Origin of the sequence: Brevibacterium sp. ACRRH (genome assembly GCF_022346365.1) — a bacterium.
GTDB classification, from domain to species: domain Bacteria; phylum Actinomycetota; class Actinomycetes; order Actinomycetales; family Brevibacteriaceae; genus Brevibacterium; species Brevibacterium paucivorans.
On record NZ_JAKRMN010000013.1, the window covers coordinates 1 to 44,402 of the forward strand.

General features: G+C 60.0%; 36 protein-coding genes and 2 pseudogenes. 20 read left to right on the forward strand and 18 right to left on the reverse strand.

Annotation, left to right across the window (positions count from 1 at the left end; all coding sequences use genetic code 11):
- The 4 genes and pseudogenes from MHX53_RS10900 to MHX53_RS10915 all read left to right on the forward strand — a co-directional run.
- Positions 1-583: pseudogene (locus MHX53_RS10900) on the forward strand (glyceraldehyde-3-phosphate dehydrogenase); the annotation flags it as partial.
- 2 nt (positions 584-585) lie between these two features.
- Positions 586-2,061, forward strand: a complete 1,476-nt coding sequence (glpK, locus tag MHX53_RS10905) for a glycerol kinase GlpK (protein WP_102238175.1) — start codon at positions 586-588, stop codon at positions 2,059-2,061.
- Position 2,062: 1 nt separating this feature from the next.
- The gene (locus MHX53_RS10910; protein WP_239272720.1) at positions 2,063-3,247 is read left to right on the forward strand and encodes a histidine kinase; all 1,185 of its coding nucleotides are present in this window, start codon (positions 2,063-2,065) and stop codon (positions 3,245-3,247) included.
- A complete protein-coding gene (locus tag MHX53_RS10915) occupies positions 3,244-3,858 on the forward strand; it encodes a response regulator transcription factor (RefSeq protein WP_239272721.1) in 615 nt (204 codons plus the stop codon). Before MHX53_RS10910 ends, MHX53_RS10915 begins: the two co-directional genes overlap by 4 nt.
- A 1-nt stretch (position 3,859) precedes the next feature.
- Here the strand turns inward: MHX53_RS10915 and dnaG are convergent, their stop codons facing one another.
- From dnaG to MHX53_RS10950, 7 genes are read right to left on the reverse strand one after another with little or no spacing between them, the layout of a single operon-like run.
- Positions 3,860-5,737 (reverse strand): DNA primase, encoded by a 1,878-nt coding sequence (dnaG, locus tag MHX53_RS10920; protein WP_239272722.1) that lies wholly within the window; start codon positions 5,735-5,737, stop codon positions 3,860-3,862.
- Positions 5,738-5,751: 14 nt separating this feature from the next.
- A complete protein-coding gene (locus MHX53_RS10925) occupies positions 5,752-7,032 on the reverse strand; it encodes a deoxyguanosinetriphosphate triphosphohydrolase (protein ID WP_239272723.1) in 1,281 nt (426 codons plus the stop codon).
- The gene (dusB, locus tag MHX53_RS10930) at positions 7,033-8,208 is read right to left on the reverse strand and encodes a tRNA dihydrouridine synthase DusB (protein WP_239272724.1); all 1,176 of its coding nucleotides are present in this window, start codon (positions 8,206-8,208) and stop codon (positions 7,033-7,035) included.
- 42 nt (positions 8,209-8,250) lie between these two features.
- The gene (locus MHX53_RS10935) at positions 8,251-8,859 is read right to left on the reverse strand and encodes a response regulator transcription factor (RefSeq protein WP_239272725.1); all 609 of its coding nucleotides are present in this window, start codon (positions 8,857-8,859) and stop codon (positions 8,251-8,253) included.
- Positions 8,856-9,914 (reverse strand): histidine kinase, encoded by a 1,059-nt coding sequence (locus tag MHX53_RS10940; protein WP_204515864.1) that lies wholly within the window; start codon positions 9,912-9,914, stop codon positions 8,856-8,858. The genes MHX53_RS10935 and MHX53_RS10940 overlap by 4 nt, the downstream gene beginning before the upstream one ends.
- Positions 9,915-9,924: 10 nt before the next feature.
- Complete coding sequence (locus MHX53_RS10945) at positions 9,925-10,701, reverse strand: ABC transporter permease (RefSeq protein ID WP_204515863.1); 777 nt, start codon at positions 10,699-10,701, stop codon at positions 9,925-9,927.
- A complete protein-coding gene (locus MHX53_RS10950) occupies positions 10,698-11,630 on the reverse strand; it encodes an ABC transporter ATP-binding protein (protein WP_239272726.1) in 933 nt (310 codons plus the stop codon). Before MHX53_RS10950 ends, MHX53_RS10945 begins: the two co-directional genes overlap by 4 nt.
- A gap of 89 nt (positions 11,631-11,719) precedes the next feature.
- Here MHX53_RS10950 and MHX53_RS11855 point away from each other — a divergent pair, with 89 nt between their 5' ends.
- Entirely contained in the window at positions 11,720-13,069 is a 1,350-nt protein-coding gene (locus tag MHX53_RS11855) for an L-lactate permease (RefSeq protein WP_239272727.1), read from the forward strand.
- A 3-nt stretch (positions 13,070-13,072) separates the two neighbouring features.
- On the opposite strand, the gene MHX53_RS10960 is transcribed toward MHX53_RS11855, so the two are convergent.
- From MHX53_RS10960 to MHX53_RS10985, 6 genes are all read right to left on the reverse strand, one after another.
- A complete protein-coding gene (locus tag MHX53_RS10960; RefSeq protein WP_239272728.1) occupies positions 13,073-13,903 on the reverse strand; it encodes an amino acid ABC transporter permease in 831 nt (276 codons plus the stop codon).
- Positions 13,900-14,562, reverse strand: a complete 663-nt coding sequence (locus MHX53_RS10965) for an amino acid ABC transporter permease (protein WP_239272729.1) — start codon at positions 14,560-14,562, stop codon at positions 13,900-13,902. The genes MHX53_RS10960 and MHX53_RS10965 overlap by 4 nt, the downstream gene beginning before the upstream one ends.
- A gap of 54 nt (positions 14,563-14,616) precedes the next feature.
- Positions 14,617-15,504, reverse strand: a complete 888-nt coding sequence (locus MHX53_RS10970; protein WP_239272730.1) for a glutamate ABC transporter substrate-binding protein — start codon at positions 15,502-15,504, stop codon at positions 14,617-14,619.
- Between the two features lie 10 nt (positions 15,505-15,514).
- A complete protein-coding gene (locus MHX53_RS10975; protein WP_239272739.1) occupies positions 15,515-16,243 on the reverse strand; it encodes an amino acid ABC transporter ATP-binding protein in 729 nt (242 codons plus the stop codon).
- Between the two features lie 113 nt (positions 16,244-16,356).
- Positions 16,357-17,469 carry a YibE/F family protein gene (locus MHX53_RS10980; RefSeq protein ID WP_239272731.1) on the reverse strand — a complete coding sequence of 371 codons (1,113 nt, stop codon included), beginning with the start codon at positions 17,467-17,469 and terminating at the stop codon, positions 16,357-16,359.
- 14 nt (positions 17,470-17,483) lie between these two features.
- Entirely contained in the window at positions 17,484-18,860 is a 1,377-nt protein-coding gene (locus tag MHX53_RS10985; protein WP_204515856.1) for a glycine--tRNA ligase, read from the reverse strand.
- Between the two features lie 244 nt (positions 18,861-19,104).
- Between MHX53_RS10985 and MHX53_RS10990 the strand changes: the two genes are divergently transcribed.
- Entirely contained in the window at positions 19,105-20,871 is a 1,767-nt protein-coding gene (locus MHX53_RS10990) for a DEAD/DEAH box helicase (RefSeq protein WP_239272732.1), read from the forward strand.
- A 12-nt stretch (positions 20,872-20,883) separates the two neighbouring features.
- The gene (locus MHX53_RS10995; protein WP_239272733.1) at positions 20,884-22,065 is read left to right on the forward strand and encodes an ABC transporter ATP-binding protein; all 1,182 of its coding nucleotides are present in this window, start codon (positions 20,884-20,886) and stop codon (positions 22,063-22,065) included.
- Here MHX53_RS10995 and MHX53_RS11000 read toward each other — a convergent pair.
- Positions 22,046-23,254: a site-specific DNA-methyltransferase gene (locus MHX53_RS11000; protein ID WP_239272734.1), complete on the reverse strand. Its 1,209-nt coding sequence runs from the start codon at positions 23,252-23,254 to the stop codon at positions 22,046-22,048. The two genes, MHX53_RS10995 and MHX53_RS11000, sit on opposite strands and share 20 nt — an antisense overlap.
- 1 nt (position 23,255) lies before the next feature.
- Positions 23,256-23,513 carry a helix-turn-helix domain-containing protein gene (locus tag MHX53_RS11005; protein WP_041630930.1) on the reverse strand — a complete coding sequence of 86 codons (258 nt, stop codon included), beginning with the start codon at positions 23,511-23,513 and terminating at the stop codon, positions 23,256-23,258.
- A gap of 293 nt (positions 23,514-23,806) precedes the next feature.
- Between MHX53_RS11005 and MHX53_RS11010 the strand changes: the two genes are divergently transcribed.
- The 6 genes from MHX53_RS11010 (at position 23,807) to MHX53_RS11035 (ending at position 32,382) form a co-directional block, all read left to right on the forward strand.
- On the forward strand, positions 23,807-24,400 hold the full coding sequence (locus MHX53_RS11010; RefSeq protein ID WP_204515854.1) for an ECF transporter S component: 594 nt from the start codon (positions 23,807-23,809) through the stop codon (positions 24,398-24,400).
- Complete coding sequence (locus MHX53_RS11015; protein WP_239272735.1) at positions 24,393-26,720, forward strand: ATP-binding cassette domain-containing protein; 2,328 nt, start codon at positions 24,393-24,395, stop codon at positions 26,718-26,720. Before MHX53_RS11010 ends, MHX53_RS11015 begins: the two co-directional genes overlap by 8 nt.
- A gap of 35 nt (positions 26,721-26,755) precedes the next feature.
- Positions 26,756-28,498, forward strand: a complete 1,743-nt coding sequence (locus tag MHX53_RS11020) for an ABC transporter ATP-binding protein (RefSeq protein WP_201612957.1) — start codon at positions 26,756-26,758, stop codon at positions 28,496-28,498.
- 26 nt (positions 28,499-28,524) lie between these two features.
- Positions 28,525-30,255, forward strand: a complete 1,731-nt coding sequence (locus MHX53_RS11025; RefSeq protein ID WP_239445885.1) for an ABC transporter ATP-binding protein — start codon at positions 28,525-28,527, stop codon at positions 30,253-30,255.
- Positions 30,256-30,528: 273 nt separating this feature from the next.
- The gene (locus MHX53_RS11030; protein ID WP_204516130.1) at positions 30,529-31,755 is read left to right on the forward strand and encodes an IS256 family transposase; all 1,227 of its coding nucleotides are present in this window, start codon (positions 30,529-30,531) and stop codon (positions 31,753-31,755) included.
- Positions 31,756-32,133: 378 nt separating this feature from the next.
- Positions 32,134-32,382, forward strand: coding sequence for a thiamine pyrophosphate-dependent enzyme (locus MHX53_RS11035; protein ID WP_204515852.1), 249 nt, complete (start codon positions 32,134-32,136; stop codon positions 32,380-32,382).
- An 8-nt stretch (positions 32,383-32,390) separates the two neighbouring features.
- Here the strand turns inward: MHX53_RS11035 and MHX53_RS11040 are convergent, their stop codons facing one another.
- Positions 32,391-32,615: a hypothetical protein gene (locus tag MHX53_RS11040; protein ID WP_230975980.1), complete on the reverse strand. Its 225-nt coding sequence runs from the start codon at positions 32,613-32,615 to the stop codon at positions 32,391-32,393.
- An 18-nt stretch (positions 32,616-32,633) separates the two neighbouring features.
- Between MHX53_RS11040 and MHX53_RS11045 the strand changes: the two genes are divergently transcribed.
- The 5 genes and pseudogenes from MHX53_RS11045 (at position 32,634) to MHX53_RS11065 (ending at position 38,190) form a co-directional block, all read left to right on the forward strand.
- Complete coding sequence (locus MHX53_RS11045; protein ID WP_272942665.1) at positions 32,634-33,197, forward strand: M20/M25/M40 family metallo-hydrolase; 564 nt, start codon at positions 32,634-32,636, stop codon at positions 33,195-33,197.
- A gap of 203 nt (positions 33,198-33,400) precedes the next feature.
- Positions 33,401-34,255 (forward strand): siderophore-interacting protein, encoded by an 855-nt coding sequence (locus MHX53_RS11050; protein ID WP_102238193.1) that lies wholly within the window; start codon positions 33,401-33,403, stop codon positions 34,253-34,255.
- Complete coding sequence (locus tag MHX53_RS11055; RefSeq protein ID WP_102238194.1) at positions 34,242-35,612, forward strand: MFS transporter; 1,371 nt, start codon at positions 34,242-34,244, stop codon at positions 35,610-35,612. Before MHX53_RS11050 ends, MHX53_RS11055 begins: the two co-directional genes overlap by 14 nt.
- 383 nt (positions 35,613-35,995) lie before the next feature.
- Positions 35,996-36,349, forward strand: a pseudogene (locus MHX53_RS11060) (type I restriction endonuclease subunit R); the annotation flags it as partial.
- Positions 36,350-36,588: 239 nt separating this feature from the next.
- On the forward strand, positions 36,589-38,190 hold the full coding sequence (locus tag MHX53_RS11065) for a hypothetical protein (RefSeq protein ID WP_239272737.1): 1,602 nt from the start codon (positions 36,589-36,591) through the stop codon (positions 38,188-38,190).
- A 245-nt stretch (positions 38,191-38,435) separates the two neighbouring features.
- On the opposite strand, the gene MHX53_RS11070 is transcribed toward MHX53_RS11065, so the two are convergent.
- Entirely contained in the window at positions 38,436-42,104 is a 3,669-nt protein-coding gene (locus tag MHX53_RS11070) for an ABC transporter ATP-binding protein (protein ID WP_102238195.1), read from the reverse strand.
- 125 nt (positions 42,105-42,229) lie between these two features.
- Here MHX53_RS11070 and MHX53_RS11075 point away from each other — a divergent pair, with 125 nt between their 5' ends.
- Together MHX53_RS11075 and MHX53_RS11080 are read left to right on the forward strand one after the other, a co-directional pair.
- Positions 42,230-43,543, forward strand: a complete 1,314-nt coding sequence (locus tag MHX53_RS11075; protein WP_102238196.1) for an MFS transporter — start codon at positions 42,230-42,232, stop codon at positions 43,541-43,543.
- Positions 43,536-43,781, forward strand: a complete 246-nt coding sequence (locus MHX53_RS11080) for a phosphopantetheine-binding protein (RefSeq protein WP_035007435.1) — start codon at positions 43,536-43,538, stop codon at positions 43,779-43,781. Before MHX53_RS11075 ends, MHX53_RS11080 begins: the two co-directional genes overlap by 8 nt.
- 176 nt (positions 43,782-43,957) lie before the next feature.
- Here the strand turns inward: MHX53_RS11080 and MHX53_RS11085 are convergent, their stop codons facing one another.
- The gene (locus MHX53_RS11085) at positions 43,958-44,260 is read right to left on the reverse strand and encodes a hypothetical protein (RefSeq protein WP_239272738.1); all 303 of its coding nucleotides are present in this window, start codon (positions 44,258-44,260) and stop codon (positions 43,958-43,960) included.
- Positions 44,261-44,402: the final 142 nt, after the last annotated feature.

Sequence of the window (44,402 nt, forward strand, 5' to 3'; positions counted from 1 at the left end):
GTCGTGTACCACCAACGCGATCACCCCAGTTCTCAAGGTGATCAACGACGAATTCGGTGTTAAGAACGGTCACGTGGAAACGGTTCACTCGTTCACCAACGACCAGAACCTCATCGACAACTTCCACAAGGGCGCCCGCCGTGGACGTGCAGCCGGCCTCAACATGGTGCTCACCGAGACCGGTGCCGCTAAGGCCGTTGCCAAGGCACTCCCTGAACTCAAGGGCAAGCTTTCGGGTAACGCGATTCGCGTCCCCACGCCTAACGTGTCCATGGCGATTCTGAACCTCAACCTGGAACGCGAAACCACGGTTGACGAACTCAACACGTTCCTGCGTAACACCTCGTTGCACTCGAACCTGCGCAACCAGATCGACTACATCCACTCCCCCGAGGTCGTTTCCACCGACTTTGTGGGCTCGAAGCGTGCCGGTGTTGTCGACGGTCTGGCAACCATCGTCGACGGCGACCGCGTAGTTGTGTACGTGTGGTACGACAACGAGTACGGCTACTCGTGCCAGGTGGTACGTTGCTTGGCCGACATGGCTGGAGTCGACTTCCCAGCTCTGCCTAAGCGCGCCTAAAGATGGGTTACGTTCTTTCACTCGACGAAGGAACGACGTCAACACGTGCGGTCATCTTCACTGAAGATGGCCGCACTGTTGCTCAGTCCTCACAAGAGTTCACACAGCGCTTTCCGCGTGGCGGTTGGGTCGAACACGACCCTCTGGAAATTTGGCGCACTAGCCGTCAAGTCATTGGTTCGGCTTTGGGTAAGGCCCAGCTCACGGGAGCCGATATCGCATGTGTGGGAGTGACAAATCAGCGCGAAACCACGGTGGTGTGGGAAGCGTCTACTGGCCGGCCCATCTACCCTGCGATCGTGTGGCAAGACACGCGTGGAACTGAGTATGTGGAGCGGTTGAGCGAGGACGCCCACGACATCGCCACCATCACGGGCCTACCCGTCAACACGTACTTTTCGGCGATTAAACTCATGTGGATTCTGGACCACGTGGAGGGCGCCCGCGCACGCGCCGAAAAAGGCGAGCTACGGTTCGGCACGATCGACGCGTGGCTCTTGTTTAACCTCACGGGTGAGCACGTCACCGATGTCACGAACGCCTCTCGTACCATGCTCATGGACATTCGGACCGGCCAGTGGTCGCAGCGCATGTTGGAGCTCACGGGGATCCCCGAGCAGCTTCTCCCCCGCATCTGCCCGTCGGTCGGTGAGTTGGGTACCGTGCGTTCCAACCAGCTTTTGAGCGGCACCGCAGTAACAGGGGTTCTGGGTGATCAACAGTCGGCGGCGTTTGGCCAGGTGTGTTTCGGCCACGGCGATACCAAGGTCACGTTTGGTACTGGGTGCTTCTTGCTGACCAACACGGGTACCCAGATTGTTCGGTCGGATCACGGTCTGGTGTCCACTGTGGCGTATCAGATCGCGGATGAACCCCTCCAGTATGCGCTGGAAGGCTCGATTGCGGTTGCCGGTTCTCTGGTTCAGTGGTTGCGTGACAACCTGGGCATTATTTCGTCGTCGAACGAGGTCGAAAAGCTGGCCGCTTCCGTGGAAGATTCCGGTGGCGTGTTCTTTGTGCCCGCTTTCGCTGGGCTGTTTGCACCGCGGTGGCGCCCGGATGCGCGTGGCACCATTGTTGGCATGACGGGCTTTACCACGGCCGCGCACATTGCCCGCGCGGCTTTGGATTCTACGGCTTTTCAGGCCGCCGAGGTCGTTGATGCGTTGGTCTCGGATGTGGGCACGGATATGGGGACGATCCGAGTTGACGGCGGGATGAGTGTCAACGATGCGTTCTTGCAGTTCCAGTCCGATATCCTCGACACTCCTCTTGTGCGTCCAACAGAAACCGAGTCCACGGCGGTGGGCGCGTGCTTTGCCGCCGGAGTGGGTGCTGGTTTGTATGCGCATGACGACGTCGCGTCGTTGTGGAGAAAGGACCGGGATTTCAACCCGCAGATGGATGCGCGCACACGTGAGAACTTGCGTGCGCGGTGGAACGAGGCGGTAGAACGTAGCCTCAACTGGGAAAAGTAGTATGTCGCACAGTCAGTTACCTCAGATTTTGCGTGCCATGCGGGTGACTTTGCATGTCGCGTTTGCCGTCATGCTGGGTGTGGGAATCGTGCGCTTTATCGTCACGTTTGATCAGCACCCGGCCGTGCTCATGATGATCCTGATCTTAGCCTTCATGCTGGCGGGGCTGTACCTGGTGGGTACGGTCGCCGAGATGCAGTACTCCAAACACCCCGAGCGCTTCAACCCGGCGCCCCTGAAGTCGTGGTGGCTAGCTGCGATTTTGATTCTGTGGGCTGGCCTCATGCTGTCGTCCATGAGTTTTGCGTGGGTGAGCTTCCCGCTGTTCTTCATTGTTCTCCACGCGTACCGCCCGTATATTGCCGGGCCGGTCATCCTAGTCATGGTGTTCACGATTCTTGCCAGTTCGTATCGCCACGGAGAGTTCAACGCGGGATTCCTGCTGGGCCCCACGATCGGGGCGTGCGTCGCAACCGTTGTGAGTGTTCTGTACCAAGAGTTGCGCAAGGAAGCCGAATCCATGGGTAACGCGTACGAGGAACTGCAACGCGCTCAGACGCAGATTTCCCTGAGCCAACACCGGGCCGGTCGTCTCGCTGAACGTGAAAAACTCGCAGCAGACGTACACGACACTCTGTCGCAAGGCTTCACATCGATTCTCTTGTTGAGCCGTTCCCTTGAACAGCACGTGGACCCAGCTGGCCGTGAAACGCTCAATCTGGTTGAAGATACCGCCCAGAGCAACCTGCAACGGGCCCGCGAATTCTTACACGGGTCCCCTCTTGGCACCTCGGACTTACATCCCACCCTGAGCGCCGAATGCCGAGCGGTTGAGCGGGCCAGCGCCGCGGTGGGTGCCACGATCCAGTGCGAATTCGAAGTCACCGGGAACGCGTACCCACTGTCACCAGAGGTTGAGCAGACCTTGGTCCGGGCCACGCAAAGCCTGCTGTCCAATGTGACATTCCATTCACGGTGTACACGTGCAAAAGTGACGTTGGCGTATTGGGATACGCACGTGGGCCTGGACGTCGTCGATAATGGAATTGGTTTTGCCGGAGCCTACGGTTACGGCTTGCGCGCCCTGAACGAACGCGTGGCTAGCGTACGTGGACAGCTCAGTGTCGAAACCGCCGTGGGCGAAGGCTGTTCGGTTCACATTGTGATTCCCGTGGAGAAAACATGATCCGAGTTCTCTTAGTCGATGACCACCCGGTTGTGCGCGCGGGCTTGAGCGCGGTTCTCAACACAGGCGACGACATTGACGTGGTGGCACAGGCAGGAACGGGACGCGAAGCGCTCGAGGTTCTGGCGTCCACTCAGGTCGATGTCGTGGTGAGCGATATTCAAATGCCCCAGATGGACGGGGTGGAGCTCACTGCTGAGTTAGGAAAGATCGGTGGCCCTCCGGTGCTGATTCTCACCACGTTCGACACGGAGAACCTCATTGTGGCCGCCATGAACGCCGGCGCGCAGGGGTACCTGTTGAAAGATGCTCCTCCCGAGGAACTCGCGCGTGCTGTTCGCGCTGTCAACGAGGGCAGGCCCGTCATGTCGGATCAGGTGACGGTGGCGTTGACGCGCAGGCTCACACAGCCGCGCACGTCCTTATCTGCCCGTGAGCTCGAAATTCTCGAGGCCGTTGCCACCGGGCACACGAACAAGGAAATTGCCCAAGAGCTGTTCATCTCCCAGGCCACGGTGAAGACACACTTGGTGCATATTTTCGACAAACTAGGCGTCGATAACCGCACCAGCGCCGTTGCGAAAGCACGCGCACAGCAACTGATCGACTGACCTACATGAACTGCCGTAAGTGAACGCGTTGCTGTTCCAGCAGTGTGAGTTGTTGTAAGAGTTCCGAGGTCGTTGCGGTGTCACTGGGGTCCGTGCGTCGCAGGCGGGCGTGGAGGAGCCCGCTGATCCGCACCATGTCTTTGTCGAACAGGCGGGCGACGATTCCTCGGCTATAGCGCTCAATACCCTGGGCGTTGCTTGCGGGAAGCGAGGACATGGTCAGTTCGCTCACCAAAGGAACGAGTTCGTCCGGGGTAGCTTCGCGGACAGCGTCGGCCCACCCTGCGGTATCTTCAGCACCGCGGCGCACTCCCCCAGCGCGTTTCATCGCTTCGTGAATCGCGCGGTGGCGAGGGTCATCGAACACCTTTCCGTTGAGTGCGTCAAAAAGTTTCGCGTTGACGTACTGCGGATATTGCAGCGCCACCATGAGTGCTCCGCGTTCCACCCGGTACCCGGCCGACTGGCTGGGGTCTGGCCCACTTGGCTGAGCCGGCCGTGCCTGTTGGAACTGTGGTTGAGGTTGGTTGGGCTGAGGCTGGTTTGGTTGGTTGCGTTGGCTCTGGTGGCGTTGGTACCCCCTGACCGCGCGCACCACTTGGTCGGTGTCGACTCCTACGAGGCCGGCCACGTAGCGTTCGTATCCGGGACGCAGCGCCACGTCTTTGATTCCTGCGATCACCGGTGCGGCCGCTCTGATCGCTGCCACTTGGCCTTCGACTGTTGAGGCGTCGAACTGTGCGACCGTCGTGTCGATGACGAATTCGAAAAGCGGCCGCCTGGATTCGATGAGGTCACGCACAGCGCCCTCGCCTTTTGCCCGCCACAGGTCGGCGGGGTCCAATCCTCCCGGTTCGACCACGACCGAGGTCTGTGCCAAGAACCGCTGATCGTCACCGAACGCTTTCAAGGCGGCTTTCTGTCCGGCTTCGTCACCGTCGAAAGTGAAGATCACTTCCGCCGTAGCGTCGTCGTTCATCATGCGCCGAAGAATGCTCACGTGTTCGGCCCCAAAAGCCGTTCCACACGTGGCTACGGCTTGGGTGACACCGCTGATGTGGGCGGCCATGACGTCGGTGTAACCTTCGACAACAACCGCGCGCTTGGTCTTAGCGATAGGACGCTTCGCAAGGTCGAGCCCGTAGAGCACTTTGTTCTTGTGATACACGGGAGTTTCTGGCGTGTTGAGGTATTTGGGGCCTTGGTCGTCGTCAAACAATTTGCGAGCCCCGAACCCAATCACACGTCCGGTGACGTCCCTGATAGGCCACATGAGACGACCTCGGAAACGGTCATAGTGACCGCGCCTTCCCGCAATGGCAAGGCCACCTTTTTCGATGTCCTCAACTCGGAAACCGCGCCCGCGTAAGTGCGACAGCAAACCATCCCAGCCCTGTGGGGAGAAACCCACGCCAAAGGTGTCCAGCGTCTGCTGTTCGAAACCTCGGCCCGCCATATATTCCCGCGCAACGGACGCGGCAGGTGACGCGAACTGTTCACGGTAGAAATCCGCTGCGACCTGGTGCATTTCCAAAATGTTTTGACGCACGGAGCCCGAGTCGCCGCTGGGTGCGCCGGTATAGGACAGTTGGACGCCGGCGCGTTCGGCCAGGCGTTGAACGGCTTCGACGAAGGTCACGCCGTCCATCTTCATGAGGAACTCAAAAACGTCGCCGGATTCCCCGCACCCAAAACAGTGATAGCGCCCCATGGACGGCCGGACGTGGAAACTGGGGGTGCGTTCGTCGTGGAAGGGGCACAGGCCCTTCATCGAGTCGACTCCCGCACTCTTGAGCGACACGTATTCACCTACGATTTCGTCGATCCGCGAGCGCGACCGAACCTCGTCGATGTCCTCCCTGCCGATAAGTCCCGCCATGGTGCCTACTCTGCCTACAACAGGGTCGCGGTGTTCGCTTGCATCTTGTGGTATTCCGCCCATGCTGAGTGGTCGGTGAGTGAAGCCACCTGGTCGACGACGATGCGCACTTTTGCACTGTCGTCTTCGGCGTCTCGGTAGTCGCACCAGAACATGGTGTCCATGGATTCTGGATGGGTCATGTAGTAGTCGCACAGATCGCGCAAAACCCCGGCTTGGATGCGTTGGAGGCGCACGCGGTCTTCGGCCACCATGACCGTAACCGTGGCGAGTCCCTTGAGAACCGCGATTTCGTGGCGCGTGGTCGCCGGTACAACCACGTTGCCCGCGTACCGGGTGAGGGGTTCCCACCCGTATTCTTCGCGCGTTGCAGCTTCGGTCGCCGAGGTGAACCGTCCGATGAGTTGGCTCGTCATGTGTTTGAGTGCGGCCTGTGCCCGACGGGACCCGTCATAGGGTTCCTTGGGCCAGTATTTGGCGGCTTGCAGACGGTCGAACGCCGCCACGATGTCGTCATCGCGTGCCCCTGGCATGTACCACGACCGGGTCACGTCGATCAGACCCGCGAGCGCCTCGTCATGCGTATACGCGAAGAGGTTGAGGTGGCCGGAGTTCACTGCGTCTTCGACGTCGTGAACGCAGTATGAGATGTCGTCGGACACGTCCATGATCTGGGCTTCGATACACCTGGTTCCGCTGTCACGGCCGTCGCGCACGAAGTCGTAGACGTCGCGGTCGTCGTCATATACGCCGAACTTCCGGATCGACCCAGACGCGTTTTTGGGCGCGGGGGCTTCGGCCCGGCTCCACGGGTATTTGATGCAGGCGTCCAAGGTTGCGCGCGTGAGGTTGAGGCCGGCAGACCGGCCGTCTTCCAACAGGACTTTGGGTTCCAAACGGCTTAAGACTCTCAGTGTTTGCGCGTTCCCTTCGAACCCGCCAATGTCTTTGGTCACCTCGTCGAGGACGGTTTCGCCGTTGTGTCCAAAGGGAGGGTGCCCCAGGTCGTGGCTCAGGCACGCTGTTTCTACAATGTCGGGGTCCGCGCCAAGGTAGCGACCGAGTTCGCGTCCTACTTGGGCCACTTCGAGTGAGTGGGTGAGGCGGTTGCGAACGAAGTCGTCCGTTCCGGGTGAGACGACCTGAGTTTTTGCCGCGAGGCGGCGCAGTCCCGAGGAGTGCAGGACACGACCTCGGTCGCGTTGGAAAGCTGAACGGCGCGGGTTCTTCGCGGCTTCTTCGACCCACCGTTCCCGGTCGGTGTCGCTGTATTCGCCTGTCTGACTTACCAACACTTATCCGCCTGACACGTCGAGTTCAGCAAGGGACAGTTCTTCGCGCAGATCCTCGCTAAAGGTGCGCGATGACAGCCACCCGTCGGGAAGGTGCGGACGCTTCGCCCGGGTGGTGCGACCTCGGGACCCTTCTGCCGCCTCCCCGGGGTACGGTGCGGTGTGGTCGAGTTCGTCCAGCAGCGCGCGAAGTTCTTCCAGCGACGACACGTGTGCCAGGCGCTTGCGGAGGTCTCCGCCCACAGGGTAGCCCTTGAAGTACCATGCGATGTGTTTACGCAGGTCACGCACGCCATAGAACTCGTCGTCATAATATTCGGCCAGGTACACGCCGTGGGTGTACACAGTCTGGGCGACGTCGCCTAGGTTGGGGCGAATGCGTTCATCGGATCCGTTCAAAGCCGCCTGCAGATCACCGAACAACCACGGACGGCCCTGACAACCTCGGCCAATCACGACTCCGTCGCAACCGGTTTTCGCCATCATGGCTTGAGCGTCCTCGGCGCTGAAAATATCGCCATTGCCCAGCACCGGTACGGCGTCGCCGATCGTGTCTTTGAGGCGGGCGATCGCGTCCCAGTCGGCGGTTCCGGAATAGAGGTCGGCGGTCGTGCGACCGTGCAGGGTCATGGCAGCGACTCCTGCGCGGGCTGCGATCTGACCGGCGTCAAGGTACGTCAAGTGGTCCGCGTCGATGCCTTTGCGCATTTTTACGGTCACGGGAATGTCGCCGGCTTCGCGGACTGCGGTGGTGACGATTGCCGTGAAAAGGTCGATTTTCCATGGAAGTGCCGATCCCCCGCCTTTGCGGGTCACTTTGGGCACTGGGCAACCGAAGTTGAGGTCAATGTGGTCGGCCCGGTCTTCTTCAACCAGCATCCGTACCGCCTGACCTACGGTTACCGGGTCGACTCCGTAGAGTTGAACCGACCGAGGTGTTTCATAGGGTTCGTGGTGGATGATCCGCATGCTTTTGGGGCTGCGTTCGACCAGTGCGCGGGTGGTCACCATTTCGGTGACGTAGAGGCCAGCGCCGTATTCGCGGCACAGACGGCGGAAGGCCGTGTTGGTGATCCCAGCCATGGGTGCCAACACAACCGGGGAGTCCAATTCAATGGGACCGATTGAGAGCGCCGGCGGAGTGGCAGGCACATTGGGTCGTTCGATTACAACAGTCACCCTTCTATTGTCTCGTGGTAGTCAAATTGGGTGAAGCTAGAGTTACAACCACCCGCGTTTGGCAGCTTCGATTGCTGCCGTTGCGCGGTTGTCGACCCCGAGCTTGCTGATGGCTGATGACAAGTGATTGCGGACTGTGCCCTCGGATAGGAACAGTGAGTCTGCGATTGCACGGACGCTGGCCCCGGTGTGGGCAACTGCGAGGACTTCGCGTTCGCGTTCTGTCAGCGGTGACGGGCCCAAGGAAATCGACTCTATAGCTAACGACGGGTCGACTGCCTGTTCGCCGCGGTGGATCTTCCGGACGGCCTCAGCAAGCTCTTCCGCAGGTGCGTCTTTCACGACAAAGCCTTTCGCACCAGCGGCAAGTGCCCGTTGCAGATATCCCGGGCGACCGAATGTGGTGACAATGAGAACCTTGGTATCGCACCCCTTGTCGTGTAGTTCGCGTGTCGCCTCGATACCGTTGAGTCCCGGCATTTCGATGTCGAAAAGTGCGACGTCGACATTGTTGTTGAGGCACATGTCGACAGCGTCGGTTCCCGATGCAGCTTCGCCCACAACAGTAATATCGGGTTCCAGTCCGAGGAGTGCTGAGAGGGCACCCCGGACAAGTGCCTGATCGTCTGCGATAGCAATGTTGATGGTCATGCAAACTCCACACGTAGCTCGGTTCCGTCTCCCGTGTCGCTCAACGTCACGGTGCCGCCTGCTTCTTCTACTCGGCGACGTAGCCCGGTAAGGCCGTGGCCTTCACGGCTTCCTTCTAGGCCGTTTCCGTTGTCCGTCACGGTGACCCCGTTGTCATCAAATGCGAGTGTGCATGATGTCGCGCCGGCGTGACGGATGACGTTGGTACTGGCTTCGCGTACGGCCCATGCCACGACCGCTCGGCGTTCCGGAGCCCACGCCGCCCAGTCTCCGTGGCGAGTAACGTGAATACCGGCGGCACGCATGGCGTTTTCTGCTTCATCCACTTGGGTTGCAAGATCCGGTGTCCGGAGGCGTCCTACGGTTGTTCGCACATCCTCAAGCGCTCGCTTGTTCAGAGTCATGAGTTCAGTCAGTTCAGATTCGCACCGTTCTGGGTCGGTGTGCACAGTTGTGAGCGCAAGTTGAGTTTTCAGGGACACGACTGTGAGCGTGTGCCCCAGCATGTCGTGGACGTCGCGTGAAATAGCTTCACGCTCCTTAACAAGGTCGAGCTCGTTTTTCATCCTGTGCTCAGCATCTTCGCGAGCTTCGACAAACCTCACCAACGTCAAACACAAAGTTCCGAGAAATGGCGCTGTTACGGACACGAAAAAACTGTGCGGGCTGAAAATCAGCGGTACCAAAACCGTAAGCAGGAGGACGAATCCTGACCAGTACAGATCCGCTACCGCTGGCAGTCCAAAGACACCCAGAGACGCAAAATACGGAGCAAAGGACGTCACCGCCACACCCAAGGAGGGAATCGTCAAACACACCGGAATGAGCAGAAGACCCGCCGCGGCAACCACGTGTCTTACCTGCAGCGGTTCGTCCCTGTTAAATGGCTTCTGCCCACTCACCGCAATCCAGCAGTAGACCACACCGAAGAGAACCGTTCCGCAGCTCCCCAGGATCTTCCACCCGAGTGCTACCGGGTGCAGCGTCCACACGAGCACCAACGGGATGACCAGAAAAACGAGCCATATCAACCCGTACATACTCCGCGCGTTCATGCCCTACTTCCTATTTGCGCCCCGTTCCGCGACGAGCGCCTAAGACACAAAGTACCGCGAAAACAATCGACCACGCCACCACATTGAGAAGGATCTGCCACAGTTCGTACTGAACCACACCTGTTTCTCCGTCGAAGCCTTCTCCTTGAGCAAGTGGGTACGCCGCCAACCGTGTGATGCCCCACACAGGGACAAACACCGACAGTTTGAGCAAGATTCCTGACAAAGGCATAAACCCGTTACCCAAAAACATCATGACAACAACGAGCCCGCTGGCAGCGCTCACTGCTGCTTCACTGCGGAACAGCAGTCCGAATGCTAGGCCATAGAGAGCAAACGTCACTGCGCCTACAATCAGCAAACCGAACGTCGCAAGCCACACCCACGCGTCCATACGCGTACCAACAAACAGCCCTGCAACATACACCGCTCCCACCGCGAGGACCGAATATGCGAGTGCAACGACAACTTTGCTTGCAATGAACCCAGCCGAGGGAAATGGAGTAATACCTATTTGCCGGCCCCAGCCCTGTTGAAGTTCGACCGCCGCGGCCCCGGCGAGTCCTGTCGTTGCCGTAATCGCGGCGTAGGCGCCCATATTCACCATAATGCTCGCAGTGACATTCCCCCGACCGCTACCAAGTTCATTGTTCGAGACGTCAGCCATAGTTCCGAAAATGACAAACATAAAAACCGGCAAGAAGACTGCGAAGAAAAGCCCCACGTACTGTCGTAGATTGCGCTTGAGGTCAATCCACATGTATCCCGTGTTCAGAATCGTGCTCATGAGTTCTCCTTGGTTGTGAGGTGAGCGAAAACGCTGTCAAGGCTGGCAGTGTGGATCTCTAGATCACGCGCTGTGGTTTCGGTGAGCAGATAGCGTGCAACGGAGTCCGCATCGTCACACGTGAGCTCAACGCGGTCTCCGGACCGCTGCACGTCCGTCACCCCCGGTAGCTTGCTGATATCAACATCAGCATCCAGATGCGCGGTGATTGTTTTGCCTCCTAGACGAGCGCGCACCTTACTCGTCGAGCCGTCGGCAATAATCTGCCCGTGTGCCATGAGCACCGTCCGCTGTGCGAAGTCCTCGACTTCCTTCAGGTAGTGCGACGCGAAGATGACGGTGCGTCCTTCGGTAGCTTCTGCGCGCATCGTTTCCCAGAACGCGGTACGAGCGTTGACATCCATCCCCGTGGTGGGTTCGTCAAGAATCAGCAAACGGGGGTCCGGAAGCAACGCCAAAGCAAAGCGGAGCCTCTGCTGCTCACCGCCAGAACACTTGGACACCCTGCGGTGTACAAGCGATTCAATGCCGGCCCGACTAATAGCTTCATCGACACCAATGTGATTGGTATGCGTGGAAGCGATCATCTGTACGGTCTCCTTGACCGTGAGGTCTCCTAACAGGGCACCCGTTTGAAGGATTGCCGACACGTGCCCTAAACGCACTGCTTCTTTGGGACGCACGCCTAGTACGCTCAGCGATCCGCTGACTGGTTGCGACAGCCCTAACACCATGTCAAGGGTCACGGTTTTCCCTGCCCCGTTGGGGCCTAAAAGGGCCACGATCTCGCCTTTGCCAACTGTGAGCGAAAGGTCGTTGACCGCGCGTACTCGCTTACCCTTTGGCCCCCGGAAGGATTTAACGACGTGTCTGATTTCCAGTGCGGGGGTATCCGCACCACTGCCTGTGAGCGAGCTGTTATCGTTCATATTTTTATCTTTAAGGACCAAGCGTTTCAACACATGAGGCAGACATCATGATCTAGCCATGACAAATGTCATGCTGATAGAACAGAGAAGTGAATCCGTTACTCGCGTCTGTCCCCCTCGTGCTTCCGTGCGTGCTGTTGGCGTGCCGACTTTCGCCCACTATTGCCAGCGTCAGCGCGGTGGGAGCAGCCGTGCTGGTGGTCCTGCTCACCGGCGTTCCCATCGACTGGCCCAGCCTGCCGGAGTACTTGGGCATCACCGCCGAGGTTCTCTTCATCCTTCTCAACGGCATGATCCTGGCTAGACTCATGCAGATCAGTGGCGCGATGCGCTCCATCGGCAACTGGGTCTCTAACGCCACTCCCGGAATCGGCGCTGGAACCGCGTTCGTGGTGTTTGGGGTGGTGCCGTTCGTCGAATGCGTCACCGGATTTGGAATCGGCGTGACCGTGGGCGTCCCGATCCTGCTAACTTTGGGCCATAAACTGGCAAAAGCTGCCCTTTTTGGCCTTCTGGGTTTGTGCGCAGTTCCGTGGGGTGCCCTGGCTCCGGGCACCGCCGTTGCGAGCTCGCTGACCGGTTTCGATTTCACCACCCTGGGAGTCATGTCCGGGTGGTACAACTCGGTAGTGCTCGTCGTCGTTGCGCTCACGGTTGCGTGGGGAACAGGGTTTGCGCGAGCCGCCCTACCCACGTTCGCCTCAGCCGGCTTCCTGTGGGGTTCAATCCTTGTGACAAACATGCTCATTGGAACACCACTTGCCGGCGTGATCGGCTCCGCGTTGCTCATGGGGCTGTCCTTGGTGGTGTACCGCATGGGTGGGGCCCGCATCCCGGCCCCTCCGGCTCGCGAACTCGTCCCTTATGCGGTGTTAGCAGGCGGTCTGTTGTGCGCCAGTGTGGCTGCCATGCTGGTTCCTGCCCTGGAGTGGTTGGCACTCCCGCCCGTGTGGTTGGCTGTCGCGTGTGTTGTTGCGTACCGGGTGTTGCCCGGGCAGTCAGGGATGATCGCCGAGGTGCCAGACGCCTTACGCTCATGGGTTCCCATTGGCGTGAGTACGGGTCTGTTTATGATCCTGGGATGGGTCATGGCGGCTACCGATATGAGTACCGCAATTGGGGAGGCCTTGAGTCCGGCAGGCGCGTGGCCAGGTCCCCTCTTGGGTGCCGTGGGGTCGATCCTGACCGGTTCAAATACCGCGTCAAACGCGATGTTCGCCCCTACCATTGCCACGCTCTCGGCAACTGGAAGCTTAAGCGTTGTCGCCGCGGCGAATGTGGCTGGTTCGTTTATGATCTTGGCGGCCCCACCGCGTGTTCTCATGGCCGTCACGTTGGCTGGCGACCGCGAGTCCTACGGTCGCACGCTCTTGCGCGCAATAGCAATCGCCAGCGCTCCCCCACTCGTAGGTGCGGTAGCGCTGGCGATCTGGCTGTAGTTTTTAGTCTTCGCCCTTCGACGTTCCCGTGGTAGCCGAGGTCTTGCGCTGCATGCGAGATTCGAGCCACCGCGCAATTCCGGCGACGACCAAGTTAATCGCAATGTAGATCACCGCGCCCACGATGAACGTGGGGAGCAAGTTACCGTGCTGGCGACCAATGACGTTGACCTGGTGGAGAAGGTCTTGGTACGTCACCATATAGCCCAGGGCCGAGTCCTTAAGAAGAACCACGATCTGAGCGATCAGCGTGGGCATCATGGCCCTGAACGCCTGTGGCATCAGTACCAGACTCATCGTCTGGGAATCGGACAGCCCGATCGACTGTGCTGCTTCACGCTGCCCCCGGGGCACTGCCAAAATCCCGGCGCGAACGACCTCGGCGATCACCATACCGTTATACAGCGTTAACCCAATCACCACCGGCCAGAACGACCCAATGGTCTTTCCGAACAGCAGGTACGTTGCGAAGATCAACAACAGAACCGGGAGCCCACGGAAGAACTCCAGAACCAAAGTCGCAGGGACAGAGATCCACTTCTTGGACGACAAGCGCAGAAGCGCAAACACGACCCCCAGGATGAGCGCGAGAACAGACGCAACAACCGCAACCTTCAGGGTGGCGAGGAGGCCTTTAAACAGTGCCTTCTGGATCGTCGCGTATGCGAACGGTTCCCACTTAGCTGCATCGAGCTGGCCGGCAGAAGAGAACTTCCACACGACAAACGCAACAATTCCTAAGAGCAGAACACCCGATGCGATCGACAGGATCACATTATTGCGCTTGCCTTTGGGGCCCGGCTCATCGAATAGCACTTGAGTAGACGCGCTCATCGGTGAATCACCCACTTGTTTTCCAGAATCGTGAATACCCGGCCAAGAATCAGCGCCAGAACAAGATAAGACACGGCCGCTCCGGCAATGACCAGAAGCGTGATGTCACCGCGCACCTCGATCGCGTTGCGCATAGCGGAAATGATCTCTCGGTTGTTAAACGCTGATGCGATTGACGTGTTCTTCAACATCGCGATGATGACGCTTCCCAATGGCGGGATCACCGTGCGAAACGCTTGAGGCATGATGATGTACCGCAAGGTCTGTCCGAAGTTCAGACCGATCGCGCGGGCTGCTTCCGCCTGTCCCACCGGGATCGTTGAAATACCCGAACGCAGAACCTCTGCAACGAAACAGCTGGTGTACGCGATCAGTGCAACGCACGCGAGTACGAAAGAGTTGATTGCCGAATCCCGGCTTGCGCGAATGTCCAGGAACGGCAACCCGAACACGCAGAAAAACATGACGAGCGTCAGTGGTGTGTTTCGAACCGTGGTGATGTACACCGAGGCGGCGGCACGCAACACCGGGGTTGGTGACACTCGCATCGCGGCGAGGATCGAACCCAAAACCAGGCACCCCACCAAGGTGACACCAAACAGCTTGACCGTTCCCCATACACCGCTGAGGAACAGCATCAAAAGATCAGCGAAATCCACGAGGATCCTTCTCAGACTGGTGGTCGCCGGGATGACCCGGCGACCACAACAACATTAGTAACGGTCAGGTTGAGGCTGTTCAACACCGCTGGAATCACCCAGCGTGTACTCGAACGCCTTCTTCCAGTCCCCGTTGTCCTTCGATGCTTCGAGAGCGTCGTTCACTGCATCACGCAGAGCATTGTCGTCCTTTGGCAGACCAATTCCATAAGGCTCTTCCGTGAATGGTTCGCCAATCACCTTGAATTCGTCCTTGTACTGAGCAGCGTATCCACGCAGAATCGCGTCGTCAGTGGTGACGGCGTCAACGTTTCCGCTCTGAAGGTCAGTCACACACTTGGAGTATGCGTCGTAGGTGACCAGTTCAGCGTCTTTGTACTTCTCCTGGATGTTCTGTGCAGGAGTCGAACCGTCTACCGAACACACTTTCTTCCCAGCGATGCTGTCAGGGCCGGTGATGTCGGAGTCGGCCTTCACCAGAAGATCCTGACCAGCAACGTAGTACGGACCTGCGAAGTCGACGACTTCTTTACGCTTGTCGTTGATGGTGTAGGTTGCCACGATCATGTCGACGTTGCCCTGCTGCAGGAACGGTTCGCGGTTAGCCGACACCGTTTCGACGAACTCGATTTCGTCGTCCTTGAATCCCAAGCTTGCAGACACCATCTTGGCGATTTCGATGTCGAAGCCTTCGGGCTTGTCGGCACCGGCGCTGATGTTACCCAGACCAGGCTGGTCGTACTTCACGCCCACCTTGATCTTGCCAGCGTCCTTGGCTTTTTTCCACGTGGGGCTGTCTGCCAGATCGACGTCTTCAGCAACCTTGTACTCAGGTGCTTCGCCACCGGATCCCTGTTCACCAGGTGCGCCTTCTTTACCGCAACCGGTCAACGCGAGAATGCCCACAGCCAATCCCGCAACGAGTGTCGTTACTTTCTTCATTGGTTTCTCCTCAGTGAGTCAGGATCTTAGACAAGAAGTCTTTTGCACGATCCGATTGGGGGTTGGTAAAAAACTCTTCTGGTTCGGCGACTTCCACAATTTCGCCGTCGGCCATGAACACCACGCGGTTGGCTGCTTTTCGAGCGAACCCCATTTCGTGGGTCACAACCACCATGGTCATGCCGTCCTTGGCCAAAGTGACCATGGTGTCCAGAACCTCGTTGATCATTTCCGGGTCCAGAGCCGAGGTGGGCTCGTCAAACAGCATGAGTTTAGGTTTCATTGCCAAGGACCGGGCAATCGCCACACGCTGTTGCTGACCACCGGACAGTTGGGCCGGGTACTTGTGCGCCTGGTGGTCCACACCCACACGCTTAAGCAGTTCCATTGCGAGTTCGTCAGCGTCCTTCTTTGACATTTTGCGAACCTTGATGGGGCCAAGCGTGACATTTTCCAAAATGGTCTTGTGCGCAAACAGGTTGAAAGACTGGAACACCATTCCCACATCTGAACGCAGAGCTGCCAGCTCCGCGCCTTCCTGCGGAAGGTTCTTGCCATCGATCTTGATGGAACCTTCACTGATGGTTTCCAAGCGGTTAATGGTGCGGCACAACGTGGACTTACCGGAACCGGAAGGCCCAATGACGACAACAACCTCGCCTCGGTCGACAGTGAGGTTGACGTTTTTCAGAGCGTGGAAGTCGCCATAGTACTTTTCCACGCCTGCAAGCTCCACCAGCGGAGTCGAAGTCTGTTCGGTCATATGGTGAACTCTAATGATTTATTGATCTACGTCACAATTCGGAACACCAGTAGGCGGTCAAAAACCGCATTTTGTAACCGTTTCTTGACCTAATCAGACGCTTTCACTCGCGCCTCATCATCGCTTGTGACGACAAAAGCAGCGATGAGCGTCGAAAGCGGAATGGCACATACCAGCCCAATGGATGTCACAAGGGTGAGCACAACGTGGCCCGACATTTCACCCAAGGTGAGCTGGGTGAACAGATTGGCTCCACTTGTCAGAGTCACCAAGAGAACAGCAAGTGAGCTACCTGCGAATGCAAAAACCACGGTATAGACAGTCGAGGCGATGTGGTCTCTACCGATCCGCATGGCCGAGGTGAAAAGAGATCGCACAGAGGAACCCGGCGCGGTTCGTGCGAGCTCCCACACAGTTGCTACCTGTGTAATAGCGACATCGTTAAGAACACCAATACCGGAGATCAACACACCACAAATCACAATGTCAGATGCTGAAAGCCCGTAGTACGTGTTCAGAATGTACAGTGCGTCCGTATACAGTCCGCCCAGATGTGCCCAGCGCGTCCAGATCACCGCAAGAACTCCGGAGATTGCGACACCTGCCAACGTCCCGATGAGCGCCGCGGTCGTTCTGGCGTTAAAGCCGTGGGCTAGATACAGGACCGAAAAGAGAATCGCAGTCGATGATGTCAAGCCCACGCCGATCGCTGAATGACCACTCAGAATCGATGGGAGCATGAAGCCCACAATGACCACCATCGCGATACTGAGCCCTATGAGCGCACGCGCGCCCCGCAACCCTGCGACCACCAGAATCGCAACCACATAGATCGCGCTCAACACGCCCAGGGGAACACGCCGGTCATAATCAATGAAGACCACTTCTCCCCCAGCGTGGCCGTCCACGACGCGCACACTGTCTGACACCTCGGGAATGGACGCTTCTTTGGGAAGCTTCACCACATTGTCGCCGGCTTTCACCGTCACGCACGAAGGCGTGACCGCTTCCTGGCACGCACCCGCGTCAACAGCCGTGACCGTGACCGTGTAGATGTCGCGGTCGTCAGTGTTTTTGACATGGTGTGGCCAGTAGGCGATCACGCCTACGACCGTGAGTAGCGCGAAAGGTGCGAGCGCTACAAGCATGAGCGCCCACACGTATTTTGACGCGCTGGGCTGGCGCTGGGGAATGACGTGCACGCGCCGTTATATTCCTAGCAGCCCAGGCCCTGTGCCAGGTAGTTTTCGACATCGTCGATAGCGATGCGTTCCTGGCTCATGTCGTCGCGCTTACGCACGGTCACCGCGTTATCATCGAGCGAGTCGAAGTCAAACGTGATGCAGAACGGGGTACCGACTTCGTCCTGGCGGCGGTAACGGCGACCGATCGCGCCTGCGTCGTCGAAGTCGATGTTCCAACGCTTGCGCAGGTTCGCTGCCAAAGCGCGCGCCTGTGGTGACAGTTTTTCGTTGCGTGACAACGGAAGTACCGCAGCCTTCACCGGTGCCAGACGAGGGTCGAGTTTGAGCACAATGCGCTTGTCGGTTCCACCCTTTGTGTTGGGCGCTTCGTCTTCGCAGTATGCGTCGACGAGGAATGCCATCATGGAACGGGTCAGACCGAACGACGGTTCGATGACATATGGGGTGTACCTGTCTCCTGTCGCCTGGTCGAAGTACTGAAGTTTGGCACCCGAGGCGTCGGTGTGGTTGGACAGGTCGAAGTCCGTGCGGTTTGCCACACCCATGAGCTCTCCCCACGGGTTGCCCTGGAATCCGAACTTGTACTCCAGGTCAATCGTGGCGTCCGAATAGTGCGCGCGTTCATCTGCTGGCACATCGTATTTGCGCATGTTGTCCGGGTTGACACCCAGGTCAACGAACCAGTTCCAGCACGCGTCGACCCATTCGTCAAAGTACTTTTGCGCGTCATCTGGGTGGATGAAGTACTCGATCTCCATCTGCTCGAATTCGCGGGTGCGGAAGATGAAGTTTCCGGGAGTAATTTCGTTGCGGAATGCCTTACCCACCTGGCCGATACCGAACGGTGGTTTGCGGCGAGCGGCTGTGACCACGTTGTTGAAGTTCACAAAAATACCCTGGGCTGTTTCCGGGCGTAGGTAGTGCAGGCCCTGGCCGTCGTCAACGGCACCCAAGAAGGTTTTCATCAGACCCGAGAACTGCTGTGGCTCGGTCCACTTGCCAGGCTGGCCGGTTTCTGGGTCGTTAATGTCGGCCAAACCGTTTTCCGGTTCTTTTCCGTGCTTTGCCACATACGCTTCAATGAGGTGGTCGGCACGGTAGCGCTTGTGAGTGTGCAGGGACTCGACCAATGGGTCTACGAAGGTTTCAACGTGGCCGGATGCTTCCCACACCTGACGCGGAAGAATGATCGACGAGTCCAGCCCCACCATGTCTTCACGACCTCGGACAAATTCCTGCCACCACAGTCGCTTGATGTTTTCCTTCAGTTCCACGCCCAACGGGCCGTAGTCCCATGCCGAACGAGACCCGCCATAAATGTCACCGGCTTGAAAAACGAAGCCACGTCGTTTGGCCAGGGTGATGACGGAATCTAGTGTCGATGCCACGAATCTCTCCTTTAGTGAATTGCAACCGGCTGGCTGCCGGGCCTATGTGCACGTGCGCACAGTGACAAGCGTACCCAAGATCACATGCCGGCTCATATTCGCCCCCTGCCAACCAACGGGTACACTTGAACAGCACCCAAACCATCTCATGGCTCCTCGTGCTTTCGGGTTGCACACGCGAGCCTCGGTAGACCGCCAAACAGTCATCTGCGGTCAAGTGTGTTCAATCAAGAAAGAGATATCCATGGGTAACGCCAACGAACAGGCTTCAAACAACAACGACATTCGTTTTTCCGACTTCGATCTCGACGAACGTGTCGCACGCGCAGTCGCAGATCTGGGATATGAGTCCCCCTCCCCCATTCAGGCCCAAACGATTCCGCTTCTGCTCGACGGTCGCGACGTCATTGGTTTGGCTCAGACGGGAACGGGTAAAACCGCGGCTTTCGCGCTTCCTCTTTTGAGTAGCATTGCCGGGCGGGAACGCCCACGGACCCCGCTGGCGCTCATCCTTGCTCCCACCCGCGAACTCGCAATCCAGGTAGCCGAGGCGCTCACCAGCTACGCCACCCACCTCGGCGACTTCTCTGTTCTCCCTATCTATGGCGGACAGTCCTACACTCCACAGATCTCCGGTCTGAAACGCGGCGCGCACGTGGTCGTGGGAACGCCCGGTCGTGTTATCGACCACATGAAGCGTGGCACGCTTGATTTGAGCCACGTTGAACATTTGGTTCTCGACGAAGCCGACGAAATGCTCAAGATGGGCTTCCAAGAAGACATCGAAGAGATCTTCGCGAAGACCAACCCTGACCGCCAGGTGGCTCTGTTTTCGGCCACCATGCCAGCCTCGATCCACCGGATCACCGGTCAATACCTCAACGACCCGGCCGAAGTTCGCATTCAGGCGAAAACCACGACCAGCGCGAACATTCGCCAGCGGTACCTCACCGTCATGCACTCGCACAAGCTCGACGCCCTCACCCGCATTCTCGAGGTGGAAGAGTACGACGGCATCATCATGTTTGTGCGCACCAAACAAGAAACGGAAGAGCTCGCCGATAAACTCAAAGCGCGCGGTTTTTCCGCTGCCGCCATCAACGGTGACATTCCGCAGGTCGTCCGTGAACGCACGGTTGAAGCACTGCGATCCGGGTCCATCGACATTCTGGTCGCCACCGATGTCGCAGCCCGCGGGCTCGACGTCGAACGCATCAGCTTGGTAGTCAACTTCGACATTCCACACGACACCGAATCGTACGTCCACCGGATTGGCCGCACGGGCCGCGCCGGGCGCACGGGTGAAGCGATCCTGTTTGTGACACCTCGGGAAAACCGCCTTCTCAAGGCCATCGAAAAGGCGACACGCCAGAAGGTCGAACCCCTGGTGATGCCCACGGTAGAAGAACTCACGGTCACGCGCACGCAGAAGTTCCAAGACCGGATTTCGCACACGCTGAACTCACAGGACCTGTCCGAACTGCGTCCGGTCATCGAAGAATACGTCAACACGCACAACGTCCCTGCTGAAGACGTCGCGGCCGCCCTGGCGAGCCTCGTGTTGGATGGGGCGACACTGACCGCCGAGCCACTTCCGGAACCGCACGTCCGGGCCAGCCGCAACGAACGCGCGCGCACGGCCGAAGGCATGACCACCTACCGCCTGGCCGTGGGTAGGATGGACAAGGTAAACCCCGGCGCGATCGTGGGTGCGATCGCCAACGAAGGCGGCATCAGTTCTCAGCAGATCGGCAACATTTCGATCCGGTCGAACCACTCGTTGGTCGACCTTCCGCAAGACCTTGATGCGAGCGTTCTCAAACGTTTGAGCAAGACCAAGGTCGCTGGCCGGCACATCGATATCCGCCCGGACCGAGGTCGTCCCGGCCGCCCGTTCAAAAAGCGCAGCAACGACAAAGGTGCTGGTGAAGGGCGCAAGTTCGGGAAGGACGGGTTCCGCAAGGACCGTCGCAAAGGTGGCGGCTTCGGCGGGAAGAAGTTCAAGAAATAGGAGAATTCGCGCATGAAGAGCCTCGCACGTTTTTGGCCCGATCTTCGTGCGCGAGCAGGCACATACACTTTCGTCTGCGTTCTCACCTTTGTAGTCGTCGCGCTACCCCTGGTGGTGCCGGTGATCACCGGGCGTATCGTTGACGGTCCTGTGGCCCACGGTAATGTGACGGGCCTGTGGGGGCCGGTCGCGTTCTTAATGGTCGTGTCCATCGCCGAGGTCGTTGCCCTGTGGATACGCCATTACGCCGTTGCCGGGATTGTGTCGCAGTGGGAGATCACGTGGCGACATCGACTGTTCGACCATTTGCAATACGTACCAGTGTCGACGCACGACGCATGGGAGTCCGGACAGTTGCTGTCTCGTGCCGTTAACGACATGAGTCAAATGCGCCGGTTCTTTGCGTTCGATCTGCCGTTTTTGGTGTGTTCGCCCTTGGCAATCATCGCCGGAGAAATCATCCTCACAGTCATCAGTCCGTGGTTTGGGCTCATCATGCTCATAGCGGCCGTACCCACCGTGATCGTCGTTGTGGTGTTCGAACGCAAGTACCGGATCACGTCCCGGGCGACGCAGGACGCGCTGGGCGAAGTGACCACCGCTGTAGAAGAGTCCATCCACGGCCTGCGGGTCATCCGGTCGTTTGGTCGTTCCCCATGGATGACGCAACGGTTTAAAGCGCTCGCGCTCACGGTTCGTTCGCGCGAAATCCGCAAAACGAAGCTGGACTCGTGGCTGTTCAGCTTTATCAACGTTGCAACCGCGCTCGCCCAGATCGCGATCGTAGGGTTAGGCACCTGGGGTGTGGTGCAAGGCCGGATCACCGTGGGTCAGGTAGTCGCTGCCGTCACCACCACCATGGTGATGCGCATCCCCATCGAAAGTTTCGGGTTCTTACTGTCGGATTTCCTCATGGCGGTCACCGCAGCCACACGATATTGGGAAGTCATGGACCTCCCCGTCAGCATTGCCGACGTAAAGTACAAGGTACCCGATGCGAAGGATCTGTATCAGATCTATACATACATGCAGTTTGCGCGTCTCAACGAGGCTTATATCATCTCACCTTCCGTTCGAACTGGAGACGTGGTCGAGACGTTCGACGGTCACCGAATCAAATGCCTTGGTTTGGATAGCAGTTATGCGATAGACGTCGACGCACTTGCTTCGAGGGTTATCGAAGCTCTGCGGTAAAGAGGGGTTGCTGCACGGTGGTTGAAGCCAACACTCGCTCAGCAGTGGCGAGGTATTCTGCGCTTACATCAAAACCGATATAGCTCCTCTCGAGCTTCTTCGTTGCAACGGCGGTAGTTCCAGCACCCATGAATGGATCAAGAACCACATCACCAGGGTCCGTTGAGATCGCGATGCAGCGCCCAGGACGCTGAACCGGGAACTGAGCCCCATGCCCATCTCGGCCAGAAGAGGTTGGCAAGTACCAGAAGTCACTAAGCTTGTCCGACTCAAGCAGCTGTCGCCCACCAAGGTCTGAAGGTAGCTCCAAGTATGCGGCCTTGTTGAACTTGGGGGTTCGTTCCCGAGTGAGATGCAGAATGTACTCAACATTTCTGCTGACTCGCGACTGCTGGGGTTCAGGAGTTGTGGCCTGCTTGCACCACGAGATCGTGCTCTTTACGTAGTAGCCGATTTGGGCAGCACGCTGAGCAATCCGTTGCGGGATCAAACACTGCTCACCATCCTTCAGATACGAGTGTCCGGCGGAATACCGCAAGTACTCGTGATCTTTCCACGATCGACCATCCTTGCCTTGCATCGCATGCAGTGTCTCAACTGCACTACCACGGATTTGAGTGCGAGTGTTGTACGAATCCATGATGTTCCACCACACGGAGCCATCTGCAGCAATTTTCGGAAGCAATGCATGCAAGACCTCGACCGAATGGCGAATAAACCCTTCAGGTGTCTGCTCGAGACCAAACGAGCAGTTCTCGCCATCCGCCCAAAGGCGCTCACCAGGCTCGTCATAGACCCGCATAGCCCAGTACGGCGTTGAGGTGACAACAGTATTCACCGAACCATCTTTCAGTCTTCCAATCAGCTGGAGAGCGTCTCCGACAACGAAGGAGTCCTTTTGAATGACCTCTTGACTCTCGGCAACGAGCACGGCTCCGGTGACGGCTCGACGGAGATATTCAAGAACTCTGCTGCGAGGAACGAACGTCTCGGAGAATGCATCTTGATCTAGAAGTTGCCGAACGTCGGCCTCGGACAAGATTGACTTCCTGCCAAGGGCACGCCTAATGAAGCTGTGATTCATGCCCACAACGGGGGCAACAAGCTCAATTGGGAACACTAAGTCGGTAGTACTGCTGTCGGGGGAGGCGACCGCCGTTTGAGGCTTGATGGTATATGCCTGCTTCATCTCACTCATTACGACCGTCGCCGGTTCCTTCCTCATAACAGTCTTCAAAAGCCAGAATGTCGTTGGGTGAACAATCCAACGCTTTACAAATCCGCCCAAGTGTCGCGGTGGTAACCGTCTGATTTCGACCCAGCTTCGTGATGGTTGATGAGCTCAGACCGGCAAGGTCTCTAAGCTCGCCCTTCCGAATTCCTCTGTCGATAAGCAACTTCCAGAGGTTTCTATAGTCCTCGCGAGGCGCGTTCGATGTGTCAACCATGCAGCCAGAATACCATATCGCATGACTATTCGTGCGATACAGCCAGCTTTGATCAAGGTGTACATTTGGGTATCGCATGACGCCCTACCGATACTTTTTACACCCTCGGGTGCTGCAGTGACTCGCAAACCCGGATCAGCTCTGCCCAGAGATCCTCAGCGGTCACTTTGCGTCCTTTCAAAACGCGAGAAACCCCTCGAGCTGCGTCTCTACGTAGGCTCAACGTCTAGCTCAAGGGACTTGACCCCGGTCGGGAGTTAGGTTAGGCTTACCTAAGTGGAAGGAGGTTTGCTGTGACAGACCGATCCGGTACAGTTCGACGCTCAGCTCGCGGGGGATTAACCGACTCAATTCTAGGTACCCGAAATCTCATGATGGTGGCCTCCCTGTCGGTGGTCGGCCTCATCATCCTCATCCCACTGAGCTACATCGCGCCGGCGGGTGCGGCTTCGCAGAGCGCAGTCTGGCTCGGGGTGTCCCTTCTCGGACTTTGGGTCATTCCCTACCTCCTTCCTCTGGCCGTTGTGCGAAGGCCGGGCGCTTCGCTGCTGGCCGCGCTGATCATCGGAGTTGTGAGCGTATTTACTACTCCCACTGGGCCTGCCGCGATTGTCGGTAACGTCATTGGCGGGCTCCTGGTTGAGTTTCCCATGGCGTTGATGCTGTACCGAAAGTGGACGTGGTGGGCGTATCTGATCTCCGCCGCATTCTTCGGGGCATTTAACAGCCTGTTGTACCTCACGCTGCTCAAGCACGCGGTGGGAATCTCGGTATCGGGACTGATCGTGCTGGTGGGAGTCACGTCGTCCGTCATTGGCAGTTTGGCCGTCGTCGGACTAACCCGTTTGCTCAACAATGCAGGCGTAGGCGTAGACCATCGTGAGTGAAAGGCTGGCCTCCACTTTGAGTAGCGAGCAACGGTCTGTGAGCGAGTCCGCGCGGGCGCTCCTGGCGGTTGAGGATCTTTCCGTTCACTACTTGGGTCAGGACCGGTGGGTGCTGCAACGTCCAAGCCTGGTCCACCTGAGCGGTCAGGTAACGGCCGTCATTGGGCCCTCTGGATGCGGTAAAACTACCTTCGTCCGAGCCGTGTGCGGCCTTGTGCCCCACTGTCTGCCGTCCGAATACTCCGGCAGCGTTCAAATTGCCGGCGCCGAAATCGCCGACGCCACGGTCCAGTTGATCGCTACCAATGTCGCCTACGTGGGACAAGATCCGGATGCCGCAGTCATTACCCGTACGGTGTATGACGATGTCGCGTTTGCGCTGCAGAACCTCTGCCTGCCTGTTCCTGAGATTGATCGACGGGTACGCGAGGCATTGGCTGCGGTTGGTCTGGAGACCAAGCTGTGGGAGAGCCCATGGAGATTATCGGGCGGCCAACGCCAGCGCCTAGCGATCGCAGTAGCACTGGCTATACAGCCCCGCTTACTTGTCCTCGATGAGCCAACATCGACTATTGACACGCAAGGCACGGACGAGTTTTACAGCGTCATCCAACAGCTGGTTAGCGATGGCGTGGGCATCGTGGTGATCGACCATGACCTCGACCCGGTCCTACCCCTGTGCGATCACGTCATAGCGCTCAACGCGCAGGGCGCGGTGATCGCGCAGGGAACTCCACATGAGGTTTTTCTCAGCCATACCGCGGAACTTGAGGCGTGCGGAGTGTGGCTGCCCCGTGCGTTACGCGACGAATCCCCGCACCACGCCTTGACCTGCGAGCAGGCGGGCATTCGAGTTCCCCGCATCACGGATATCTGTGGTGATTCGGTGCAATATCAGCGACGCACCGAAGCAGGATGGGAAACCATCGATGCGATTGACACGCTCGACGGTGGAGGCAGCGCCACGGTAGAGCTGGCAGATTTCTGTGTTCCCGGACGCTCCCCAGCTATCTCTATGCGGCTACGGGGTGGCGAGTTTATCGCGCTTATAGGGCCGAATGGCGCAGGCAAAACATCCCTGCTCGCGGCGCTGGCGGGTCTCATACCATCAAAGGCACAACGCGCTACGGTCTGCGGAGAGGTTGTGCGGCGAGGGCGGCACCAGGTCGGCTACGTGTTTCAAAACCCGGAACATCAGATGGTTTGTTCCACCGTGGCTGGCGAAATCTCCACGGGGGATGTTTCCGCGTCTAAAGCCGAGGCTATTGTGGAGCAATTCCATCTCTCCCAGTATCGAGACCAACACCCGTTGACTCTCTCAGGCGGCCAGATTCGTAGACTATCGGTGGCTACGATGGTCGCCGAGAGCCGCGATGTGATTGTCCTTGACGAGCCCACGTACGGCCAGGACTGGGCGAATACCTGCGAACTCATGGCCTTCATCGACGAACTGCGCGCTGAGGGCAGAACCGTCATCATGGCCACCCACGACCTAGAACTTGCCCTATCACGCTGCAGCCACATCATCGCGCTACCTGCTGCCGTTAGCGAAACTCGTGAAAACGCCGCATCCGCAGCACCAGCGAACCCGCCTTCGCCGTCCGTGCCCCGTGGACTCTTCTCATCGTTCAATCCTGTGACGTTGCTATTGGCGCTAATCCCGGCGATGGTCATGGTGTTCGTATGCAAGGACCCGGCCGTCAATGTTGGAGTGCTCATCGCAGCGAGCCTGGCCATGGTAGCCGCGAGAGCGAGTCGCGCTCGAACGGTCATGTCACTGCTAGCACCCTGGGTCATCGCAGCTGTGCTACTGCCGGTGTTCCGCTACAACTACACCATTGAAGAGGTCAGCCCACTCTACAATCACGGTGGCGAGCTTGCGGCAGCGAGCGGCACCGGGGCACTGTTGTCCCTCATGCTGCTTTCAGGCATCAGCACTCATCCGGAAACGCTGCTTCGCACGTTGACGACGACGTTCAAGCTTCCCTATCGGGTCACTGCGGCGGGAACTGCGGCTGTCGCCTTCGTCACTCGTTTCCGGCAAGATTTCCAGCTGTTGCGCACAGCGCGGGCATTGCGGGGTATTGGGGCATCATGGGGGCCGTTAGCGCCCGCAATTCGATGGGTGGGTTCCCTCGTGCCGCTGGCGATCCTCGCCGTCCAGCACGGCGAACGGGTTGCCCTGTCGATGGATTCACGTGGCTTTGGCGCCTATCCGCGGCGCACGGAACTCCAACACACACCGTGGCAGGTGCGAGATTGGTGCCTGGTGGGCCTCCTTTGGGCCGTTACTGCGTTGCTGTGGTGGTGGCGCCAATGAACGTTTCGAAAGACTCGACTCGACAGGAGCCTGATGTGAGTATTTCCGTCGCCGCACTAATCCGCCCGGCCAAGGGCGCGATGGTCCTTTCCGCAGTCCTCACAGCCTTAAGCGCTATCGTCACGCTGGTGCCGTTCGTCGCCTTACACAACATGGCCGCGATCTGGCTTGACGGGCAGGTGCGCACCGGCTGGACCGGAAAGCCGTGGGTTTGGGCCGTGATAGCGGTGCTTTCGCTGTTCGTGGGCCAATTGCTCTACCTGTTTGGATTGGGTGTCACCCACGAGGCAGAAGCCAAGCTCCGACATCGGTTGCGCGGCAATGTGGTCCAAGCGCTGGGCAGTTTGCCCTTGGGTAGGGTCTCGCAGGTGCCGCACGGGGCCATCCGCAAGATGGTGTGTGACGATACCGCAGCCATCCATACTCTCGTTGCGCATGTTCCCGGTGATGTCACCAACGCCGTGGTCTCGATGGTCGTAGGCCTCGGGTATCTCGTGTGGGTCGATTGGCGACTGGCGCTCGCGCTCTTTGGAACGTGGGCCGTAGCGATCATGATCATCGTCAGCACGACCATGCGCGGCTATAGCGATATCACCGAGCGATTCGGACATGCCCAGACCGCACTGGCCGCAGCCACCGTCGAAATGCTTGAGGGCATTAAGGAGATCAAGAATTTCCAGGCCACCGATGCGACCCGAACGCGCTTTAACGCCGCTCGCCAGCAATTTTCTGCCATCTCCTTCGACTGGGTTCGTCGCTCCGGCAGAGCGATTAGTCTGCTCGGTTCGCTACTGCGTCCAGCCACGGTCTTCGTCACGGTCGCGTTACTGGCGGCGCTATTCGTCGCACAGGATTGGAGCACGCTGTCGGCGACGCTGCCATTCTTCCTGATCGCTCCCGGTATCCCGGAGGGGTTCACGGTGCTAGTCGGTCTGATGCAGCATATCTATGAGTCGCAGCTGGCGGCTCGCACCACGGCAGAGCTGCTTTCCGAGAAACCCATGCCCGAAGGCAGCCGCACCCAAGAAGAGGGCCCAAACCCCGGCCAAGTTGAGGTCTGTGAGGTTTCCTTCTCCTACGAGCCTGACGTGCCCGTTGTGCACGGTGTCTCCTTTACGGCTGAGCCCGGAACGGTCACGGCTCTGGTGGGCCCGTCGGGCGGAGGGAAGTCCACACTGGCCCGGCTAATTGCGCGCTTTTACGACGTCAATGATGGCGTGGTACGCATCAGCGGTGTGGATGTGCGCGAGGCGAGTTTTTCGTGGCTACTTTCCCGCGTCGCGATCGTCCTACAGGACGTAACGTTGTCGAACGATTCGGTCCATACCAATATCGCGCTGTCGAAACCGTCGGCAACGCGCGCCGAGGTCGAGGCAGCAGCCCGTGCGGCATGCATCCACGATCGCATTATGCGTCTGCCCGAGGGGTATGACACCGTGCTTGGCGAGGTTGGTGGCTTCCTCTCGGGCGGTGAGCGGCAACGCATCACCCTGGCGCGAGCATACTTGCAGGATGCGCCGATCTTGATTCTCGACGAGGCCACCGCGCAAGCAGACCCCCAGTCGGAGCGTGCGATCCACGAAGCGCTCAGCACCTTGGCATCCGGGCGCACGGTGATCATCATCGCGCATCGACTCGCCACCATCCGAGACGCCGACCAGATCCTCGTGATTGAGGACGGCCACATCACTCAGCGTGGTAGGCACGAGGACTTGGTCGACCAAGCGGGGACCTATAGCGAGATGTGGCGGGCCCAAGAACTCCATTACATGGCCTAAGGAGAGACACGCTCATGTGGAAACTAATGATCAGGGTCGTCAACAGGGCCGAGTTGCGTACGTTGGTGGGCTGGTTCGCCTTCTCCGCTGTCCTACAAGGCATCACACTGGCGTTGATGATCCCCTTCCTTCGGGCATTATTCTCCCGCTCTGAAACCCTTGGCACCTGGCTCGTCGTCGTTGCCATCCTCGGCGCGATCACGGTGACGGTCGACACCTTCGCGATGTACCGCTCCTATCGGATCAGCGTCTATGAAGTATGCGATACCTTAATTGATCGCGTAGCAGATCATGTCTTGCAGCTGCCGCTTGGGTGGTTTAATGCCAAACGCGAAGCGGACGTGGCTAATGCGACATCCAAGGAGATCAACACCCTGTCGCATCTGGCATCAATGGTGATCCCGAACCTGTGCAACGCCTTCATCGTGCCGTTGGTGATGCTCGTTGCCACCGCATTCATTGAGTGGCCGTTAGCTGTGGTCATGGCAGTGTCGATCTTGCCGTTTATTCTCACGTGGCGGAAAATGTCGGCGGCAACAACCAGAGCCAATGACATGGAAGACCGTACCTCGGCCGCCGCAGCCGGCCGGTTGATTGAGTTCGCCAGGCTACAACCGGTGCTTCGAGCCACGGGTGCCGCGACGTCGTGGGACCCCGTACAAGAGACTCTGCAAGCCGACTCTGAGGCGACGTTGGCCGGGCTTCGGATCAAGGGCCGACCTGCCCAAGGATTCAACCTCATCGCTAACGTGACTTTCGCGGTGGTGCTCGCCTTGGGGCTGTCGTTCGTGACCGGAGCGCGTCTGGACCCGATTGCGTATCTGGTGATCGCGGCGGTCAGTGCGCGCATGCTGCTGCCGCTCACAAAAGCCGCGCTCTACGCATCTGAGGTCGATAACGCCGCAGTGGCGTTGCGCCAGATGGGAATAATCCTTGATGCCGCGCCACTTGCCGAACCTGATTCCGAGCAGGCACGGGAACCGCGTGGGACGTCGATTGATTTCCGAGGAGTGTCGTTTTCCTACGAGTCAGGCCGGCCTGTCCTAGACGATGTCTCGCTCACCGCCCCGCAGGGAGCAGTCACCGCACTAGTGGGGCCGTCAGGGGCCGGGAAGTCGACGATCTTGCGTCTCACCGCAAGGTTTTGGGATGTCGACGCCGGTAGCGTGACCATCGGCGGGGTGGACGTGCGCGAGATTCCAACCACGCGGATCATGGAGCTGACCTCGATGGTGTTCCAGGACACCTACCTGTTTGACACCACGATCCGGGAGAATCTGCGGATTGCCCGTCCCAATGCGACGGACGCCGAGTTGGAAGAGGCAGCTCGCAAGGCGAGACTTGATCGGGTGATTGAGGCGCTGCCTCACGGTTGGGATACCGAAGTGGGGCCTGCCGGGCAGAGCCTGTCTGGAGGTGAGCGCCAACGAGTGGCAATCGCTCGGGCATTCATCAAGGATGCTCCGATACTGCTGCTCGACGAGATTACCTCGGCGCTGGACGGCGAGAATGAATCGGCGATTAGCGACGTCATCAGTCAACTATCTGAGGGCCGCACTGTGATCGTGGTAGCGCACAGACTATCCACCATAGATAGCGCCGATCAGGTGGTCTTCCTCGAACCCTTAGCGGATGGTGCTATCGTCGCCGAAACCGGCACGCCTAAGGAATTGTCTAGTCGGCCCGGACGGTTCCACGATTTCGTGGCTGCCGCCGATGCGTCGTATCGTTGGCAGCTGAGACACACCTCAGATTAGCGGACGCGGTCCCGGTGCCAGGCGCCAAGCCCTAAACCCACAGCTCGAATCGGAGTACCTCGACACGTTTGGCACACGTGGTGCTGTCGCGAACATGGCGCTAGTGGGATCATTTGCGAACAGCATCTCGCTGATGAGCGAGGGCGCTACTAATCACCAAGGGAGTTGAGTCCCTCATAGTGGTGTAGCGGGGTGGTCGTGCTGGACAGCAGGGCGGTCACCGCGTGGTCCTCGAGTTTCGTCCCCTACAACTCACTCGCGAAAGGCCACACGATGACCGCTACCCATATTGTCGCCCTGCCGGGCTGCTTGGCGAACTGCTTGCCGAGGCGTCACCTGTTGCAGACTGTGATCAACGAGTTGCTGTCTGCGGATGCTGATGCGGTTGCAGGTGCCGAGTACGGCCGCCCAGATCCTGACCGACGTGCCCAGCGCAACGGCTACCGCCACCGGCCTCTCGATACCCGTGTTGGGACCTTGGACATCGCGGTCCCGAAACTACGCCAGGGCACCTATTTCCCTGAGTGGCTGCTGGAGCGTCGCAAGCGCGCCGAGTCCGCATTGATCACTGTTGTTGCCGACTGCTATCTCGCTGGAGTCAGTACTCGCCGGATGGACAAGTTGGTCAAGACGTTGGGAATCGACCGGCTGTCGAAGTCCCAGGTCTCTCGCATGGCCGCCGAGTTGGACGAGCACGTCGCCGAGTTTCGACACCGTCCACTAGGCGATGCTGGGCCGTTCACGTTCGTGACCGCCGACGCGTTGACGATGAAAATTCGCGAGGGAGGTCGTGTGGTCAACGCGGTCGTCATGCTCGCGACCGGGGTCAACGCCGACGGGCATCGCGAAGTCTTAGGGATGCGGGTCGCCACGAGCGAGACCGGCCCGGCCTGGAACGAGTTTTTCGCCGATCTGGTCGCCCGAGGACTGTCCGGGGTCCGGCTGGTCACCTCCGACGCCCACCAAGGCCTCGTGGAAGCGATCGCGGCGAACCTGCCCGGTGCCGTCTGGCAGCGTTGCCGCACTCACTACGCCGCGAACCTGATGAGCATCACTCCCAAGAGCTTGTGGCCGGCGGTCAAGGCCATGCTCCACTCCGTCTATGACCAGCCTGACGCCGATGCTGTTCACGTCCAGTTCGACCGGCTGCTGGACTACACCGCCGAGAAACTCCCCGACGTCGCAGACCACCTCGATGCCGCCCGCGCTGACATTCTCGCGTTCACCAGCTTCCCGACCGAGGTCTGGCAGCAGATCTGGTCGAACAACCCCACCGAACGGCTGAACCGCGAGATCCGGCGCCGCACCGATGCGGTTGGGATCTTCCCAAACCGGGAAGCGATTGTCCGGCTCGTCGGCGCCGTCCTGGCCGAGCAAACCGATGAATGGGCAGAAGGCCGCCGCTACCTCGGCCTGGAAGTCCTCGCCAAGAGCCGCCTCAACCTGATCACCACACCCACAACCACGACCGATGCCGACATGCCCGCACTCGCAGGCTAAAACCCCAAACGAGAGGAAAACACCGTTACACCACTACAAGGGACTTGACCCCCAACTTGCTAAAAGCTTTGTAGTTGACTAGGAGTGCAGATGGTCGTCGGCCCACCTGCAAGAACGAATAGCAAGCGGTATCGTCTACAGGTAGAGGTGCTACCCGCATCATTTGTCGAGACCCCGCGTCTATTCTTGCGCGCGAGATCCCGACTGGTTCACCCCCTCTACGGACGCCATCCGGGTAGTGACGTGCCAGATACTCAGCGGTACAGCAGGCTAATCTCCAAACGTCCGCGGCAGCCGGAAATCCCAGTTCATCGCCGGTATCGAAGCTGTTCGATGGCCCTGCTCCGCACTGGGGTCTTGTATCCATCGTGACCACTTGTGCGAAACTTTCATGCAACGCTGGATACAAACGCGCGCGAACTACTGACGAACCCGGACTTCGCGCTCATGGCGCAGTCCTACGGTCTGCACGGCGAAACCGTGCGCTCGACCGATGAGATCGTCGACACTGTCGAACGGGCATTGATGAGCCCGACCGGTGCACTGCTGCACGTCATCACCGACCCGACGCTGCGCGCCCCCTCCCCGGAGGTGCCGGCCGGGGTAATGAACGGAGACCGACCATGACACACACGTCACAGGCTGAGGCATTCCTCGCCGACTGGAACGTCCACTGCACTTTCGGTGCGGTGCCCGGCACCCACGGGGTCGACCGGCAGGAGGCCACCGAGCCCGACGGCCAGCAGCGCCGCTGGTTCGCAGAGCTCCTGCAGCGCCACGGCATGAAGGTCGTCCGCGATGAGATCGGCAACCAGTTCGGGCCGGTCGAACTCGACCTGGCCGCGTATGCCGAGATCCACGTCGAGCAGGGCCGCAACATGGACGAGGACGGCGTCACGCGCTGCTCGGGGCGGCCACGCTCATCGTTGCCGCCCGCGAGCTCGTCGACGACTACGAAGAGGGCGTTCTGCATTCCGCGGTCGGTGAGATCGCCGTCTACCCGAACTCCCCGGTCGTCGCCAGCGAGGCCCGCATCCTGCTCGACCTGCGTTCACCGAGCATGGAGGTCATCGACAGCGCGGCTGCGAAGCTGCGGACGAGCATCGCCGAGGTGGAGGAGACCGTCGCTGTCGAGATCGACATCGTCCACGAGCACGCCTGGGACCAGAACCCCTACCAGCCGGAGGGCACCGCGTTCCGTCGCCAAGGCATTCGGCCTGTCCCATGGCGAGGTGCTGACCGTGGCCGGTCACGATTCGACGAACATGAAGGACCTTGTGCTGACGGTGATGCTGTTCGTGCCGAGTTTCGAAGGCGTCTCGCACAACCTCAACGAGTTCACCAAGGACGACGACCTGCTCGCCGGTCTCGACCACCTCACCGAGGTGCTGCGACGGATCGTGACAGATCCCGCGGTGGTGGCCGAGGCCGGGAACGGCTAATGCTGGCATAGGGGCTCGAACAGAACGACATGCGGAAGCGGCGAGGTGCATCCTCGCCGCTTCCTGCTTCTTCCGGAGGCTGCTGGCCTCCGGGATTCCGTTTGTCCAGGCAGCGCCAGAAGCTGCTCGCGGTCGCGTCGACATCGCCGTGGGTTCCGGTGTACGATCCCTCTTAAGGTTAAGCTAACCTAAGAAAGGCTTACATGTCCAAACGAGGCAATCTGCTTGAGAGCACCGCGAAGTCGACGATCCGTGCGGTCTACTCGCGGTCCATGGCGCTGCCACCGGAGCGCGACCACTGCCCCCAGTTCTCCGCTCGCGTCACCGCCGTCACCGACCTGACGCCGGCGTTCCGCCGCGTCACGATCACAGCCCCGGAGATCTCAGACGTGGCGCTGATGGGTCCGGATGAGTATGTGGGTCTCTTCATGCCGCCGCCCGGGCAGGGCCTCCAGATGCCCGACTACGCAGGTCTCAACCCACGATCGACTCTCTCGCGCATTCCGGAGGCCTCCCGCCCCGATCTGCGGTGGTACACAGTGCGCGAACATCGCGCGGCGCTCGCTGAGATCGACATCGACATCGTCAGCCGCGGACACGACGGTCCCGGCGCCCGCTGGATCACACGGGTGAAACCTGGCGATCCGGTCGGCCTGCGCTTTCAGACCGCGCCTTACGGCAGTGCTCCCGATGTCGGGCACCACGTGCTGATCGCCGATGAGACCGGTCTTCCCGGTGTGCTCGAAATCCTCTCCGCTCACAAATCGGACCCCGAGCTACGCTTCAGTGCGATCGTCGAGGTGCCGAGCGAGGACCATGTCCTGCCGGGTACGCGCGAAGCCGGCATCGCCGTCGTGTGCCGCGGTGGAGACGACCCCGGTTCTGCGCTCGCCGCTGAACTCGGCCAGCAGCAGTTGGGCAGGATTGACTACGGATGGGTGTGTGCCGAGGCCAAGACTGCCGCGCTCGGACGGCGCTTCCTGGTCAAGGAATGCGATGTCCCCCGCCGTCAGGTGATGAGCTCGGGCTTCTGGAAGGTTGGTCGTGCGCGCCTCTGACACACGAATCCGCAACGGATCCTCGAAAACCCGGCTCAGCGAACGGCGCTTCCTGCTGCTTCTTGCGCTGTATGCCTCCCAGTACTTCGGCATCGGGTTCCTCATGACCGGCGCTACGGCTATCCTCCGCGAGAAAGGGGTCGCACTCGAATCGATGGCAGCCGTGAGTGCCCTGGGGATGCTCTGGGCGGTGAAGTTCCTGTGGGCACCAGTGGTCGACCGATTCGGCCGCAACCGGGCCGGGGGCCACTACCGCAGCTGGCTGCTCGTTCTTCAGCCGCTTCTCGCCTGCGTCCTTGCGGTCATCGCCTGCCTGCCGGATGTGCGCGCACAGTTCGGGGTCTTCCTGCTGCTGGCCGCCGTCTACATCCTCCTCTCGGCGACGCAGGACGTAGCGGCCGATGCCTTGGCGATCTCTTCGATCCGCAGTGATGAACGCGGATTCGCCAACGGCGTCCAGGTTGCCGGGAGCTACATCGGCCTCATCGTCGGAGGCGGACTCACGACCGTGATCTACGGGTGGGCCGGCTGGTTCGCCGCCCTCGCGACTCTTGCTGTGCTCACCCTCCTGCCGACGCTGCTGATCGCCGTGAGCCCTGAACCCCCAGCCAGCGCCGAGGCGTGGGCCGCGCGGATCTCGGTGAACACCATCTGGACGGTGGTGCGCCAGCGGGGCGCGGGGATCTGGATGCTGCTTGTGGTGCCGATAACGTGGATGGGCCTCACTGCAGGCTACAGTCTCATCACCCCGAGCCTCATCGACCAAGGTTGGAGCGCCGAAGAGACAGCCACCCTGACTACGCTGCTCGCTGGTGTCTGCGGGACAGCTGCCGCCCTCGGCACAGGGGTGCTGATCCAGCGCTTCGGCAGGGAGCGCGTCCTGCTGGTCGGCTGTGCACTGGCGGTTATCGGAATGGTCGCGTTCCTCCCCGTCATCTCGGGTGTAGCATCCACGGTCTACATCGTCGCGGTGACGATCGTGTTCTTCCTCGGCTACACCGCCGGCTCCATCATCGTGTACTCGATCAACATGGACTACTCGCGTCCGGGCAGCGCTGGGTCGGACTACACCACGCTCGCCTCGTTCGCCATGCTCGTGTCCTTCGGCGCTGGCGCGGTCTCCCTGTCTGTGGCCGGCCAGCTGGGCTACGTGTCGGTGTTCGTCGGTTCGAGCATCCTCTACGCCATCGGCGCGGCACTGACCGTGTGGCACCAGCGGCGATACCGGACGCAGACGCTCAACCACGGCGCCGGTCGCGCCGTGCTGCCGGTCGAGTCGGCCGCTGCGGGGCCCGAATCGGTCGTCAGCACCGCTCTCAGCGCGACTGCACCTGACCGGAAGGAACGTGAACGCTGAACCCGGCGCTTGCGCGTGTTCCGTCGGCGGGGTGCAGGGCCAAGTCGTGCCGGCCGAGGCTTCAGTCGTCTGAGAGGTAACCGGTCTCCGGGTCGATCTCGGCGAGGAAGTCGCGGATCGCCTCGATGTGGTCCTCATCCGTCAGCGTGGAAGACGGATAGGTCCCGCCGGCAAAGCCGTAGCCCGGATTGGGTCCGGTGAGCCAGTCCTAGTGATACTCCTGCAGATCACTGAGAAGGTCGATCCAATCACTGGTGTTCGCTCGCGTAGTAGGCAGATCATCTTCCCGCGCTTCCACCAGTGGGAGGCCGTCACTAGTTTGCTCGAGACCACGAGCGCTGAGGGGGGCGGGTAGTAAGTACCTGATCTAGCACTCTGCAGGATCAGGAAAAACGAACTCGATCGCGTGGCTGGCTCACGGGCTGGCGAACCTCCACAACGCCGATATTTCGAAGACTTTTGATTCGGTGATTGTCGTGACAGATCGTACCGTGCTCGATGACCAGCTTCAGAAGGCAATCAAGGCAATTGAGGGCACGAGGGGTTTGGTCGAAACGATTAACGCTGACGAGGTTTGTAAAGCGTCAGCTACCTCAAAATCGGACCTGTTAGCCAAGGAACTGAGTAGCGGCAAGCTCATCATCATCGTCACGTTCCAGACTTTCCCGTTAGTGCTTGAGGCGCTTGCGCAGCAGGGTGGGCTCACGGATCGCAAGTTTGCGGTAATCGCGCACTAGGCGCACTCATCTCAGACCGGTACAAGTGCTCAGAAGCTGCGACAGGTTCTTTCACAAGCAGAGGTCGAAGCCCTCGAGGGCGGTGGCGAGGTAAGCGTCGAGGACGTGCTTGCCGGTGAGATGGCAGCGCGGGCGACAGCTCAGAACATCTCGCTCCATGCATTTACTGCTACGCCGAAGGGCAAGTCGTTGGAGATGTTTGGCGCCCTGGTGCGGATGGGTTGCCACAGCCTTTCCACGTGTACACGATGCAGCAGGCCATCGAGAAGGGTTTTATCCTTGATGTGCTGCGTAACTACACGACTTATGAGACGGCTTTCCAGCTCGCTCAGAGAGCTGGTGGTGCTGTTGGTGGTGAAGATCTCGTCGATGAGGGCACCGCGAAAGAGAGCCTCATGCGGTGGGTGAGTCTGCATCCGGCAAACATTGTTCAGAAGGTTCAGATCATCGTCGAGCATTTCCGCGAGAATGTTGCTGAGCTCCTCGATGGACACGCTAAGGCGATGGTGGTGACCTCGAGCCGAGCCGCTGCGCTGAAGTACAAGATGGCAATCGATGCTTATGTTGAGAAACACAATTACCCATTGGGAACCTTGGTGGCGCTCTCCGGAAGCTTAACCGCTGAGCAGATTGATGATTTCGTGCCCGGAGTGCAGGAGCCATATACAGAAACGAACATGAACCCTGACCTGCGCGGGCGCGGGATTCCACAGGCGTTCGCGGGCGATCAGTTCCAGGTTCTGATTGTTGCCAACAAGTACCAGACGGGCTTTGATCAGCCGTTGCTGTTCGCGATGTACGTGGACAAACGCCTTGACGGGATCGAAGCGGTCCAGACGCTTTCCCGTCTGAACCGTACCCTGCCGTCGAGGGGTAAAGACAACATGTACATTCTTGACTTCGTCAACGACACGGACACGATCCTCGACGCACTCCTGCCGTACTACCGCACTGCCGAAATCATTGAAACTACCGACCCAGACCTCGTGCATGACCTTGCGCGGAAGCTTGAAATTGCCGGGATCTATACGAAGGATGACGTGGATGCCTTCGCGCAGGCATTCATCATCGAGAAGAAGCACGGTAAGCACACTGCACCGCTGAAGCAAGCCGCTGATCGGTTCAATGACCACTACGTCGCAGCCTTGGCCGACAACACAAAGGCCGAGATTGACGAGCTTGACCTCTTCCGCAAGGACGTTGGCTCATTCGTGCGCCTCTACGATTTCCTGTCTCAGGTTGTCGACTATCAGGACACCGACCTCGAGAACCTCGCCCTGTTCCTCCGGCTACTACGACCGCGACTTACTGGTCGCAAGACTCCAGAAGAGCTGGACTTTAACAACATCGAGCTCACCCTCATCAAGCAGACGCGCCAGAGCGAAGGAGCTATTTCACTCGGCGGCGACGGCGAGAAGCTCAACCCGATGGGAGTTGGCGGTGGACGTTCGCGCGACCCGCACCTGGTGGCCTGGGAAGAAACCCTGAACAACATCAATTCCCTGTTTGAGGACGAAGAGTTTGACCCTGGTTCAGTGGAGTCTTGGGGACAGGGCGTCGTCACGATTCTGGTTCAGAATGAAGAGATTAAGGATCAGGTCAACGCAAACACCAAGGAGCAGTTTCGTGAGTCGCAGACGATCGAAACTGCCGTCACGAATGCGGTGCTCGATCACCAGGACTCCCAGCAAAACATCATGGAGAAGTTCTTCGAAAGCGCTCATCGTAAGGGCCAGATCATTAAAGAGATCTCCGACCTTGTTTACTGGGAGCTTCGCCACCAGGCTGAGAAGGATACACAGCCTCAAGACGATGAAGAGGATGACGTCGACCAGGAGTAGCAATTGCTGCGCGCGAAATCCCGACTGGTTCACCCCTCTACGGAAGACAGCCGGGGTAGCGGCGTGCCGGACACTCAACGGTTAAGCAGCCTAATCTCCAAACGACGGCGACGGTACGAATTCCCAGTTCATAGCCGGTCTCGGCGCTATCGGATAGCACCACTCCGCACTGGGGTCTTGTATCCATCGTGACCAGTTGTGCGAGTCTTTGGCATCCAGGCCAGCTGGCCATTCCGTGGACCACGTCAACGCGGGTCTTTCCCTGGATCTCCGACTGGAAAAGCAGGCGTTGAAACCACACCGGCCGAGGCCGTGGCAAACTCGTGGGCACGCCACAGCCGTTGGTAGGTGGGGCTGCTGCTCAGGAGTTGTTCGTGGGTGCCCGTTGTTTCCACGCCATGTTCGCTGAGCACGACAATGCATTCGCTGGAGCGAATGGTGTTCAGCCGGTGGGCAATGATCATCACCGTGCGGCCGGCGACTAGCGAGGAGATGGCTCGCTGGATGCGCACCTCTGTCCGGGGATCAACCGACGCGACGGCCTCATCGAGCAGTAGGACCGGGGCGTCCTTGACAAGGGCACGAGCGATGGAGAGCCGCTGACGCTGGCCACCGGAGAGGTTTCCACCGGCCTCGTCGATCATCGCGTCGAGTCCGCCGGGCATGGCGGCAACGAAATCATGTGCTTGGGCAAGTTCGAGAGCATGCCACAGGTTGTCATCGCTGATGGCTGTCCCCATTGTGAGGTTGTCGCGCACGGTCGCGGGAAACAGGTAGACGTCCTGGTACACGGTTGTCACTTGGGCAGCCAGCCCTGCCGAGGTCAAGTCCCGCACATCGGTGTCACCGAACCGTACCGATCCATCGTCGACGTCCCAGAAACGGGCGACGAGGTTGGCGACGGTGGACTTGCCGGAACCCGACGGGCCCACGAGCGCAGTGACGGTGTCGGGTCGAGCAATCATGCTGGCGCCGTCGAGCACCCGGTGACCGTCGCGATAGGAGAAGCCGACATCACGCAATTCCACCGGCACGCCGTTCTCGGCGTGCACGGGAGCTTCGAGGTGGCCCTCAGGTAGCGGCTCGATGTCCCACAGCTCGCCGATGTGCTCGGCGATGCGCCCCTGCAGGTGTCGGTAGCTCGAGAGCTCCAACATTTCCTGGTAGGGCCGGTAGAGACTCAACGAGACCACGAGCATCAGCAGCGCGATTTGCTGGGGCAATCCCCCATCGAGATGCCGCAGGCACACCACCCAGATCAGCGCAGCGAATCCCAACTCCAGCACGGCTGACGCCAGCGATGTGAGCGGGCTGGTACGCACGGCCATGGCGACGCTTCGGCGACGCAGCTCCTCGACGGTGGCGCGATAACGACCCGCTTGGGGCGCGTCGGGATTGGCTCGGATCACAGCGGTGCCCTGCACGAACTCGAGGAGGTCGCCACTGGCGCGCGAACGCACTTGCATCACACGTGTGAGCACATTCTTTTCGACTCGATCGGAGACCCAGAGCAGGACCCCGAACACTGGCACGCCCACGAGTGCAGCCACGGCAAGACGCCAATCGAAGATGAACAGGACCACGGCTGCCAGCAGCGGCTGCAGCAGGCCCACGATGATCTTCGCCGGCAGATTGATGAAGTCGACCAGCGGCAGGTCAGACACGACGAGCGTCGCTGTCCGCCCGACGTCGAGGCGGTCGTATTCACCCAACGGAATGCGACGCAGATGTCCCAGCACCGAGCGACGCAACTGCATCCAGGCCCGATTGGCCTTCGGCCACCAGGTGCTGGCCAGCCCAACGCCGATGAACCATCGCAGCAGAAAGATCCCCAGCAACATCAGGCCATGACGCCACCAGGCCCCCGCGGAGGGCTCACCACCGAGCACATCGAGCAGGGCCAGCACCACGACCACGATGGGTGCGCTGGTGAGCATGCCGTCGGCGATGATGAGCCAGAGCCCACCACGCCACAGGTCGCGGCGTTGGTGGCCGAGCATCGCCAGCCACTGCCGTACCGGATTCATGGAGCCCAGACCATGGACACGAGGCGTCTCACCGAGTTCTCGGTCACGGTTCGCCGACCTGTCGATGTCGGACGCATCGCTCGAGCGCTCGGAACGGTCAGCGTGGATGCCGGTTTCGCCCGCGCCACCGGTCAACTGCCAGCCCTGGGCATCCAGGTAGTCCGACCAGAGTTCGGCATAGTCTGGGCAGTCCTGCATCATCTCGTCGTGGGGGGCGCAATGCACGATGCACCCCTCGGCGAGGTAGGCGATACGGTCATGGCTGGCTATGGTGCCCAGCCGGTGGGCGACCGTGATCATCGTGGCGCTGGCGCGGAGCTCGGCAAGGGCTTCGTTCACAGCCGATTCGCTCTCCGCATCCAGAAAAGCAGTCGCTTCGTCGAGCAGCACGATCTTGGCACCCTTGAGCAGGGCCCGGGCCACCGAGAGCCGCTGACGCTGTCCGCCCGAGAGCTGACCACCACCGGCGGGCAGGACGGTGTGCCAGCCCTCGGGCAGTTCGGCGACGAACTGGCTTACGCGCGCCCGGTCGGCCGCGGCGATCACCTCATCGTCACTGGCCCCGGGGCGAGCCATGCGGATGTTCTCCATGATGGTGTCGGCGAACAGGTAGTCGTCCTGCTGGACGTAGGCGACGCGCCGCATCAGCTCGACCGGGTCGAGATCACGCACGTCGACACCACCAAGGCGCACGGAGCCCTCGGAGACATCGTGGAACCGAGCCAGCAGGCCGAGCAGCGTCGACTTGCCGCCCCCAGAGGGGCCGACGATTGCCAACGAGGTGTTCTCCGGGATGTCCAGGTTCACATCGGAGAGCACATCGGGCTCATCGTCGTCGTACCGGAACCACACATTGCGCAACTCCAGAGCGAACCCCTCCGGCTCATGGGCTTCGTTCGGCACCGGCAGATCGGGTTCGTCAAGGATCTCGGCGATGTTCTTCAACCCGGCCTCGACCTGATACTGCAGGACCGCGAGGCTGATCAGCAGACCCATAAGTGGTTGCGCGAAGCCAGTACCCACCAGCAGGAAGAACACCAGCGTCGCCGGGCTGATGATGCCCTGCGCGGTACACCACAATCCGACGGGCAGGATGAGTAGAACCGGACTCGACGACAGCGCCGTGCTGGCCACAGCCTGCCACTTGCCCCGGGCCTCCTTCCGGTTCTCGATATCTGCGGTCGCCGCTATAGCGGCATCGGTGGCACCGTGGCCGGCCCGCCCCGCCAGGAAGCCGCGCAGGACGCGCATTCCGCGCAAATACGAAATGACGCTGGTGTTGAGGTCGGCTTTGATCGTCGATTCCTGCTCGGCGAACCCAGCAGAACGGTTGACTCCCCAAACGATCAGCGCAACAGCCAGCACGACCACGAGAACAGCCGCCACACCGACCTGCCAGCCCATGATGAACATGACGATGATGCTTGCCACCGGCACCGCGATCGCCGCGGCGATGTCGGGGATGGCATGCGACAGGCCGAGCTCCAGTTGTTCCACATCGTCCTGCAGAACCTTCTTGAGGTGACCAGCGCTTCGAGCGCGAACGCGGCCCAGCGGCATGCGGGCCAACCGCTCGGCCAGCGCGACGCGGAGATCAGCGAGGATCCGGTAGGCGGCGTTGTGCGACACAGCGTTGGCCAGTGCCTTGAACACCACCTTGGCGATGACCGCCAGCGCTGCCCAGACCGCGAGCGTGATCAACGCGAAACGATCCGGTTCGTCGCTCAGGAAGAGTTCGGTCGCCACGAGGTGGACGATCAGATACGGCGCCAGCCCCAGCAATGCTCCGACGATGGCCAGGATCGCACTGGCGATCAGGGCACCCTTGCGTCGGCCAATCGTGTGGGCGATGCGCTGCTGCCCGCTTGCTTGCACGTGATCAGGCATGGGACTCCTCTTCGTTCTCCGGGCTGGACGGACATAACTTTAGGTTTGCCTTACCTAACCATATCGCCTAGGGTTGTCGCCACTGCCCGATCCGGCGTAGCGCTTGCCCGACAGGAGACCAATCGATGGCCGACAACACTGCCCTGCAGGATCCCGCGGGATCCTCCCGCACGAGATCACAAACCATGGCTCGCGGCTCACGACTCGCACTGATCGCGAGTCTCTACAGCACGCAGAACCTGTCACTCGCAGCGTTCAACTACACCTTCCTGATCGCAGCGCAGAACGCGGGTGTCTCCCTCGAACTCATCGGCGCCGCCACCGGCGTCGCGATGATCCTTGTGCTGAAATTCGTCTGGGCGCCGTTGGTCGACCGAGTCGGGTCACGCAGCCTGGGGCACTACCGCGGGTGGATCATCGCGTGTCAATCGGCCCTGACGATCGGCGCCCTGTCACTCGCAGCCCTCGACCCGGGCCGACACTTCGCGTCGATCATGATTGTCTTCGCGTTGATCTTCCTGTTCGCCGGCACACAGGATGTCGCCACGGATGCCGCCACAACCCGGCTGCTAGACCCACAGGATCGCGGCATCGGCAACGGAATCCAATCGGCAGGGGCCTCCTTCGCACAGATTGTCGGCGGCGGCCTGCTGCTGCTGATCTCGGGCAGCGTGAGTTGGAGCGCCGCCATGGTGACGTTGGCCGTCTTCAGTGGCCTGCCGCTGATCCTTGTTGCGCGGTGGCGTGAATCGGAGACCACCGACCACCTTCCGACGCCCCATGTCTCGACCCGACAGGTCCTGTCGTTCTTCCGCCAGCCCGGCGTCGTTCGGTGGACCTTCGCCGTACTACCGCTGTACGTCGTGGGTGGCGTGATCACCTACAACGTCATCCGGCCCTTGCTCACCGACGCCGGGTGGAGCGAGGCCCGCATCGGAACCATTGTGGTCATCGGCGGCGGCACTGCCGGGGTGCTCGCCGGCGTGGCTGCCGGCTGGCTCATCAGCCGCGTCGGCCGTCAGCGCTCGATGGTCCTGCTGGGCATCGCGCAGGTCATCGGTACCGCAGTAACGATCTGGCTGACGCTGACTCCGACCTCGATTGCCGTTGCGGCGTTCGTCACCGCCATCTCCAATGCCTCCTTCGCCGCAACCGGCGCTTTCCTCTACACGATCGCGATGGATCTGACGCGGCCCGAGAGTTCGGGCACGGACTTCACCGCGTTCTCGACGCTCATTCAGATCGTCATGGTCATCGGCGGCGGCTTGGGAATCGCTCTGGCGGGGGTGCTCGGTTTCACCGTGGTGGCCATCGGCGCCACAGCCGTCAGCGCCGCCGGTATCGCGATCGCGACACTCCTGGCCCGACCGGTCATACAGCGCGCCGAAGCACTGGCGACAGCCGGAGCCATTCCCGAATCGGAGAACAGCAATGGATGACATTCCAACAAGTCTGGACCAGCTCATCGACCAGATCCGAGAAACGCTCGGCTCTCCGAACGAGCCGCTCGCCGCTGACGATGACCTGTTCACGGCCGGCCTGGACTCGATCCGACTCATGCACCTCACCGATCGCTGGGCGCAGGCAGGAGCGACGGTGGACCCCATGGCACTGCTCGACGAACCCACTCCCGCCGGCTTCTGGGATGCGCTCCAAGGAGCCTCCAAGACGACATGACCCGCAATGCACCAAGTACCCTCGCTGCCGTATGTTCCAGTGCAACCCTCGGCACCCTCGATGCTGAACTCTGGCTTGAACCCCACGCGTTGAAACGATGGAGGCGATTTCGACACCGACGCGATCGGGACGGCTTCTTGGTTGCTCGCGTCCTGACCGCAATCCTGTGGGGACGCCTACGCGGACGCGATCCTGACACGTGCTGCTTCCAGCAAACATGCTCCGAGTGCGGCGGACCGCACGGACGCCCAAGAATCGTCGGTGAAACCGAACTCTGGCCCAGCTGGAGCCACTCCGGCGATCTGGTTGCGGCGATCGTCGGCACAGCCCCTGTCGCCATCGACATCGAGACCAACACACACGCCATTCCCGTCGACATCACCGGCCCCGGCACGGCTGCCGAACGCCAGGAACGGTGGTCGCTGGCCGAGTGCTGGACGAAGGCGGGCTACACCGATCTCGGATCGGCCCTCGACCACATCCGGCGCGGCACCACCCCCCACCCCCCCCCCCCCCCCCCCCCCCCCAAAAACCACCCCCCAAAAAAAACCCAAAAACGGGGGAAAAGAAAACCCCCCCCCCCCCACCAACCAACAACCCGGGGGGGCGGGGGGGGGGGGT

Excerpts from the sequence above, each read along its gene's own strand:
- MHX53_RS11045 (WP_272942665.1), top strand. The coding sequence starts at position 32,634 with ATGGACGAGGACGGCGTCACGCGCTGCTCGGGGCGGCCACGCTCATCG.
- MHX53_RS11025 (WP_239445885.1), top strand. The coding sequence starts at position 28,525 with ATGATCAGGGTCGTCAACAGGGCCGAGTTGCGTACGTTGGTGGGCTGG.
- MHX53_RS10915 (WP_239272721.1), top strand. The coding sequence starts at position 3,244 with ATGATCCGAGTTCTCTTAGTCGATGACCACCCGGTTGTGCGCGCGGGC.
- MHX53_RS10940 (WP_204515864.1), bottom strand. The coding sequence starts at position 9,914 with ATGAACGCGCGGAGTATGTACGGGTTGATATGGCTCGTTTTTCTGGTC.
- MHX53_RS10950 (WP_239272726.1), bottom strand. The coding sequence starts at position 11,630 with ATGAACGATAACAGCTCGCTCACAGGCAGTGGTGCGGATACCCCCGCA.
- MHX53_RS10995 (WP_239272733.1), top strand. The coding sequence starts at position 20,884 with ATGAAGAGCCTCGCACGTTTTTGGCCCGATCTTCGTGCGCGAGCAGGC.
- MHX53_RS11030 (WP_204516130.1), top strand. The coding sequence starts at position 30,529 with ATGACCGCTACCCATATTGTCGCCCTGCCGGGCTGCTTGGCGAACTGC.
- MHX53_RS10910 (WP_239272720.1), top strand. The coding sequence starts at position 2,063 with ATGTCGCACAGTCAGTTACCTCAGATTTTGCGTGCCATGCGGGTGACT.
- MHX53_RS11075 (WP_102238196.1), top strand. The coding sequence starts at position 42,230 with ATGGCCGACAACACTGCCCTGCAGGATCCCGCGGGATCCTCCCGCACG.
- MHX53_RS10970 (WP_239272730.1), bottom strand. The coding sequence starts at position 15,504 with ATGAAGAAAGTAACGACACTCGTTGCGGGATTGGCTGTGGGCATTCTC.
- MHX53_RS11070 (WP_102238195.1), bottom strand. The coding sequence starts at position 42,104 with ATGCCTGATCACGTGCAAGCAAGCGGGCAGCAGCGCATCGCCCACACG.
- MHX53_RS11080 (WP_035007435.1), top strand. The coding sequence starts at position 43,536 with ATGGATGACATTCCAACAAGTCTGGACCAGCTCATCGACCAGATCCGA.
- MHX53_RS10935 (WP_239272725.1), bottom strand. The coding sequence starts at position 8,859 with ATGACCATCAACATTGCTATCGCAGACGATCAGGCACTTGTCCGGGGT.
- MHX53_RS11050 (WP_102238193.1), top strand. The coding sequence starts at position 33,401 with ATGTCCAAACGAGGCAATCTGCTTGAGAGCACCGCGAAGTCGACGATC.
- MHX53_RS10990 (WP_239272732.1), top strand. The coding sequence starts at position 19,105 with ATGGGTAACGCCAACGAACAGGCTTCAAACAACAACGACATTCGTTTT.
- dnaG (WP_239272722.1), bottom strand. The coding sequence starts at position 5,737 with ATGGCGGGACTTATCGGCAGGGAGGACATCGACGAGGTTCGGTCGCGC.
- MHX53_RS10960 (WP_239272728.1), bottom strand. The coding sequence starts at position 13,903 with ATGAGCGCGTCTACTCAAGTGCTATTCGATGAGCCGGGCCCCAAAGGC.
- MHX53_RS11005 (WP_041630930.1), bottom strand. The coding sequence starts at position 23,513 with ATGGTTGACACATCGAACGCGCCTCGCGAGGACTATAGAAACCTCTGG.
- MHX53_RS10945 (WP_204515863.1), bottom strand. The coding sequence starts at position 10,701 with ATGAGCACGATTCTGAACACGGGATACATGTGGATTGACCTCAAGCGC.
- glpK (WP_102238175.1), top strand. The coding sequence starts at position 586 with ATGGGTTACGTTCTTTCACTCGACGAAGGAACGACGTCAACACGTGCG.
- MHX53_RS11000 (WP_239272734.1), bottom strand. The coding sequence starts at position 23,254 with ATGAAGCAGGCATATACCATCAAGCCTCAAACGGCGGTCGCCTCCCCC.